The sequence below is a fragment of the Streptomyces sp. NPDC038213 genome (assembly GCF_055600495.1).
In genome coordinates this window covers 1-57,316 of record NZ_JBVJYM010000027.1, presented here as the reverse complement: position 1 = coordinate 57,316, position 57,316 = coordinate 1, and the positions used below count along the sequence as shown (strand labels likewise).

At 74.4% G+C, this 57,316-nt stretch carries 46 protein-coding genes (1 of these 46 cut by a window edge); 13 read left to right on the top strand and 33 right to left on the bottom strand.

Features of this window, described 5'->3' with window-relative positions:
* A protein-coding gene (gene acnA / locus ACZ7JZ_RS28195) for an aconitate hydratase AcnA (RefSeq protein ID WP_470943984.1) crosses the window boundary here: on the bottom strand, positions 1-1,516 show its 5' portion. The gene continues 1,199 nt to the left of window position 1, outside the view; 1,516 of the gene's 2,715 nt are visible here — the first part of the coding sequence; its start codon is at positions 1,514-1,516; its stop codon lies beyond the left edge, outside the window.
* A gap of 315 nt (positions 1,517-1,831) precedes the next feature.
* Here acnA and ACZ7JZ_RS28190 point away from each other — a divergent pair, with 315 nt between their 5' ends.
* The 3 genes from ACZ7JZ_RS28190 (at position 1,832) to ACZ7JZ_RS28180 (ending at position 5,530) form a co-directional block, all read left to right on the top strand.
* A complete protein-coding gene (locus ACZ7JZ_RS28190; protein ID WP_470943981.1) occupies positions 1,832-3,361 on the top strand; it encodes a helix-turn-helix domain-containing protein in 1,530 nt (509 codons plus the stop codon).
* A gap of 183 nt (positions 3,362-3,544) precedes the next feature.
* Positions 3,545-4,006: a lamin tail domain-containing protein gene (locus ACZ7JZ_RS28185; RefSeq protein WP_470943979.1), complete on the top strand. Its 462-nt coding sequence runs from the start codon at positions 3,545-3,547 to the stop codon at positions 4,004-4,006.
* A gap of 150 nt (positions 4,007-4,156) precedes the next feature.
* Entirely contained in the window at positions 4,157-5,530 is a 1,374-nt protein-coding gene (locus tag ACZ7JZ_RS28180) for a cytochrome P450 (protein ID WP_470943977.1), read from the top strand.
* Between the two features lie 86 nt (positions 5,531-5,616).
* Here the strand turns inward: ACZ7JZ_RS28180 and ACZ7JZ_RS28175 are convergent, their stop codons facing one another.
* Positions 5,617-7,164 (bottom strand): MFS transporter, encoded by a 1,548-nt coding sequence (locus ACZ7JZ_RS28175; protein WP_470943975.1) that lies wholly within the window; start codon positions 7,162-7,164, stop codon positions 5,617-5,619.
* Positions 7,165-7,275: 111 nt separating this feature from the next.
* On the opposite strand from ACZ7JZ_RS28175, the gene ACZ7JZ_RS28170 reads away from it, so the two are divergent.
* Positions 7,276-9,333: a S9 family peptidase gene (locus ACZ7JZ_RS28170; protein WP_470943972.1), complete on the top strand. Its 2,058-nt coding sequence runs from the start codon at positions 7,276-7,278 to the stop codon at positions 9,331-9,333.
* 115 nt (positions 9,334-9,448) lie between these two features.
* Here ACZ7JZ_RS28170 and ACZ7JZ_RS28165 read toward each other — a convergent pair whose 3' ends face one another.
* The 14 genes from ACZ7JZ_RS28165 to ACZ7JZ_RS28100 form a co-directional block, all read right to left on the bottom strand.
* The gene (locus tag ACZ7JZ_RS28165; protein ID WP_470943970.1) at positions 9,449-10,480 is read right to left on the bottom strand and encodes an ABC transporter ATP-binding protein; all 1,032 of its coding nucleotides are present in this window, start codon (positions 10,478-10,480) and stop codon (positions 9,449-9,451) included.
* Positions 10,477-11,529 carry an ABC transporter ATP-binding protein gene (locus tag ACZ7JZ_RS28160; protein WP_470943968.1) on the bottom strand — a complete coding sequence of 351 codons (1,053 nt, stop codon included), beginning with the start codon at positions 11,527-11,529 and terminating at the stop codon, positions 10,477-10,479. The genes ACZ7JZ_RS28165 and ACZ7JZ_RS28160 overlap by 4 nt, the downstream gene beginning before the upstream one ends.
* The gene (locus ACZ7JZ_RS28155; RefSeq protein WP_470943965.1) at positions 11,529-12,515 is read right to left on the bottom strand and encodes an ABC transporter permease; all 987 of its coding nucleotides are present in this window, start codon (positions 12,513-12,515) and stop codon (positions 11,529-11,531) included. The genes ACZ7JZ_RS28160 and ACZ7JZ_RS28155 overlap by 1 nt, the downstream gene beginning before the upstream one ends.
* Positions 12,512-13,456 carry an ABC transporter permease gene (locus ACZ7JZ_RS28150; RefSeq protein ID WP_470943962.1) on the bottom strand — a complete coding sequence of 315 codons (945 nt, stop codon included), beginning with the start codon at positions 13,454-13,456 and terminating at the stop codon, positions 12,512-12,514. The genes ACZ7JZ_RS28155 and ACZ7JZ_RS28150 overlap by 4 nt, the downstream gene beginning before the upstream one ends.
* Before the next feature lie 29 nt (positions 13,457-13,485).
* Entirely contained in the window at positions 13,486-15,234 is a 1,749-nt protein-coding gene (locus ACZ7JZ_RS28145; RefSeq protein ID WP_470943960.1) for an ABC transporter substrate-binding protein, read from the bottom strand.
* Positions 15,235-15,422: 188 nt separating this feature from the next.
* Entirely contained in the window at positions 15,423-16,145 is a 723-nt protein-coding gene (locus ACZ7JZ_RS28140; protein WP_470943958.1) for a GntR family transcriptional regulator, read from the bottom strand.
* A gap of 41 nt (positions 16,146-16,186) precedes the next feature.
* Positions 16,187-17,149, bottom strand: a complete 963-nt coding sequence (locus tag ACZ7JZ_RS28135) for an ornithine cyclodeaminase family protein (protein ID WP_470943955.1) — start codon at positions 17,147-17,149, stop codon at positions 16,187-16,189.
* Complete coding sequence (locus ACZ7JZ_RS28130) at positions 17,146-18,168, bottom strand: proline racemase family protein (RefSeq protein ID WP_470944065.1); 1,023 nt, start codon at positions 18,166-18,168, stop codon at positions 17,146-17,148. The genes ACZ7JZ_RS28135 and ACZ7JZ_RS28130 overlap by 4 nt, the downstream gene beginning before the upstream one ends.
* Before the next feature lie 2 nt (positions 18,169-18,170).
* Positions 18,171-19,175 (bottom strand): proline racemase family protein, encoded by a 1,005-nt coding sequence (locus tag ACZ7JZ_RS28125; RefSeq protein ID WP_470943953.1) that lies wholly within the window; start codon positions 19,173-19,175, stop codon positions 18,171-18,173.
* A 150-nt stretch (positions 19,176-19,325) separates the two neighbouring features.
* Positions 19,326-20,237 carry a dihydrodipicolinate synthase family protein gene (locus ACZ7JZ_RS28120; RefSeq protein ID WP_470943951.1) on the bottom strand — a complete coding sequence of 304 codons (912 nt, stop codon included), beginning with the start codon at positions 20,235-20,237 and terminating at the stop codon, positions 19,326-19,328.
* A 77-nt stretch (positions 20,238-20,314) separates the two neighbouring features.
* Complete coding sequence (locus tag ACZ7JZ_RS28115; RefSeq protein ID WP_470943948.1) at positions 20,315-21,832, bottom strand: FAD/NAD(P)-dependent oxidoreductase; 1,518 nt, start codon at positions 21,830-21,832, stop codon at positions 20,315-20,317.
* Positions 21,813-22,124, bottom strand: a complete 312-nt coding sequence (locus tag ACZ7JZ_RS28110) for a (2Fe-2S)-binding protein (RefSeq protein WP_470943946.1) — start codon at positions 22,122-22,124, stop codon at positions 21,813-21,815. The genes ACZ7JZ_RS28115 and ACZ7JZ_RS28110 overlap by 20 nt, the downstream gene beginning before the upstream one ends.
* Positions 22,121-23,329 (bottom strand): NAD(P)/FAD-dependent oxidoreductase, encoded by a 1,209-nt coding sequence (locus ACZ7JZ_RS28105; RefSeq protein WP_470943944.1) that lies wholly within the window; start codon positions 23,327-23,329, stop codon positions 22,121-22,123. Before ACZ7JZ_RS28105 ends, ACZ7JZ_RS28110 begins: the two co-directional genes overlap by 4 nt.
* A gap of 112 nt (positions 23,330-23,441) precedes the next feature.
* The gene (locus ACZ7JZ_RS28100; protein WP_470943941.1) at positions 23,442-25,826 is read right to left on the bottom strand and encodes a collagenase; all 2,385 of its coding nucleotides are present in this window, start codon (positions 25,824-25,826) and stop codon (positions 23,442-23,444) included.
* Between the two features lie 142 nt (positions 25,827-25,968).
* Here ACZ7JZ_RS28100 and ACZ7JZ_RS28095 point away from each other — a divergent pair, with 142 nt between their 5' ends.
* Positions 25,969-27,408 (top strand): aminopeptidase P family protein, encoded by a 1,440-nt coding sequence (locus tag ACZ7JZ_RS28095; protein ID WP_470943939.1) that lies wholly within the window; start codon positions 25,969-25,971, stop codon positions 27,406-27,408.
* A 69-nt stretch (positions 27,409-27,477) separates the two neighbouring features.
* Here ACZ7JZ_RS28095 and ACZ7JZ_RS28090 read toward each other — a convergent pair whose 3' ends face one another.
* Together ACZ7JZ_RS28090 and ACZ7JZ_RS28085 are read right to left on the bottom strand one after the other, a co-directional pair.
* Positions 27,478-27,876 (bottom strand): RidA family protein, encoded by a 399-nt coding sequence (locus tag ACZ7JZ_RS28090; protein ID WP_470943936.1) that lies wholly within the window; start codon positions 27,874-27,876, stop codon positions 27,478-27,480.
* Between the two features lie 74 nt (positions 27,877-27,950).
* A complete protein-coding gene (locus ACZ7JZ_RS28085) occupies positions 27,951-29,063 on the bottom strand; it encodes an acyl-CoA dehydrogenase family protein (protein WP_470943934.1) in 1,113 nt (370 codons plus the stop codon).
* Positions 29,064-29,233: 170 nt separating this feature from the next.
* Here ACZ7JZ_RS28085 and ACZ7JZ_RS28080 point away from each other — a divergent pair, with 170 nt between their 5' ends.
* Both ACZ7JZ_RS28080 and ACZ7JZ_RS28075 read left to right on the top strand, forming a co-directional pair.
* A complete protein-coding gene (locus ACZ7JZ_RS28080; protein ID WP_470943933.1) occupies positions 29,234-30,859 on the top strand; it encodes an AMP-binding protein in 1,626 nt (541 codons plus the stop codon).
* A 4-nt stretch (positions 30,860-30,863) separates the two neighbouring features.
* Positions 30,864-31,700, top strand: a complete 837-nt coding sequence (locus tag ACZ7JZ_RS28075) for a PaaX family transcriptional regulator (RefSeq protein WP_470943931.1) — start codon at positions 30,864-30,866, stop codon at positions 31,698-31,700.
* A 9-nt stretch (positions 31,701-31,709) separates the two neighbouring features.
* Here ACZ7JZ_RS28075 and ACZ7JZ_RS28070 read toward each other — a convergent pair whose 3' ends face one another.
* Complete coding sequence (locus ACZ7JZ_RS28070) at positions 31,710-34,016, bottom strand: bifunctional salicylyl-CoA 5-hydroxylase/oxidoreductase (protein ID WP_470944062.1); 2,307 nt, start codon at positions 34,014-34,016, stop codon at positions 31,710-31,712.
* Positions 34,001-34,828 carry an enoyl-CoA hydratase family protein gene (locus ACZ7JZ_RS28065; RefSeq protein ID WP_470943929.1) on the bottom strand — a complete coding sequence of 276 codons (828 nt, stop codon included), beginning with the start codon at positions 34,826-34,828 and terminating at the stop codon, positions 34,001-34,003. Before ACZ7JZ_RS28065 ends, ACZ7JZ_RS28070 begins: the two co-directional genes overlap by 16 nt.
* Positions 34,829-35,103: 275 nt before the next feature.
* Here ACZ7JZ_RS28065 and ACZ7JZ_RS28060 point away from each other — a divergent pair, with 275 nt between their 5' ends.
* A complete protein-coding gene (locus ACZ7JZ_RS28060; protein ID WP_470943927.1) occupies positions 35,104-35,541 on the top strand; it encodes an ATP-binding protein in 438 nt (145 codons plus the stop codon).
* A 28-nt stretch (positions 35,542-35,569) separates the two neighbouring features.
* On the opposite strand, the gene argF is transcribed toward ACZ7JZ_RS28060, so the two are convergent.
* From argF to ACZ7JZ_RS28025, 7 genes are all read right to left on the bottom strand, one after another.
* Entirely contained in the window at positions 35,570-36,595 is a 1,026-nt protein-coding gene (gene argF, locus ACZ7JZ_RS28055; protein WP_470943924.1) for an ornithine carbamoyltransferase, read from the bottom strand.
* 148 nt (positions 36,596-36,743) lie between these two features.
* A complete protein-coding gene (locus ACZ7JZ_RS28050; RefSeq protein ID WP_470943922.1) occupies positions 36,744-37,973 on the bottom strand; it encodes an arginine deiminase in 1,230 nt (409 codons plus the stop codon).
* A 104-nt stretch (positions 37,974-38,077) separates the two neighbouring features.
* Positions 38,078-38,581 (bottom strand): hypothetical protein, encoded by a 504-nt coding sequence (locus ACZ7JZ_RS28045; RefSeq protein WP_470943920.1) that lies wholly within the window; start codon positions 38,579-38,581, stop codon positions 38,078-38,080.
* Positions 38,582-38,721: 140 nt separating this feature from the next.
* A complete protein-coding gene (locus ACZ7JZ_RS28040; protein ID WP_470943918.1) occupies positions 38,722-41,310 on the bottom strand; it encodes a polynucleotide kinase-phosphatase in 2,589 nt (862 codons plus the stop codon).
* Positions 41,307-42,815, bottom strand: coding sequence for a 3' terminal RNA ribose 2'-O-methyltransferase Hen1 (locus tag ACZ7JZ_RS28035; protein ID WP_470943916.1), 1,509 nt, complete (start codon positions 42,813-42,815; stop codon positions 41,307-41,309). Before ACZ7JZ_RS28035 ends, ACZ7JZ_RS28040 begins: the two co-directional genes overlap by 4 nt.
* A gap of 114 nt (positions 42,816-42,929) precedes the next feature.
* Positions 42,930-43,796, bottom strand: coding sequence for a homocysteine S-methyltransferase (gene mmuM / locus ACZ7JZ_RS28030; RefSeq protein WP_470943913.1), 867 nt, complete (start codon positions 43,794-43,796; stop codon positions 42,930-42,932).
* A 7-nt stretch (positions 43,797-43,803) separates the two neighbouring features.
* A complete protein-coding gene (locus tag ACZ7JZ_RS28025; RefSeq protein WP_470943912.1) occupies positions 43,804-44,754 on the bottom strand; it encodes an LLM class F420-dependent oxidoreductase in 951 nt (316 codons plus the stop codon).
* Between the two features lie 203 nt (positions 44,755-44,957).
* Here ACZ7JZ_RS28025 and ACZ7JZ_RS28020 point away from each other — a divergent pair, with 203 nt between their 5' ends.
* Positions 44,958-45,239, top strand: a complete 282-nt coding sequence (locus ACZ7JZ_RS28020) for a hypothetical protein (protein WP_470943910.1) — start codon at positions 44,958-44,960, stop codon at positions 45,237-45,239.
* A gap of 31 nt (positions 45,240-45,270) precedes the next feature.
* On the opposite strand, the gene ACZ7JZ_RS28015 is transcribed toward ACZ7JZ_RS28020, so the two are convergent.
* The 4 genes from ACZ7JZ_RS28015 to ACZ7JZ_RS28000 all read right to left on the bottom strand — a co-directional run bounded on the left by ACZ7JZ_RS28015 (position 45,271) and on the right by ACZ7JZ_RS28000 (position 48,356).
* On the bottom strand, positions 45,271-45,780 hold the full coding sequence (locus ACZ7JZ_RS28015; protein WP_470943908.1) for a DUF6099 family protein: 510 nt from the start codon (positions 45,778-45,780) through the stop codon (positions 45,271-45,273).
* 206 nt (positions 45,781-45,986) lie between these two features.
* Complete coding sequence (locus tag ACZ7JZ_RS28010; RefSeq protein WP_470943907.1) at positions 45,987-46,388, bottom strand: nucleotide pyrophosphohydrolase; 402 nt, start codon at positions 46,386-46,388, stop codon at positions 45,987-45,989.
* Positions 46,385-47,905, bottom strand: coding sequence for an AAA family ATPase (locus ACZ7JZ_RS28005; protein WP_470943905.1), 1,521 nt, complete (start codon positions 47,903-47,905; stop codon positions 46,385-46,387). The genes ACZ7JZ_RS28010 and ACZ7JZ_RS28005 overlap by 4 nt, the downstream gene beginning before the upstream one ends.
* A 55-nt stretch (positions 47,906-47,960) precedes the next feature.
* Complete coding sequence (locus ACZ7JZ_RS28000) at positions 47,961-48,356, bottom strand: cell division protein SepF (RefSeq protein WP_470943902.1); 396 nt, start codon at positions 48,354-48,356, stop codon at positions 47,961-47,963.
* 139 nt (positions 48,357-48,495) lie between these two features.
* Here ACZ7JZ_RS28000 and ACZ7JZ_RS27995 point away from each other — a divergent pair, with 139 nt between their 5' ends.
* On the top strand, positions 48,496-49,125 hold the full coding sequence (locus tag ACZ7JZ_RS27995; RefSeq protein WP_470943901.1) for a TetR/AcrR family transcriptional regulator: 630 nt from the start codon (positions 48,496-48,498) through the stop codon (positions 49,123-49,125).
* Between the two features lie 60 nt (positions 49,126-49,185).
* Here the strand turns inward: ACZ7JZ_RS27995 and ACZ7JZ_RS27990 are convergent, their stop codons facing one another.
* A complete protein-coding gene (locus ACZ7JZ_RS27990; RefSeq protein WP_470943898.1) occupies positions 49,186-49,590 on the bottom strand; it encodes a nuclear transport factor 2 family protein in 405 nt (134 codons plus the stop codon).
* 204 nt (positions 49,591-49,794) lie between these two features.
* Here ACZ7JZ_RS27990 and ACZ7JZ_RS27985 point away from each other — a divergent pair, with 204 nt between their 5' ends.
* Positions 49,795-53,046: an AfsR/SARP family transcriptional regulator gene (locus ACZ7JZ_RS27985; RefSeq protein WP_470943896.1), complete on the top strand. Its 3,252-nt coding sequence runs from the start codon at positions 49,795-49,797 to the stop codon at positions 53,044-53,046.
* A 270-nt stretch (positions 53,047-53,316) separates the two neighbouring features.
* Here the strand turns inward: ACZ7JZ_RS27985 and ACZ7JZ_RS27980 are convergent, their stop codons facing one another.
* Positions 53,317-53,544 carry a hypothetical protein gene (locus ACZ7JZ_RS27980; RefSeq protein ID WP_470943894.1) on the bottom strand — a complete coding sequence of 76 codons (228 nt, stop codon included), beginning with the start codon at positions 53,542-53,544 and terminating at the stop codon, positions 53,317-53,319.
* Positions 53,545-53,990: 446 nt separating this feature from the next.
* Between ACZ7JZ_RS27980 and ACZ7JZ_RS27975 the strand changes: the two genes are divergently transcribed.
* Positions 53,991-55,373 (top strand): helix-turn-helix domain-containing protein, encoded by a 1,383-nt coding sequence (locus ACZ7JZ_RS27975; protein ID WP_470943893.1) that lies wholly within the window; start codon positions 53,991-53,993, stop codon positions 55,371-55,373.
* Positions 55,374-55,614: 241 nt separating this feature from the next.
* Positions 55,615-57,316: condensation domain-containing protein (locus ACZ7JZ_RS27970; protein WP_470943890.1), on the top strand; the 1,702-nt coding region annotated here is incomplete at its 3' end.

Genomic DNA, 57,316 nt, shown 5'->3' with positions numbered 1-57,316 from the left:
GGTTGAAGCCCATCTTGTCGAGGTACGGGGTCAGGCCGGCCTTGTCGAAGTAGTCGGTGACGACCTTCGAGCCCGGGGCCAGGGTGGTCTTGACCCACGGCTTGCGGGCCAGGCCCTTCTCGACCGCCTTCTTGGCCACGAGCGCCGCGGCGACCATGACGTAGGGGTTCGAGGTGTTGGTGCAGGAGGTGATCGCGGCGACGGTGACGGCGCCGTGGTCGATCTCGAAGGAGGTGCCGTCGGCCAGGGTGACCTGCGTCGGGCGGGTCGGGACCCCGTTGGTGGCGGCGGGGGCGTCGGAGGCCGGGAAGGACTCCTTGCCCGCCTCGTCCGCGTCGTCCACGTAGTTGCGGACGTCGAGGGCGAACTGCTCGGCGGCGTTCGCGAGGACGATGCGGTCCTGCGGGCGCTTCGGGCCGGCGATGGAGGGGACGACCGTGGAGAGGTCGAGCTCCAGCTTCTCGGAGAAGTCCGGCTCGGCGGCCGGGTCCAGCCACAGGCCCTGCTCCTTGGCGTACGCCTCGACGAGCGCGACCTGCTGCTCGGAGCGGCCGGTGAGCTTGAGGTACTTCAGGGTCTCGCCGTCGATCGGGAACATGGCGGCGGTCGAGCCGAACTCCGGCGACATGTTGCCGATGGTGGCGCGGTTCGCGAGGGAGGTGGCGGCCACGCCCTCGCCGTAGAACTCGACGAACTTGCCGACGACGCCGTGCTTGCGCAGCATCTCGGTGATGGTCAGCACCAGGTCGGTGGCGGTGGTGCCGGTGGGCAGCTCGCCGGTCAGCTTGAAGCCGACGACCCGCGGGATCAGCATGGAGACCGGCTGGCCCAGCATCGCGGCCTCGGCCTCGATGCCGCCGACGCCCCAGCCCAGCACGCCGAGGCCGTTGACCATGGTGGTGTGCGAGTCGGTGCCGACGAGGGTGTCGGGGTAGGCCTGGCCGTTCCGGACCATGACCGTGCGGGCCAGGTGCTCGATGTTGACCTGGTGGACGATGCCGGTGCCCGGGGGGACGACCTTGAAGTCGTCGAAGGCGGTCTGGCCCCAGCGCAGGAACTGGTAGCGCTCCTTGTTGCGGCCGTACTCCAGCTCGACGTTCTGCGCGAAGGCGTCCTTCGTGCCGAACTTGTCCGCGATGACGGAGTGGTCGATGACCATCTCGGCGGGCGAGAGCGGGTTGATCTTCGCCGGGTCGCCGCCGAGGGCCTTCACGGCCTCACGCATGGTGGCGAGGTCCACGACACAGGGGACGCCGGTGAAGTCCTGCATGATCACGCGGGCCGGCGTGAACTGGATCTCCTGGCTGGGCTGGGCCTGGGAGTCCCAGCTGCCCAGCGCACGGATGTGGTCGGCGGTGATGTTCGCGCCGTCCTCGGTGCGGAGCAGGTTCTCCAGCAGGACCTTCAGGCTGTAGGGCAGACGGGCCGAGCCCTCCACCTTGTCCAGCCGGAAGATCTCGTACGACTCGTCGCCCACCTGCAGCGTGCTGCGGGCGTCGAAGCTGTTCGCCGACACGACAGTCTCCTTCATGCATGAATTCGCGCGTTCTACCGCATCCTGCCGCCACGCTCCCCGGCCAATCCGTTAAGGTAAGGCTAAGTTAGGTAACCCTTACCTCGGGGGCGGCTGCGGTACGCCTCGGGCAGATATCTCGATGTCGAGATAACTCTAGTACATGACCGGCCGCACGACGATGCGCGCACGCGTGTGACCGCGCTCATCCCGCCGGAACGGCCCTGCCGCATCCCGCCCGGCGCCCCTGACGCCCCCTCATACCCGTTCGGACCACCCGGGTGCGGCCTCATCTCATATCTGAGATACGGTGCAGCCATGGCAGACGACTACCTCGTACGCATCGGCAAGCTCATCCGTGACGCCCGGCAGCACCGCGGCTGGACGCAGAGTCAGCTCGCCGACGCACTGGGCACCAGCCAGAGCGCCGTGAACCGCATCGAGCGCGGCAACCAGAACATCAGCCTTGAGATGATCGCCCGCATCGGTGAAGCACTCGACAGCGAGATCGTCTCCCTGGGCTACGCCGGACCCATGCACCTGCGCGTGGTCGGCGGCCGCCGCCTCTCCGGCTCCATCGACGTGAAGACCAGCAAGAACGCCTGCGTCGCGCTGCTGTGCGCCTCCCTGCTCAACAAGGGCCGCACGGTCCTGCGCCGGGTGGCCCGCATCGAGGAGGTCTACCGGCTCCTGGAGGTGCTCGGCTCCATCGGCGTGCGCACCCGTTGGATCAACGGCGGAGTCGACCTCGAACTCGTCCCGCCCGCGCAGCTGGACATGGACGCCATCGACGAGGAGGCGGCCCGCCGGACCCGGAGCATCATCATGTTCCTCGGCCCGCTGCTGCACCGGATGGACCGCTTCAAGCTGCCCTACGCCGGCGGCTGCGACCTCGGCACCCGCACCATCGAGCCGCACATGATCGCCCTGCGCCGGTTCGGCCTGGACATCACGGCCACCGAGGGGCTGTACCACGCGGAGGTCGAGGCCGGGGTCTCCCCCGGGCGCCCGATCGTGCTGACCGAGCGCGGGGACACCGTCACCGAGAACGCCCTGCTCGCCGCCGCCCGCCACGACGGCGTGAGCGTCATCCGCAACGCCTCCTCCAACTACATGGTCCAGGACCTCTGCTTCTTCCTGGAGGCCCTGGGCGTCCGGGTGGAGGGCATCGGCACCACCACCCTCACCGTGCACGGCGTGCCCCACATCGACGTGGACGTGGACTACTCCCCCTCCGAGGACCCGGTCGAGGCGATGAGCCTGCTGGCCGCCGCCGTGGTCACGGAGTCCGAGCTGACCATCCGCCGGGTGCCGATCGAGTTCATGGAGATCGAGCTCGCGGTCCTGGAGGAGATGGGCCTCGACCACGACCGCACCGCGGAGTACCCCGCCGACAACGGCCGCACCCGCCTCGTGGACCTCACGGTCCGGCCCTCCAAGCTGGAGGCGCCGATCGACAAGATCCACCCCATGCCCTTCCCGGGCCTGAACATCGACAACGTCCCCTTCTTCGCGGCCATCGCGGCGGCGGCCCAGGGCCAGACCCTGATCCACGACTGGGTCTACGACAACCGCGCCATCTACCTCACCGACCTCAACCGCCTCGGCGGCCGCCTCCAGCTCCTGGACCCCCACCGCGTCCTGGTCGAGGGCCCCACCCGCTGGCGCGCGGCCGAGATGATGTGCCCGCCGGCCCTGCGCCCGGCCGTGGTCGTCCTCCTCGCGATGATGGCCGCCGAGGGCACCTCGGTGCTGCGCAACGTCTACGTCATCAACCGCGGCTACGAGGAGCTCGCCGAGCGCCTCAACTCGGTCGGCGCCCAGATCGAGACCTTCCGGGACATCTAGGACACGACACGACCGCTGCACCGAAGCCCCGTACCGGATGTCCCGGTACGGGGCTTCTGCCGTACCCGGGCCGAGACGTGATCCGCGTATTCCGGATTTTGGGGCGTCCATCACATCAGCACCTTGTATATCTATAGCTCCGCCGCCTCCGCGGCGGAGTTCCAGGGAGGGGACCCCTTTCAGATGAAGAAGACCGCCACGTTCATCGCCGCTGCCGCACTGACCGCCGGAGCCGCGCTCGCGGCCCCGTCGGCGAGCGCGGCCGCGCACCAGGGCGGGCTGCACTTCGGTGCGCTGCAGTTCGACGGCCCGGGCGCCGACCTGCCGCGTACGAATGCCAAGCTCAACGCCGAGTACGTCGACCTGCACAACAACTCGCGCTCGGCGGTGAAGCTCACCAACTACACGGTGAAGACCGCGTCCGGGTACCTGTACAAGTTCGGCACCTTCACCCTCGGCGCCGGCAAGACGGTCCGGCTGCACAACGGGCAGGGCGGCAACACCGCCAAGCACGTGTACCGGAAGAAGGACAACTTCTGGTTCAACAACAACAAGGGCTCCGTGACCCTGATCGCCCCCAACGGGACGAAGAAGGACTCCTGTTCCTGGAAGGCCAACGGCCGCGGGTACACCACCTGCCACTGATCCCCTTCAGAAATCACCGCGTACGGGCGAATTCCGGTCGCAGAAGCGGCCGGGGGTCGCCCGTACGGCTGTCCGGGCCGCAGAATCAGGACAGCAGGCGGAAACCGAACGCGTCTGCGGGGCAACGGAGTTCGGTACTGAGGGGGCGGCATGGCAGGCGGCGTACAGGTTCCGGGTCCGGCGGGGGTGCCCCTGCTCGGCTCGCTGCTCGACCTCAAGAAGGACTCGCTGGGCACCTTCCTGCGGGCGCAGCGCGAACACGGCGACGTGGTAAGGATCTTCGCGGGCCCGCCCGGACTGCGGGCGGAGGTCTACGGCGTGTTCTCCGCGGAGGGCGTGCAGCAGATGCTCGCCGGGGAGTCCGCCAACTTCCGCAAGGACAGCGCCGTCTACCAGGAGATCCGCGAGTCCCTGGGCAACGGGCTGCTGACCTCGCAGGACGAGGAGTACCTGCGCCAGCGGCGGCTGGTGCAGCCGCTTTTCACCCGGCGCCGGGTGGACGGGTACGCGGCGGCGGTGGCCGCCGAGACCGAGGCCGTGGTCGCCGGCTGGAAGGACGCGCCCGGCGGGGTCCTGGACGTGTCCGAGGAGATGATGCACCTGGCGCTGCGCGCGGTCGGGCGGATCCTGTTCGGCACGGACGTGGAGGAGGCGGCCGGGGTCGTGGACCGCTGCCTGGCGGCGATCACCGACTACTCCGTGCAGCGCGGCTACTCCCCCCTCTCCTTCCCCCGGCAGTGGCCGACCCCCGCCAACCGGCGGGCGGCCTCCGCGATCTCCGAGCTGTACGGGCTCTGCGACCGGATCATCGCCCGGCGCCGGGGCGGGGCCGCGGAGCCGGAGCCGGGGCAGGCCCGGGACCTGCTGGGGCTGCTGGCCGAGGCGCGCAGTGCCGAGGACGGGGCCTTCGACGCGGACGAGCTGCGCGACCAGGTGCTGATCTTCCTGCTCGCCGGGCACGAGACCACCGCCACCTCGCTGGCCTTCGCGCTGCACCTGCTGGCGCTGAACCCCGAACAGCAGGCGCGGGCCCGCGCCGAGGTGGCCGGGGTGCTGGGCGACGGACGGGCCCCCGAGGCCGCGGACCTGGAGCGGCTGCCGTACCTGACCCGGGTGATCAAGGAGGCCATGCGCCTGTACCCCGCGGCTCCCGTGGTGGGCCGCCGGGCGGTGGCCGCCACCGAGATCGGCGGGCACGCCATCCCGGCCGGGGCGGACGTGCTGGTCGCCTCGTGGGTGACCCACCGCGACCCGCGCTACTGGCCGGACCCGGAGCGCTTCGACCCCGACCGGTTCACCCCGGAGGCGGAGGCGCAGCGGCCGCGGTACGCGTGGTTCCCCTTCGGCGGGGGGCCGCGGGCCTGCATCGGGCAGCACTTCTCGATGCTGGAGTCGGTGCTGGCGCTGGCGCTGATGCTGCGGGCGTACGAGTTCGAGGCCGTGACGCGGACGGTCCCGGTGACCGCGGGGATCACCCTGCGGGCGACCGTGCCCGTCAACTGCCGGATCCGCCCGGCCGGCTGACCCGCCGGACCGGGGGCCGGGCGGCGGCCCGGCCCCCGGCGGCCCTGCGGCCCTTCCCTCCCTGCGGCCCTGCCGCCGGGGAGGGCTCAGACGGCCGTCGGGGTGTGGTTGCCCTGGAGCCGCTCCCGGTCCGCCGGGCGGACCTGGATGGCGAACAGGGCGATGACCGCCGCGACCAGGGCGAACACCGCGGCCGCGATGAAGGCCGCGGTGACGCCCGAGGTGAGGACCTGGTCGCCCCAGGGGTCCGGGAGCTGCCCGGTGCGCTCGAACACGGCGCGCTGGGCGGGCCGCGCCTCGGCGAGGAAGGCCGGGACCTGGCTGTCGGCCTCGTTGCGGCTGGCGGTGCCGAAGACCGTGACCAGGATGGACAGGCCCAGGGAGCCGCCGACCTGCTGGGTGGCGTTGAGCAGTCCGCTGGCGGCGCCGGACTCCCGGTCGGTGACCCCGGACAGGGCCATCAGCGTCAGCGAGACGAAGATCATTCCCATGCCGAGGCTGAAGACGAGCATGGGGCCGAGGATGCTGCCCAGGTACGTGGAGTGGATATCGGTCAGGGTCAGCCAGCCCAGGCCGGCCGCGGCCAGGACCGCGCCGATGACCATGAAGGGTTTGGGCCCGTACTTCGGCAGCAGCTGGGAGGTCAGTCCGGCGCCCACCGCGATGACCGCGCTGACGGGCAGGAAGGCCAGGCCCGCTTCGAGCGGGCTGAAGTCGAGCACGTTCTGCACGAAGAGGGTCAGGAAGAAGAACATGCCGAACATGGCCGCGGCGAGGGCCAGCATGATCCCGTAGGTGCCCGCCCGGTTGCGGTCGGCGAACATGTGCAGCGGGGTGATGGGCTGTTTCGAGCGGCGCTCGATCAGGATGAAGGCCGCGAGGAGCACCACCGCCGCCACGAAGGAGGCGATGGTCAGGCCGTCCCGCCAGCCGTCCTGTGCGGCGCGGATGAACCCGTACACGAGGGCGACCATGCCCAGGGTCGAGGTCAGGGCGCCGGCGAGGTCGAAGTGCCCGGGGTGGCGCTCGGACTCGCGGATGACGCGGGTGGCCGCCGCCGCGATCAGCAGGGCGATGGGGACGTTGACGAAGAACACCCAGCGCCAGTCCAGCCATTCGACGAGGACGCCGCCGGCGAGGAGGCCGATGGCGCCGCCGCCGGCCGAGACCCCGGCGAACACGCCGAACGCCCGGTTGCGGGCGGGTCCTTCGGTGAAGGTGGTGGTGATGAGGGCGAGGGAGGTCGGGGAGGCGATGGCGCCGCCGACCCCCTGCAGGGCACGGGCCGCGAGCAGTTGTCCGGAGTTCTGGGCCAACCCGCCGAGCAGGGAGGCCAGTCCGAAGAGCAGGACGCCGAAGATGAAGACCTTGCGCCGGCCGAGGATGTCGCCGACGCGGCCGCCGAGGAGCAGCAGGCCGCCGAAGGTCAGGGTGTAGGCGTTGACCACCCACGACAGGGTCGTCGTCGAGAAGTCGAGTGACTGCTGGATGTGCGGCAGTGCGATGTTCACGATCGTGATGTCGAGGACGATCATGAGTTGGCAGGAGGCGATGACGAACAGCGCGAGGCCGTTCCGGCTCCCTTGGACCGTGCCGTCGGTCCCGGTGGTGGTCGGCAGATCGTTCCGGTCCACCCTTCCGACGCTAGGCCCGTCGACCGGGGCCCACCACTCGAACGGTCCAGTGCGGGCCGACGGCCCTCCCCGGGACTGGGCCGGTGTTATTTCACATGTCACACTTCTGCCATGGACTCCTTCCTCCAGCTCTCCGCCCGGACCGGGCGCTTCACCTACGGCGCGCCCCGCGCCGCCGCCTTCGGAGCCGACGGACGGCTCCTGTACTTCCTGCGCTCCTCCGGCCCGGCCGACCCGGTGGACTCCCTCTGGGTCCTCGACACCGCGGACGGCACGGAGCGGCTCCTCGCCGACCCCGCCGTGCTCGCCCCCCGGGGCGGGGAGCTGCCCGCGGCCGAGCGCCGGCTGCGCGAGCGGATCCGCCTGTGGGCCCCCGGGATCGGCTCCTTCGCCCTGGCCGGGGACGGCCGCAGCGCCGTGTTCGCCCTGTACGGCAGGCTGCTGCGGGTCCGCGCCGACGCGGGCGCGGCCCCCGAGGAGCTGCCGGCCGCCGGGCCCGTCTTCGACCCGCGGCCCAACGCCGACGGCTCCCGGATCGCGTACGTCACGGGCGACGCCCTGCACACCGCCCCCGACGGCCGCCGGGTCAGCCCGCAGGACGGGGCCCGCTGGGGGGTGGCGGAGTTCGCCGCCGCGGAGGAGCTCGGCCGCTCCCGCGGCCACTGGTGGTCCCCGGACGGGGTGACCCTGCTGGCCGCCCGGGTGGCCGAGGGCGCCCTGCCGCGCCGCCACTTCGCCGATCCGGCGCACCCGGAGCGGGAGCCGGAGGAGTTCGCGTACCCGCAGGCGGGCGGCCCCAACGCCGACGTGCAGCTGTGGGTGCTGGGCCCCGACGGCGGCCGGGTGCGCCTGGAGTGGGACGCGCAGGCCTTCCCGTACGTGTCGGACGCCTCCTGGGAGTCCTCCGACGAGATCCTGCTGACGGTGCAGGACCGGCTCCAGCAGAACGTGCTGCTGCTCACCGCCGATCCGGCCACCGGCCGCACCCGCGAGCTCTCCCGCACCGTGCACCCGCACTGGGTGGACGCGCTCCCCGGCACCCCCGCCCGGCTGCCCGACGGCCGGATGCTGACCTCGGCGGACACCCCCGGCGGCGCGGCCCGCGCGCTGGCCGTGGACGGGAAGACGATCACCGGGGACGGGGTGCAGGTCCGGCGCGTGGTCGGGGTGCACGAGGGTGCGCTGCTGGTCGAGGCCGGCCTGCGGGACCCCTCGGAGCAGCAGCTGGTGCTGGTGGATCCGGGGACCGGCGCGGTCCGCCCGGTGGCCGACGGCCCGGGGGTGCACGCGGGCGCGGCCGGCGCGGGAGCCCTGCTGACCACCTCCAGCGGCCCCGACGGGATCCGGCGCACGGTCCGGACCGCGGACGGGCGCGAGCTGGAGCTGCGCGACCTGTCCGAACCGCTGCCGTACCGGGTGGCGCCCCGGCTGGAGCGGGTCACCGAGCACGGCCTGCCCACCGCCCTGGTGCTGCCCCGCCACCACGTGCCCGGCAGGCGCCTGCCCGTGCTCCTCGACGTGTACGGCGGCCCCGGCTACCAGGCGGTCGCGGCCGAGCCCCGGCGCTGGCAGCACCGGCAGTGGTGGGCCGACCAGGGCTTCGCGGTGGTCACCACCGACAACCGCGGCACCCCGTACGTCTCCCCCGCCTTCACCAGCGCCATGTACCGCGGGTTCTCCGCGGTGACCCTGGAGGACCAGATCGCGGCCCTCCGGGCGCTCGGCGACCGCCATCCGGACCTGGACCTGGGCCGGGTGGGCGTGCGCGGCTGGTCGTACGGGGGCTACCTGGCCGCGATGGGGGTGCTGCGCCGGCCCGACGTCTTCCACGCGGCCGTCGCGGGCGCCGCGCCCACCGACTTCCGGCTGTACGACACGGCCTACACCGAGCGCTACCTCGGCCTGCCGCAGGAGCACCCGGAGGTCTACGAGCAGGACTGCCTGATCGGTGACGCCCCGGCGCTGGAGCGGCCGCTGCTGCTGGTCCACGGGCTCGCGGACGACAACGTCCACCCGTCCCACACCCTGCGGCTCTCGCAGGCGCTGACGGACGCCGGGCGCCCGCACCAGCTGCTGGCCCTGCCCGGGGTGACCCATATGACCCCCGACGGCACGAACGAGAAGCTGGCGGCGCTCGAACGGGACTTCCTGCGCAGCGCACTGGCCTGATGCCCGCCGCCCGCCCGCCGGACCGCACCCGGCGCGGCGGGCCGCGGGCACGGGAAGGGGCCCCGGAGACGTCGCCGTCTCCGGGGCCCCTCTTTCTCTCCCCCTGGTTACCCCGTCAGTCCCCGGGGAAGTGGCAGGCCACCTCGCGGTTCTCTCCGGGCGAGGCGATCCGCAGCAGCGGCCGTTCGGTGCGGCAGACCTCCTGGGCCTTGGCGCAGCGCGGGTGGAAGGAGCAGCCCGGCGGCGGGGCGGCCGGGCTCGGCGGGTCCCCGAGCAGGGTGATCCGTTCGCGGCGGCGCTCGGCCGCCGGGTCGGGCAGCGGTACGGCGGACAGCAGCGCCCGGGTGTAGGGGTGCTGCGGGTCCCCGTACAGGGAGTGCTTGTCGCCGATCTCGACGATCCGGCCGAGGTACATCACGGCGACCCGGTCGCTGACCCGCTTGACCACGGACAGGTCGTGCGCGATGAAGACGTACGAGAGCCCGAGCTCGTCGCGCAGCCGTTCCATCAGGTTGACGATCTGGGCCTGGACGGAGACGTCGAGCGCGGAGACCGGCTCGTCGGCGACGATCAGGCGGGGGCTGGTGGCCAGGGAGCGGGCGATGCCGATCCGCTGGGCCTGGCCGCCGGAGAACTCGTGCGGGTAGCGGTCGATGTGCTCGGGGATCAGGCCGGTGAGCTCCATCAGCTCGGCGGCCCGCGTGCGGGCGTCCGCCGCGCTCCAGCCCTGGACCAGCAGCGGGTCGGAGATGATCCGGGCCACGGTCTGGCGGGGGTTGAGGGAGGAGTGCGGGTCCTGGAAGACCATCTGGAGGTGCCGGCGGTGGGGGCGCATGGCCCCCTGGGAGAGCCGGCTGATCTCCCGGCCGTCGAAGCGGATGCTCCCGGAGGTGGGCTCCAGCAGCCGGACGAGCATCCGGCCGGTGGTGGACTTGCCGCAGCCGGACTCGCCGACCAGGCCGAGGGTCTCGCCCGCCCGGAGGGTGAAGGAGACCCCGTCGACCGCCCGGACCGGGGCGCCGCGGCGGCCGGTGGCGGAGCGCCGGCCGGGGAAGGCCATGGTCAGGTCGGTGACCTCGAGCAGCGGGGGCGTTCCCGGCTCCTCCCCCTTCCGGGAGGCGGGGAGCTCGGCGGGTGCCGTGGTCATCGGGCTGCCTCCTGGACGGCGCCGGCGAAGTGGCAGGCCGTCATGCGTGCGGTGGCACCGTGCGGTGCGAACGGGGGCCGCTCGGTGCGGCAGCGGTCGCGCTCCTCCTCCGTACCGGCCGCCGCCCGGGCGCAGCGCGGGGCGAAGGCGCAGCCGGGGGCGGGGGCCAGCAGGGAGGGCGGGGAGCCGGGGATGGCCCGCAGCGGTGCGTCGTCGCTGTCGTCGAGCCGGGGCAGCGAGTCGAGCAGGCCGCGGGTGTAGGGGTGGGCGGGGGCGGTGAACAGCTCGTCGACCCCGGCCTGTTCGGCGGCCCGGCCGCCGTACATGACGAGGACCTCGTGGGCGACGCGGGCGACCACCCCGAGGTCGTGGGTGATCATGATGACGCCGAGTCCGCGGTCCTGCTGGATGCGGGCGATCAGTTCGAGGATCTGCGCCTGGACGGTGACGTCGAGGGCGGTGGTGGGCTCGTCGGCGATCAGCAGGTCGGGTTCGCAGGCCAGGGCCATGGCGATCATGGCCCGCTGGCGCATGCCGCCGGAGAACTGGTGCGGGTACTCCCCCGCCCGCCGGGCGGGTTCGGGGATGCCGACCTCGCCGAGCATGTCCACGGCGTGCTTGCGGGCGGCGGCCCGGCCGGCCCGGAAGTGGACGCGGTAGTGCTCGGAGATCTGCTCGCCGACCGTGTAGTAGGGGTGCAGGCTGGACAGCGGGTCCTGGAAGATCATCGCCATCCGGCGGCCCCGGAGCCGGGAGAGCTCCTTCTCGGGGGTCCCGAGGATCTCGCGCCCCTCCAGGGCGATGGATCCGGTGACCTCGGCGCCGCGGTGCAGGCCCATCACGGCGAGGGAGGTGACGGACTTGCCCGAGCCGGACTCCCCGACGATGCCGAGGGTGCGGCCGGACTCGACGGTGAAGCCGAGGGAGTCCACGGCGCGGACGGTGCCGCGCGGGGTGGTGAAGGCGACCCTGAGGTCGCGGACGGCGAGCAGGGGCGGTGCGGCCCCGGCGGACGCCGGACTGCCGGTCTGCGGTGCGGCGGTGGCCATCAGTACCTCACCCTCGGGTCGACGACGGCGTAGAGGAGGTCCACGACCAGGTTGGCGACGACGATGAAGAAGGCCGCGAGCAGGGTCACGCCGAGGACCACGGGCTGGTCGGAGTTGACGAGGGCCCCGTAGAAGAGCCTTCCGATGCCGGGGAGTCCGAAGATGGACTCGGTGATGACGGCGCCGGCGAGCAGTCCGCCGAGGTCCATGCCGAAGATGGTGAGGATAGGGGTCATCCCGGAGCGCAGCCCGTGCTTGACGACCACGGTCCGCTCGGGCATGCCCTTGGCGCGGGCGGTGCGGATGTACGGCTCGGCCATCGCCTCGATCATCGAACCGCGGCTCTGGCGGGCGTACATGGCCGCGTAGAGCAGGGCCAGGGCGGTCCAGGGCAGCAGCAGGTTGGAGGCCCAGCCGAGGGGGTTGTCCAGGAAGGGCTGGTAGCTGGGGTACGGCAGCAGGCCGGCGATCCGGATGACCCCGTAGATGAGCATCACGGAGGTGAAGTAGACGGGCAGGGAGGCCGCGGCGACCGCGCCGACCATCAGGGCCTTGTCGGTGGCGGTGTCCTTGCGCAGGGCCGCGGTGACGCCCGCGCCGAGGCCGAGCAGCAGCCACAGGGCGGCGGCGCCGACGGCGAGGGAGGCGGAGACCGGGAGCCGGTCCATGAGCAGGTCCCAGACGGGCAGGGAGTTCTCGTACGAGTAGCCCAGGCAGGGGAAGTCGCAGGCGACGGCGTACTGCCCGGTGCCGAGGGTGCGGCCGGTGAAGATGCCGGTGAGGAAGGTGCCGAACTGCTCCCACATCGACTTGTCGAGGCCGAGGTACTCGCGGACCACGGCGAGCCGCTCGGGGCTGCAGGTCTTCCCGCAGGCGTCGGCGGCGGGGTCGGAGGGCAGGACGTAGAAGATCAGGAAGGTGACGGCGGCGATGGCGAGCAGGACCCCGGTGAGGGCGAGCAGCCGGCGCGCGAGGTAGAGGATCACGTGCGGCCGCCCCTCGGGTCGAGGATGTCGCGCAGGGCGTCACCGAGCAGGGTGAAGGCGAGCACCGACAGGAAGAGGAAGGTGCTCGGGATGACGAAGTACATGGGGTCGGTCTCGTAGAAGGCGACGCTCTCGGCGATCATCTGCCCCCAGGAGGGGGTGGGCGGGCGGACGCCGACGCCGAGGTAGCTGAGGGCGGCCTCGGTGCTGATCATGCCGGGGATGAGCAGGGTGGTGTACGCGATGACGGGGCCGGAGACCCCGGGCAGGATGTCGCGGGTGAGGATCCGCCAGGGGCCGGAGCCGCCCACCCTCGCCGCGTCCACGTACTCGCGGTGCTTGAGGGAGAGGGTCTGGCCGCGGACCACGCGGGCGACCCCGGGCCAGCCGAAGACCCCGATGACGGCGGTCATCAGCACGATGCGGTTGACGTCCTTCGCCACCGACAGCATCGCGATCATGAAGATCAGCGAGGGGAAGGACATGGTGAGGTCCATGAGGCGGGAGAGCACGGCGTCCGTGCGCCCGCCGAAGTAGCCGGCGGCGATGCCGGCCGCGGTGCCCGCCAGCACCACGATCGCGGTGGCGGCGAAGGCGATGAGCAGGGAGACCTGGGCCCCGTGGACGACGCGGGCGAACAGGTCGCGTCCGGTGACGGGTTCGACGCCGAGCCAGTGCTCGGAGCTGATCCCGCCGAAGGAGCCCAGCGGGAGGCCGCCGAGGTAGGGGTCGACGGCGGTCTTGTCGAACTCCTCGGGGGACCAGCCGCCCAGGGCGCCCAGCCAGGGGGCGGTGAGGGCCATGAGGACGAAGAGGACGACGACGGAGAGGCTGATGCGGACGGCGGGGCGGCGGCGGAGTTCCCTCCGGGCGAGCTGCCAGGGGCTGCTGCCCGGAGGGACCGCCGCGGCCGGCGCGGTACCGGCTGCGGTGGTGGTCACGGCGACGGGTGGCTCGTGGGTCCGGGTGCTCAGCCCTGGCCCTTCGCGGGGTCCTTGAGGCCGATGGTGGCGTAGTCGATGGCGCCGCTCCACACCGGGTGGCCGAAGGCGCCGGCGATGTTGGTGCCGATCAGCAGGGGCTTGCGCTCCAGGACGACGGGGACGGCCGGGGCCTTCTGCATGATCTCGGCGTCGAGGTCGATCCAGCCCTGGCGGGCGAGCTGCGCGTCGTCGTAGGCGCTGATCTCGTCGATGCGCTTGATGGTCGCGTCGTCCTTGAACTGCGAGTAGTTGCCGCTGTTGCCCTTGACCTTGACGGTGCGGCCGTCGAAGACGAAGGGCAGGAAGGTGGAGCCGGACGGGTAGTCGGGGCACCAGCCGGCGAGGGTCATGTCGGGGGCGGTGGTGGTGTCGCCGATGACGTCGTAGAAGGCGCCCGGGTCGACGGTGTCGATGACGACCTCGATGCCGGCGCGGGACAGGCCCTGCTGGAGGGCCTCGGCGCGGGTCTTGTCGCCGGTGGAGACGGCCAGGGAGACCTTCAGCTTCTCCTTGCCCGCGGCCTTCAGGAGCTCCTTGGCCTTGGCCGGGTCACCCGCGGGGGCGATCTTGAGGGTGTCGGCCTGGACCCCGCCGGTGAGGGAGGAGGGCAGGTAGGCGGTGGCGATCTCGTTGAAGGCGGGGCCGCCGCCCGCGGTGACCATGGACTCCTTGTCCACGGCGTACTGGAAGGCCTGGCGGACCTGGGCGTTGTCGAAGGGCGCGCGCGAGGTGTTGAGCTGGAGCATGGTCGTACAGCCCTGGGACTCGGCCAGCAGGCGGGACTTGACCTCGGGCTTCGGGAGCACCTTGGGGGCGCTCTCGGGGCGCATGTTGGAGTAGGCGACGGCGGAGGCGTCCGGACCGGCGGAGGCGATGAGCCGGTCGTCGATCTGCCCGCCCTTGAGGCCCATCACGACCACGAACTTGTCCGGGTAGGCCTTGCGGACGGTGTCGGTGGCGGCGTCCCAGTGCTCGTTGCGGACCAGGACGAGCTTCTTGTCCCGGTCGTAGCTCTCGATCTTGTACGGGCCGGAGGAGAAGGGGCGGGAGTCGTACCCGGCGCCCTTCTCCTGGGCCTGCGGGACCGGGGAGAAGGTCGGCAGGGTGGCGGTGGCGGAGAACTCGGCGACCGGGCGGTTCAGTTCGAAGACGATGGTCTTGTCGTCGGGGGTCTTGACGGAGTCGAGGTGCTTGCCCTTCAGGGGGCCGGTGTAGCCCTTCGTGCCGGCGAGGTAGCGGGCCGCGTAGTCGGGGCCGCCGGTGAGGTCCGGGGAGAAGGACCGCTCGACGTTGTACTTGATGTCCTGGGCCTTGATCGGGGTGCCGTCCTCGTACTTGAGGCCGTCCTTGAGCGTGAAGGTCCAGGTGCGGCCGCCGTTGGAGGGCTTGCCGAGGTCGGTGGCGAGGTCGGGGACCAGTTCGCTGCCGGCCTTGCCGGGCTCGGCCTTGAAGGTGACCAGGGTGCGGTAGAGCAGGCGGGTACCGAAGTCCATCGCGGGCATCACCCAGTTGCGGGCCGGGTCCAGGTGGGAGAAGTCCTGGTTGGACAGGACCGTCAGGGTCCCGCCCTTGACCGGGGTGCCGCCGAGCACCTTGCCGTCGTTCGCCGCCGCCGGGTTCGCGGCGCCCTTGCCCGAGGGGGCCTTCGCCTTGGTGGGTTCGGAGCAACCCGAGACGCCGAGGGCCAGTGCGGCCACCAGCGAGGTGGCGAGGGCGAGTTGGGTGCGCTTGTTCATGGTCACTCCGGTCATTCCAGGGAAGGGCTGATCTGCGATGTGACCGGTAACATAGTAATGTGAAATTGTACTGACAAGACCCCTGCGGCCTCGTTATCCAGCCGTGTCCCAATGCGGACGACCGCAACGCACTTGGGGCCCGGACCGTTACGGTCCGGGCCCTGCGCGTGCGCGGGTACGGGGTGCCGCTACGCCGAGCGGCTGCTGCCGCCCAGGGGCCGCGCGGCCCCCTTGCCGACCGGCTCGTCGCGCCCCTCGGCCCACAGGGACCGCACGTGCCCCAGGTGCCTGCGCATACAGGCCTCCGCGCCCTCGGCGTCGCCGGCGAGCATGAGGTCCAGCAGTTCCAGGTGCTCCTCGGCCGAGGCCACCAGCAGACCGGCCTCGTCGAGGCCCGTCAGCCCGTACAGGCGGGAGCGCTTGCGCAGGTCGCCGACCGTCTCCACCAGCCGCTCGTTGCCGCACAGGCCCAGCAGGGTGAGGTGGAAGCGGCGGTCCGCCTCCAGGTAGCCGATGAGGTCGTGCGCACGCGCGTTGCTCACGATCTCCTCGGCGATCGGCCGCAGCGCCTCCAGCTGCTCGGGCGCCGCGATCCGGGTCACCACCCCGATGGTCGGCACCTCGATGAGGGTGCGCAGTTCGGTGTACTGGTCGAGGTCGCGCTCGCTGACCTCCGTGATCCGGAAGCCCTTGTTGCGGACCGGCTCGACCAGTCCCTCGCGGGCCAGGTCGAGCATCGCCTCGCGCACCGGGGTGGCCGAGACCCCGAGCTCCGCGGCCAGGCCGGGAGCGGAGTACACGCTGCCCGGGCGCAGCTCACCCGCTATCAGGGCCGCGCGGAGGGCGTGACCGACCTGGTCGCGCAGCCGCTCCTGGGCCTTGATGAGACTGTGCTGCTTCAGGTCACCCATCGCATTTCCTCCGAGAATTCGCAGAGGAACAGCGTACAATGTCACGTTTCGCTGTCCGCCCCGGCGGCGAGGTACACCGCCACCGCCACGGCCAGATCCTCCCAGGCCATCCCCACGCTCTTGAAGAGCCGCGGGGCGCCCGTTGATCCGGACGGTCCCCTTCCGGCGACCAGGTCGGCGAGGGTTCCGGCCACGTGCCCCGGGCCGATGGCCCCCTCCGCCTCGGGGATCAGGAGGTCCCCGGCCTCGCGCAGGGCGGCGGCCCGGGACTCCACGTACACCGCGGCGCGCCGGACCAGGGCCGTGTCCGTCTCCCGGGCGTCCGGCTCGTGGGAGCCCACGGCGACCACCGCGGCCCCGTCGGCCACGAGCCGCCCGTCGAAGAGGGGTTCGCGGGCGGTCGTGCAGCAGAGCACGAGGGCGGCGCCGGCCACGTCGGCGGGGGTGCCGGTGCGGGCGTCCACGCCCAGGCCCCGGGCGTGGGCGGCGAGCGCCTCGCCCGCGGCCCGGTTGCGGGCCACCACCACGAGCTCGGAGACCTCCCGCACCGTGCGGACGGCCTCCAGGTGCCCGTACGCCTGCGGGCCGGATCCGAAGAGGACGGTGCGCAGCGGGCCGGGGGCCGCGAGGTGCCGGACGGCGAGGGCGGAGACCGCCGGGGTGCGCAGGGCCGTGAGGGCGGCCCCGTCGAGCAGCGCGAGGGGCTGGAGGGTGGCCCCGTCCAGCAGCAGGTAGCTGCCGGTGATCCGGGGCAGCCCCAGGGCCGCGTTGCCCGGCGCCACCCCGGCGGTCTTCACCCCGGCGTACCCGCCCGCGGCGGCGGGCATGAGCAGCAGCTCGCCGGCGGGTACGGGCAGGGCGGTCCGGTGCGGGCAGGTCTCGGGGTCGAGCCCGCCGCGCAGCATGCCGGCCAGGGCCTCGACCGCGGCGGCGGGCCCGACGAGCGATGCGATCTCGGCGGCGCCGAACAGCGCCAGGTCCTTCACCGCGCCGGGGCCGGTCACAGCAGGAACCCGGTGCCGAGGCTGTCGTGCGGGTCGAGTACGAAGGCGTGCTCGCCCGTCCGGTACGCGGTGCCGGTGACCTCGGTGACCCCGCCGCCCAGGATCCGGCCGGTGAAGACCGTGCCCGCGACGGACTCGTGCAGGAGGTCCTCGCCGGGGCCCATGATCCCGTCCTCAGCCAGCAGGGCGAGCCGGGCGGAGGTGCCGGACCCGCAGGGGGACCGGTCGATCTGGCCGTCGGCGAAGACGGTCACGTTGCGCTGGTGCGGGCCGAAGGGGGTCGCGGGCAGGTCCTCGTACAGGACCACTCCGTAGACCCCCGACAGGAGCGGGCTCTCCGGGTGCCAGGTCCCGGGGTGGGTGGCGAGGGCCGCGCGGATCTCCTGGCCGGCGCGGACCAGCTGGGGCAGGGCCTCCTTGGTCACCGCCAGCCCGAGGGCGCGGGCGGGGACGGAGGCGTAGCAGGCGCCGGCGTGCGAGATGTCCACTTCGGCGATGCCGAGCGAGGTGGCGACGGGCACCTTGCGGGCGGTGACGCGGGCGGGGACGTTGCGGAAGGTCACCCCGGTGGTGCGGCCCTCCGTACGGTGCACGGTGGCGGTGACCCGCCCGGAGGGCACGTCGATGCGGACCTGGGCGCTGCCCTCGTCGGGGGCGGCGACGAGCCCGCTGTCCACGGCCCAGGCGCCGAGCGCCATGGTGCCGTGCCCGCAGGCGGTGGAGAACCCGTCCTTGTGCCAGAACAGCACGCCGAGGTGGGCCCCGTCGTCGTCCGGGGGCACGAGGAAGCCGCCGTACATGCCGGCGTGTCCGCGCGGTTCGCGCACGAGCAGGCGGCGTACGTCGTCCAGCGGGCCGCGCCGGGGGGCGGTCCCGGACCCGCCGGGCCCGATGGCGGTGGCGCAGCGCTCGGCGACGGTGTCCCCGGGGACGGGGGGCAGCCCCTCGGTGACGATCCGGAAGGGCTCGCCCGCCGTGTGGTAGTCGGTGGTGCGCACCACGGCGGGTGCGGGGGGCAGGCTCACAGGAGGAAGCCTCCGGGGAAGGGGTCCGTGGGGTCGAGGAAGTACTGGGCGGTGCCGGTGATCCAGGCCCGGCCGGTGACGGTCGGGACCACGGCGGGGAGGCCGCCGACGGTGGTCTCGCCGACCAGGCGGCCGGTGAACTCGGTGCCGATGAAGGACTCGTTGACGAAGTCCTGTCCGAGGGCGAGCTCGCCGCGGGCGTGCAGCTGGGCCATCCGGGCGGAGGTGCCGGTGCCGCACGGGGAGCGGTCGAACCAGCCGGGGTGGATGGCCATCGCGTGCCGGGAGCGCGCGGCGTCGGAGCCGGGGGCCGCGAGGTAGACGTGCTTGACCCCGGCGATGCGGGGGTCCTCGGGGTGCACCGGGCGGTGCGCGGAGGAGTTGATCGCGTCCATCACCGCGAGCCCGGCCTTGACCAGCTCCTCCTTGCGGGCCCGGTCGAAGGGCAGCCCGAGGTCGTCGAGTTCGACGAAGGCGTAGAAGTTGCCGCCGTACGCGAGGTCGTAGGCGATCTCGCCGAAGCCGGGCAGCTCGGTCTTCAGGCCGAGGCCCACGCAGAAGGCGGGGACGTTGGTGAGGGTGACGGAGGTGGCCGCCCCGTCCTCGACCTGCACGTCCACGCTGACGAGTCCGGCGGGGGTGTCCAGGCGGACGGTGGTGACCGGTTCGGTCACCGGCACCATGCCCGTCTCGACGAGGACGGTGGCGACCCCGATGGTCCCGTGCCCGCACATCGGCAGCAGCCCGGAGACCTCGATGTAGAGCACCCCGCAGTCGGCGTCGGGGCGGGTGGGCGGCTGCAGGATGGCCCCGCTCATCGCCGCGTGCCCGCGGGGCTCGTACATGAGCAGGGTCCGCAGCCGGTCCATGTGCTCCATGAAGTGGAGCCGCCGCTCGGCCATGGTGGCGCCGGGGATGACCCCCACGCCGCCGGTGATGACGCGGGTGGGCATGCCCTCGGTGTGCGAGTCCACCGCGTGGTAGACGTTGCGGGTGCGCACGGGGGTCGCCTCCTCTCCTCGACGGCCCGCGGGTCCGTCCGCGGGGCCTTGCCTGGTTCTTCCGCTGGGTGCTGCTGGGTACTGCCGGGTGATGGTGCTGCTGCGGGATCCTCCCCTGCGCGGACCGGCGGCCCGGCGCCGGGGCCCGGCTCAGTTGTGGCCGTCCGCCAGGGCCTTCTCGGTGGCGGCGCGGACCGAGGCCTCGACCTCGCCGGTGAGCGGGAAGCGCGGCGGGCGGGTGGCGCCCCCGGGGCGGCCCGCGAGGTCCATCGAGAGCTTGATGGCCTGGACGAACTCGGTCTTGGAGTCCCAGCGCAGCAGGGAGTGCAGGGACTTGTAGAGCGGCAGCGCGGTCTCCAGGTCCCCGGCGACGGCGGCGCGGTAGAGGGTGGCGCAGGACTGCGGGAGGGCGTTGGGGTAGCCGGCGATCCAGCCGACGGCCCCGGCGAGGGCGAGCTCCAGCAGGACGTCGTCGGCGCCGATGAGCAGGTCGAGGCCCGGGGCCAGCTCGCCGATCTCGTAGGCGCGCCGGACGTCGCCGCTGAACTCCTTGACGGCGACGATGCTGCCGTCGGTGTACAGGCGGGCGAGCAGGCCGGGGGTGAGGTCGACCTTGGTGTCGATCGGGTTGTTGTACGCGACGACGGGGACGCCGGCGGCGGCCACGTCGGCGTAGTGGGCGCGGACGGTCGGCTCGTCGGCGCGGAAGGCGTTCGGCGGCAGCAGAAGGACGGAGCCGCAGCCCGCCTCGGCGGCCTGCTCGGCCCAGCGGCGGGACTCGGCGCTGCCGTAGGCGGCGACGCCGGGCATGACGCGGTCGCCGTGGCCGGCGGCCTCGACGGCGGTGGTGACGACGCGGGCGCGCTCCTCGTCGGTGAGGGTCTGGTACTCGCCGAGCGAGCCGTTGGGTACGACTCCGTCGCAGCCGTTGGCGATCAGCCAGGCGACGTGCTCGGCGTAGGCGTCGTAGTCGACGGAGAGGTCTTCCCGCAGCGGTAGCGCGGTGGCGACCATGATGCCGTGCCAGGGGCGGATGCGCTCGGGGGTGGACGCGAGGGTCATGGCAGGTGTCTCCCTAGTGTGGTGTGTGACATTTTACTGGTGCCTGTACGTCGGCCACAAGGGCCCGACGCCCCTGATCAGCAGTCGGCAGGGGGAGCGGGGGAAGGTTCCGGGGGGCCCGCGGGGCCGGAGGGGGCGCAGGCGGGGGCTTCGGCCGGCAGGGAGGCCAGGTGGGCGAGCGGCACCGGGCAGGACAGCGGGCGGCGGTCGGCGGCCGGCTCGCAGCCCGCCAGGGCGGCGACGGCCTGTCCGCACATGCGGCCCTGGCACCAGCCCATCCCGGCGCGGGTCAGCAGTTTGACGGTGCGCTCGTCGCCGGCCCCGAGCTCCTCGACGGCCTCGCGGATGCGCCCGGCGGGCACCTCCTCGCAGCGGCACACGTCCGTGTCCTCGCGCAGCCAGCCGGTCCAGCCGGGGCCGGGCCGGTGGGCTACGCCCATGGCCGCGGCGAAGGCCCGCAGCCGGGCCCGGCTGCGCAGCAGCGCGGCGGGGACCGCGCGGCCGGCCACGGAGCGGGCGGCGATCTCCCCCTCCACCAGGGCCAGCTGGGCGCCTCCGATGCCGCCGGTCTCGCCCGCGGACCAGATCCCGGGCACCGAGGTGCGCTGGGCCCCGTCGAGGACCAGGGCGGCGGTGCCGTCGGGGGCGGCGGCGGTGGCGCAGCCGAGTCCGGTGGCCAGTTCGAGCTGCGGGACGAGCCCGTGGCCGACGGCCAGGGCGTCGCAGGGGATGCGCCGGCCGGTGCCGGGCACCGGGCGCCAGTCCCGGCCGAGCCGGGCGACGGTGACGGCCTCGACGCGGTCGGTGCCGTGGGCCTCGGTGACGGCGTGCCGGGTCAGGAGCCGGACGCCGTGGCGCAGCAGGGCGCTGCCGTACACGGCGCCTTCGGCGAGTTTGGCGGGGTTGCGCAGCAGGGCCGGGATCCGGCCGGCGTACCCGGTGTACGAGCCGGCCTCGGCGACGGCGGGCACCCTGGCCCCGGCGGCGGCGAGGGAGCCGGCCACGGCGAGCAGCAGCGGGCCGCTGCCGGCCACGACCACCCGGCGGCCGGGCAGCACGAGGCCGGACTTGAGCATGGCCTGGGCGCCCCCGGCCCCGACCACCCCGGGCAGGGTCCAGCCGGGGAAGGGCAGCTGGCGCTCGTACGCGCCGGTGGCGAGGAGGACGGCGCGGGCGCGGACGGTCGCGGGGCGCTCCTCGGGGCCCGCGACGGCGTGCAGCACCCAGCCCGTCCCCGACGGCCCCGCCGGGCCGCCGGGGCGGGCCGCCTCGGGGAGAACGGTCCAGACGTGGTGGGAGGGCAGGTAGGAGATGCGGCCGGCGGACTCGTGGGCGCGCAGCTGCCGTTCGCGGGTGGCGAAGGCCTCCCAGCCGTGGTGCAGGGCCTCGGGGCGGGCGGCGCCGAGGGCGGGGTCGGGGTGGCGGTAGAACTGGCCTCCGGGGCGCTCCCCCGCGTCCAGGACGGTGACGCGCAGACCCAGGTCCGCGGCGGTGACGGCGGCGGCGAGCCCGGCGGGTCCGGCGCCCACGACGGCGAGGTCGGCGGCGGCGGGGCCGGCGGCGGCGCGGCCGGGCTCAGACGGCGAGTTCGCCATGGCCGGTCCCTTCCTGGGTGGTGACGGTGTCCCCGGGGCGGGCGGGGACGAGGCAGGCGCGCTGGTTGGGCTGCCCGTTGACGGTGACGAGGCAGTCGTAGCAGCTGCCGATCCCGCAGAAGGCGCCGCGCGGGGCGCCGCCCTGGCGGGTGGTGCGCCAGGCGAGGATGCCGGCGCCCCACAGGACGGCGGCGACGGTCTGGCCCGACTGGGCGGGCAGCGGCCGGCCGTCGAAGTCGAGGGTGAACTCCGTCTGGGCGGCGCCCCCGACGAGGTCGCGCGGGTGGCTCATCGGGCAGCTCCGTCAGCTCGGTGGGAGGGCTCCGCGGCGGGGGCTGCGGCGGCCCCGTCGCCGAAGCGCTCGGGGCGGAACGGGCGGGCGTCCAGGTCCCGTTCGGCTCCGGTGAGGAACTGGGCGAGGAGGAGGCCGGTGCCCGGGGCCAGGCCGATGCCCGCGCCCTCGTGCCCGCAGGCGTGGTAGAGGCCCGGGACCCGCGGGTCGGGCCCGATGGCGGGGAGGTGGTCGGGCAGGTAGGGGCGGAAGCCGTGGTAGGTGCGCATCGCGCGGACCCGGGCGAGCACCGGGAACAGCGCGGCCGCCTGGCCGGCCAGCCGGCGCAGGGCCTCGGTGGACAGTCCGCGCTCGAAGCCGACCCGCTCGCGGGTGGCCCCGATCAGGACCGGCCCGGCGGGGGTGCCCTCGACCACGGCCGAGGACTGGAGGGCGGCGGAGTCGCTGGCCACGTCCGCGATGTAGTCGGCGGCGTAGACCTTGTGGCGCACGACCTGCGGCAGCGGTTCGGTGACCAGGACGAAGCCCCGGCGGGGCAGTACGGGCAGGCTGGTGCCGGCGAGTGCGGCGATCCGGCCGCCCCAGGTGCCGGCGGCGTTCACCACGGCGGGGGCGAGCAGTTCGCCGCGGGTGGTGCGGACCCCGCGGAGCTGCCCGCCGGGTCCGGTCAGGAATCCGGTGACCTCCTCACCGAGGTGGCGGGCGGCTCCGGAGGCGTGCAGGAGCCGGGCCGCCGCCTGGGCGGGCTGGACCTGGGCGTCCTGGGGGTAGTGGAAGCCGCCGGCGAGGCCGGGGGCCAGGTGCGGCTCCAGTGCGTGCAGGGCGTCGGCGGCGATCTCCCGGGCGTCGACGCCCGCGGCGCGCTGGCCGTCCGCGAAGGCCCGCAGGGCCTTCAGGGTGGCCTCGTCGGGCGCCACGACGAGGCCGCCCTTCGGCTCGTACTCGGTCTCCGGTGGGAGGACCCCTGGTTCCGCGGCCAGCTCGTGCCACAGTCGGGTGGACAGCAGCGCGAGGTCGAGCTCGGGGCCCGCCTCCTTGTCGGAGACGAGCAGATTTCCTTCCCCGGCACCGGTCGTGCCGCCCGCGACGGGGCCGCGGTCGACTACGGCTACGGAGAGTCCGGAGCGGCCCGCGAAGTACGCGCAGGCGGCTCCGACGACGCCGGCGCCGATGATGACGGCGTCCAGGGAGTGTCTGTTGGGCACGACAGTAATATGTCACATTCTTCTGGGGGATCCAAGGGCGCACCGGGAGGGTGCGGCGGTACGGTGCGGCCGGCCCCGCCCCCGTGGCGCCGGGGCCGGCCGCACCCCTGCATCAGCCGCGCAGCGGGCCGTCACAGGAGTAGGAGGACGTGCCCGCCTTGTTGGTGCTCCAGATCTCGACCGGCCCGAAGGAGCAGTTCATGTCGGCCAGGTTGTTGGACACCGCGCCCGCCCGGTCGAGGATGAAGTAGTCCACGGTCTCGGACATGTCCTTGAAGACCTGGTCGGGGTTGCGGAAGTTCGACAGGTTCGCCGTGATCCGGCCCGTGCAGACGAAGCGGCGCTTGCCGGGCTCGCCGTTCTCGACGCAGTCGGGGTTGTTGTACGTCGCCTGGTGGAAGCTCGTCTTGACCGCGGCCAGGGAGGAGTCCCGCAGCTGGTCGACCGGGGTGAAGGTGGTGTTCGGGACGTACAGGTCCTCCACCTTGGCGATCTGGGCGTCCAGGAAGCGGTCGTAGTCCCGCTGGAGGTAGGAGTCCCCGCCCAGCCGGCCCCGCCATGCGTCGAAGGCCGCCGGGTCGTCGGCCCGCAGGTGGCGGTACATCTCCTGGAGCAGCGAGGGCCGCTGGGCCCACAGGAACTCGAAGAAGGTGCCGGCGTAGCTGTAGAAGCGGAAGCCGTCGCCGTCGTAGGTGGCGTTGAGCAGCTGCTCCACCGTCATCCGGGGGCCGCCGCCCGCGGTGTCGTTGATGATGCTCTTGACCAGCGACTTGCGCACGGCGATGCCGTTGTCGCGGGTGGCGCCGTCGAAGAACTCCGCGGTGCCCTCGTCCATCGCCGTGGTGCGGTCGCCCTGGTACCACTCGCCCTGGCCGAAGAAGCCGGGGACGGCGAAGCGGCCGTTGAGGTAGTGCACGTACTCGTGGCGGAAGAGCTCCTCCAGCGTGAGCGAGGAGTCCTGCGGCACCCGGCGCTGGTAGGTGTAGAAGGTCGCGCCGCGCTCGATGTAGACGCCGCCGTTGTTGGTGCCCATGCCCGTGAGCACCGGGTGGTAGTTGACGTAGTCGGCGCGCGAGCCGTACAGCACGATGTTCAGCGTGGAGTTGGGGTCCCCGGCCAGCGGCTGGTCGGTGCCGATCACGCGGTGGAACTGCGCCTTGACCCGCTTGCTCGCGTAGTACAGCTGGTCGACGGTGGCCTTGTCGAGGCCGGTGCGGACCTTGATGGCCCCGCTGTCGTACGTGTACGTGTACGGGAAGAGCTGCGCCTCGATGTCCGCCTTGCACACGCCGTACGGCTTGCAGGCGTCGAACCAGTTGAGCCACGAGACCACCTTGGCCCAGGGCTCGCTGCCCGCGCCGAAGGTGTTCTTCGTCGTGGCGAGCAGCGGGCCGAGGTCGGCCACGACCGCGTCGCGCAGCGCGGGGATCTCGCCGAGGCGGCCGAACTCCAGGATGGCGTCGCGGGCCACCCACTCGTTGGCGGTGCCCTTGAGGTGGGTGTAGCCGCCGAAGGCCTTCAGGGTGGCGCGGAAGGACGGGTCCGCGGTGACCGCGGCGTGGAAGGCGGCGTCCTGGTTGCCCGAGTAGGTGCCCAGGTAGCTCACGGAGAGTCCGGCGAGCGCGGCGCCGGCCCAGGCGGCGTCGTGGTGGGTGGCCGGGTGGTTCGGGTCCATGGTGGCCATGACCCGCTTGATGAGGTCGAGCTGGTGGTGGCGCAGGCCCTTGGAGCTGGCGGCGTAGAGGGCCTCGCGCAGGGTGTTGGCGTTGGTGCGGGTGACGTCGAAGGTGCGGGCGGCGCTGCCGAAGTCGGCCACCGCGCGGCGGATGGTCTCGACGGTCGGGGCGTCGCTCACGTCGATCTCGCCGCGCGAGAAGTCGTGGTAGGCGACGGCGTGGAGGTAGGTGAACATCTCCTCCAGGTTGCTGCCGTTCCTGCCGTCGTGGTTCGCGGAGAGGCTGGATATGCGGCGGGCGACGGCCTGGACGTGTGCGTCGGACATGACGGGCGCCAGGCGCGCGTCCCAGGTCCAGATGATGTCGCGCAGACAGCCGTCGGCCTTGACGGCCGGGTCGGCGAGGAAGTCCGCGAAGCGCTCGGGCGACAGGCCCGTGACCCCGTCGAGGGTGCAGGCGACCCCGGCGGCGGTCTGGCCGGCGGCCGCCGCGAGGCCCGCCTTGAGCTGGGCCTTCGGCTTGGCCTTGGCCTTCGTCTGCGGGCCGGCCACGCGGCCGGCGGTCAGGTCGCCGGGGGTCTGGGCCGGGGCGGCCTTGACCTTGGGGGCATTGGCGAAACGTTCCACCTCGTCGAACGGGTTGGCGTGCGTCTCGGCGGCGGGGGCCTGGCGGCCGGCGAAGGTGGCGGGGGCCTTCGCGGCGGGGGCCTTGGCGGCCTGCGAGGAGTCGGCGGCCTGGACGGCCTGGCCGGCGGAGGCGACGAGGGTGGCCGCGATGGCGGCGGCGAGGAACGACGTGCGCACGGCACTGTGCTTGGACACCAATAACTCCTGGTGGGAGGGGGAGGTGGGGGAGGTGCTACTGCTCGAACATCCCTGCATCACCGGGCACTTGACGGGGATGAGTGCGCCGCGATGTGAGCTGTAACATAGTAATGTGAAATTGCACTGACAAGCCCTGTGCATGCCCCGTTTTCCGGAGCTTCACATTCCGCCACCTGGCGCCGTCACTGAGAGGGTCCTCGTGACCGACCATCCGTCCCGGCTCACCATAGGCAGTCACGATCTGCCCGTATCACCCGAGTTGTCGGCGTTCATGGCCACCGGCTGGGCCGCCTCCCCGCTGCCCGGCGACGCCCGCACCGCCGCACGCGGTGTCACCCCCGCCCGCCGCACCCGGCTCTCCCGGCGCTTCCCCGGGGAGCGGCTGATCGTCCCGGCCGGGGAGTTGAAGGTCCGCTCGAACGACTGCGACCACCGCTTCCGCCCGCACAGCGCGTACGCCTGGCTCACCGGGCTGACCGGCGAGGACCAGGTCGGGCACGTGCTCGTCCTGGAGCCCGCCGGGCCGCACGGGCACGAGGCCGTCCTCTACCTGCGCCCCCGCTCCCCGCGCACGGGCGGGAACGAGGAGTTCTACCGCGACCGCCGCTACGGCGAGTTCTGGGTGGGCCGCCGCCCCGACCTCGCCGAGGCCGAGCGGCTGACCGGCATCCGCTGCGAGCACCTCGACCGGCTCGGCGACCCCGGTGCCCAGCCCGGCCGCACCGCCGGCACCGACCCCGGGCTGGACGCCGCCCTCTCCGAACTGCGCCTGGTCAAGGACGCCTGGGAGGTCGGCCAGCTGCAACTGGCCGTGGACCACACCGCCGCGGGCTTCGAGGACGTCGTACGCGCCCTGCCCGCGGCCCTCGCGCACGGGCGCGGGGAGCGCTGGATCGAGGGGGTCTTCGGACTGCGCGCCCGCGCGGAGGGCAACGGCACCGGGTACGACACCATCGCCGCCTCCGGCGCCCACGCCTGCGTCCTGCACTGGATCCGCAACGACGGCCCGCTGGACCGCGGCGAACTGCTGCTGCTCGACGCGGGCGTGGAGACCGACACCCTCTACACCGCCGACATCACCCGCACCCTGCCCCTGTCGGGCCGCTTCTCCCCCGTCCAGCGGCAGGTGTACGAACTGGTCCTGGCCGCGCAGGAGGCCGGCATCGCGGCCCTGCGCCCCGGCGCGAGCTTCCGCGACTTCCACCGGGCGGGCATGCGCGTGATCGCCGACGGGCTGGCCGAGTGGGGCGTGCTGAAGGACGCCGGGGGCGACCTGTACCGCCGCTACACCCTGTGCAGCAGCGGCCACATGCTCGGACTCGACGTCCACGACTGCGCGAAGGCGCGCGCCGAGACGTACCTGGACGGGGTGCTGGAGGAGGGCCAGGTCCTCACGGTCGAACCGGGCCTGTACCTCCAGCCCGACGACGAGACCCTCCCCGCCGCCCTGCGCGGCATCGGCGTCCGCATCGAGGACGACCTCGTGATCACCGCGGACGGGGCGCGCCTGATGTCCGGCGCGCTGCCGCGCACGGTGGCGGGCATCGAGGAGTGGATGGGGACCCTGCTGGAGGGCTGAGCCGGGCGGGGAGCGACGGCCGGGGGGCCGCCGCTCCCCGCCCCGCCCCCTGCCCTCCCCTGCCCGCCGTCAGTCCAGTACGGCGATCCCGTCCAGCTCCACCACCGCCTGCTCGTCCCACAGCCGGGTGGCGCCGATCACGGCCATCGCCGGGTAGTCCCGGCCCGCCAGCCGCCGCCAGATCCGGCCCAGTTCGGGCGCATGGGCGCGGTACGCGGCCACGTCGGTGGCGTACACGGTGACCCGGGCCAGGGCGGCCGGGGTGCCGCCCGCCGCCGCCAGGGCGGCCAGGAGGTTGCCGAGCGCGGTCTCGAACTGCTCGGGGAGGGTCTCCCCCACCAGCTTGCCGGCGGGGTCCAGCGCGGTCTGCCCGGCCAGCAGCACCAGGCGGCTGCCGGTGGCGCAGACGGCGTGCGAGAAGCCGGTGGGCGGGGAGAGTTCGGGCGGGTTGATCCGTTCCAGGCTCATCGGTACGGCTCCTTGCGGGTCGGTCGGGGCGTCGTACGGGCGCGGGCGGGGCACCCGGGTGCGGGCGCGTCCGGTCAGCGGTACAGCTCGCGCGCGATGATCGTCCGCTGCACCTCGCTGGCCCCCTCGTAGATCCGCGGGGCCCGCACCTCGCGGTAGAGGTGTTCGAGCAGGTGGCCGCGCTGGAGGGCCCGGGCGCCGTGCAGCTGTACGGCGTGGTCGACCACGTACTGCGCGGTCTCCGTGGCCAGCAGCTTCGCCATCGCCACCCGCCGCGGGACGTCCGCCGCCCCGCCGTCGTACGCCCCCGCCGCCGCGTACACGAGCAGCCGGGCGGCCTCGGTGCGGGTGGCCATCTCCGCCACCCGGTGGGCCACCGCCTGGAGGTCGCCGAGCACCCCGCCGAAGGCGGTCCGGTCCGCCGTGTGCCGGACGGTGGCGTCGAGGGCCGCCTGCGCCATGCCCACGGCGAAGGCCCCGACGCTGGGGCGGAAGAGGTTGAGGGTGTCCATGGCCACGCGGAAGCCCCGGCCCGGTTCCCCCAGCAGGTCCTGCGGACCCACCGGCACCCCGTCGAAGGACAGGGCGCCGATGGGGTGCGGGGAGAGCATCTCCAGGGGCTCCCCGGCCAGCCCGGGGCGGTCCGCCGGAACCAGGAAGGCGGTGACCCCGCGGGCCCCGGCGGCCTCGTCCGTGCGGGCGAAGACGGTGTAGAAGTCGGCCTCGGGGGCGTTGGAGATCCAGCGCTTCTCCCCCGTCAGCCGCCAGCCGGCGCCGTCCCGTGCGGCCCGCAGGGCCAGCGCGGCGGCGTCCGATCCGGCCCCGGGCTCGCTGAGCGCGAAGGCGGCCACCGCCCGCCCGGCCCGCACCTGCGGAAGCCAGCGCTCCCGCTGGGCGTCCGTACCGGCGCTGAGGACGGGGCGGGCGCCCAGGCCCTGGAGGGCGAGGGCGGTCTCGGCCTCCGTACAGGCGTAGGCGAGGGATTCGCGCAGCAGGCACAGGTCCAGGGCGCCGGAGGTGAACAGCCGGTCCAGCAGGCCGGTTTCGCCGAGGGCCGCGAGCAGGGGGCGGTTGACGCGGCCGGGTTCGCCCTTGTCGGCGAGCGGGCGCAGGCGTTCGGCGGCGAGGGTGCGCAGCTGCGCGCACCACTGTTCCTGTGCGGGCTCCAGGGCGAAGGCGAACGGCATCGCGGCCTCTTCCACTCGGGTGAGTTCTATCGCGTCCTGTTGACTGTCGTCACTGCCACGATACGCTCCTTGTGCGACCGCACGGCCGGCCCCACCCCGCTTTTCCGGAGATTCCCGGCGTTCCCCGGAGCTTCCCGGATCCCGGACCGTCGCAAGGGGGCGTACCCGCCTTGGAGCTCAAGCCTTCCGCACACGCCGACACCTTCGCCCGCGACCACCTGCCGCCGGCCGAGGAGTGGCCCGAGCTGATCTTCCCGCTGCCCGAACTGTCCTATCCGGACCGGCTGAACTGCGGGGCGGAGCTGCTGGACGCCACCGTCGCCCGGTTCGGCGCGCACCGCCCGGCCTTCCGCACCGCCGACGGCGGGGTGTGGACGTACGGGCAGCTGCAGGCCCGCGTGGACCGCATCGCGCACGTGCTCACCGCGGACCTGGGCGTGGCCCCCGGCAACCGGGTGCTGCTGCGCGGGCCGACCGGGCCCTGGCTGGCCGCCTGCTGGCTGGCGGTGATGAAGGCGGGGGCCGTCGCGGTGACCGTACTGGCCCAGCAGCGGGCGCAGGAGCTGGCGACGGTGTGCGGGATCGCGCGGGTCACGCACGCACTGTGCCACGTCTCCGCGCTGGACGACCTGACCCGGGCGGGCGTGCCGGGGCTGCGCGTGACCCCGTACGGCGGGGACTCGCCGGGGGACCTGCTGGTGCGGTCGGCCGGGAAGAGCGGCCGCTATCCCGCGGTGGCGACCTCCGCCGACGACGTGGCGCTGATCGCCTTCACCTCCGGGACCACCGGGCGGCCCAAGGGGTGCATGCACTTCCACCGGGACGTGCTGGCCGTGGCGGACACCTTCTCCTCGCGGGTGCTGCGGCCCCGGCCCGACGACGTGTTCGCGGGCAGCCCCCCGCTCGGGTTCACCTTCGGGCTCGGCGGGCTGGTGGTCTTCCCGCTGCGGGCGGGGGCCTCGGCGCTGCTGCTGGAGCAGGCCGGCCCGCGGCAGCTGCTGCCCGCGCTGGCCGAGCACCGGGTGTCGGTGCTGTTCACGGCCCCGACGGCGTACCGGGCGATGCTCGACGAGCTCGACCGCACCGCCGGCTCCGGCCCGCCCCCCGACCTGAGCGGGCTGCGCCGCTGCGTGTCGGCGGGCGAGAACCTGCCCGCGGCCACCTGGGAGGCCTGGCGGGCCCGCACCGGCCTGCGGATCATCAACGGCATCGGCGCCACCGAGCTGCTGCACATCTTCATCTCGGCCGCCGACGAGGAGATCCGCCCGGGCACCACGGGCCGCCCGGTCCCCGGCTGGCAGGCCCGGGTCGTGGACGCCGCGGGCGAGCCGGTCCCGGACGGCGAGCCCGGCCTCCTGGCGGTGCGCGGCCCGGTGGGCTGCCGCTACCTGGGCGACCCCCGGCAGCGGGAGTACGTCCGGCACGGCTGGAACGTCACCGGCGACACGTACGTCCGCGAGCCGGACGGGTACTTCCGCTACGTCGCCCGGGCCGACGACATGATCATCTCCTCCGGCTACAACATCGCGGGCCCCGAGGTGGAGGACGCCCTCCTGCGCCACCCCGGGGTGGCGGAGGCGGCGGTGGTGGGCCGCCCGGACGAGCACCGCGGGCAGATCGTGGTGGCGTACACCGTCCTGCGCGAGGGGGCACGGGCCACGGAGGAGGACCTCCGCCTCTTCATGAAGGCGGAACTGGCCCCCCACAAGTGCCCCCGCACCTTCGTCTTCCTCCCGGCCCTCCCCCGCACGGCCACCGGCAAACTCCAGCGATACCGCCTGCGCGATCTAGAGTGACCCCGTGGCCGAGCAGCACACCCCGCGATCCCTGATCGTCACGTTCTACGGCGCCTACGGGCGGCCGGAGCAGGGCCCCGTACCGGTGGCCGCCCTGATCCGGCTGCTCGGGGCGGCCGGCGTCGACGCGCCCTCCGTACGGTCCTCCGTGTCGCGGCTCAAGCGGCGCGGGTTCCTGGTGCCGGCGCGGGCCGCGGGCGGCGCCGCCGCGTACGCCCTGTCGGACGAGGCCCGCGAGCTGCTGGCCGACGGGGACCGGCGGATCTACCGGGCGCCGGGGGCGGCCGGAGCGGACGGGGAGTGGCTGCTGGCGGTGTTCTCCGTACCCGAGCAGGAGCGGAACAAGCGGCACCTGCTGCGCTCGCGGCTGGCCCGGCTGGGCTTCGGCTCGGCGGCGCCCGGGGTGTGGATCGCCCCGGCGGCGCTGTACGAGGAGACCCGGCACACGCTGGAGCGGCTCCAGCTGGGCGGGTACGTGGACCTGTTCCGCGGGGCGCACCTCGGGTTCACCCCGACGGCGGAGGCGGTGTCCCGGTGGTGGGACCTCGCGGCGATCGCCAAGCAGCACGAGGAGTTCCTGGACCTGCACGAGCCGGTGCTGCGCGGCTGGCAGGCGGGCCGGCCGGCCGCCGTCCCCGGGGAGGCGCCGGAGCAGGCGTACCGGGACTACCTGCTGGCCCTGGACTCCTGGCGGCGGCTGCCGTACGCCGATCCCGGCCTGCCCCCGGCGCTGCTGCCCGCGGACTGGCCGGGCGAGCGCTCGGCGGCGGTCTTCGCCGGACTGCACGCGCGGCTGCGGGAGGCGGGGGCGGCCTTCGCGGCGGCGGCTCCACCGGACTGACCCCGCCCCTCAGAGGGCGAGCCGGGGCTTCGGGGCGTCCGTGCGGCCGGTCGGGGGGCGGCGGGAGCCGGCGCGGTAGGGCGGGGGCCAGGGGGCGGCCAGGCCCTTGTAGTCCTGCTCCGCCGCGGCGTGCAGGGTCCAGTGGGGGTCGTACAGGTGCGGGCGGCCCAGGGCGCACAGGTCGGCGCGGCCCGCCAGCAGCAGGGAGTTGACGTCGTCCCAGGAGGAGATGGCCCCGACGGCGATGACGGGCACGCCGACGGCGTTGCGGATCCGGTCGGCGTACGGGGTCTGGTACGAGCGCCCGTACTCGGGGCGCTCCTCGGCGACGACCTGGCCGGTGGAGACGTCGACGGCGTCGGCGCCGTGGGCGGCGAAGGCCCGTGCGAGGGCGACGGAGTCCTCGGCGCCGGTGCCGCCCTCGGCCCAGTCGGTGGCGGAGATGCGCACCGTCATCGGACGGTCCTGCGGCCACACCTCCCGTACGGCGTCGAAGACTTCGAGGGGGAAGCGCAGCCGGTTCTCCAGGCTGCCGCCGTACGCGTCGGTGCGCCGGTTGGTCAGCGGGGAGAGGAAGCCGGAGAGCAGGTAGCCGTGGGCGCAGTGGAGTTCGAGGAGGTCGAACCCGCAGTCGGCGGCCCGCCGGGCGGACTGGACGAACTGCGCGCGCAGCGGCCCCAGTTCGGCGGCGGTGAGCTCCTTCGGGACCTGGTTGACCCCGTGCCGGTAGGGCAGGGCGGAGGCGGCGGACAGGGGCCAGTTCCCGGCGGGGAGGGGCTCGTCCATGCCCTCCCACATGCGGCGGGTGGACCCCTTGCGGCCGGAGTGGCCCAACTGGACGCCGATGGCGGTGCCTTCGGCGGAGCCGTGGACGAAGTCCACGATCCGGGTCCAGGCCGCGGCCTGCTCCCCGGTGTAGAGCCCGGAGCAGCCGGGGGTGATGCGCCCCTCGGGGCTGACGCAGACCATCTCGGTCATGACCAGCCCGGCCCCTCCGAGGGCGCGGGCGCCGAGGTGGACGAGGTGGAAGTCGCCGGGGACCCCGTCGACGGCCTGGTAGGTGTCCATCGGCGAGACGACCACGCGGTTGCGCAGGGTCAGTCCGCGCAGCCGGAAGGGGGTGAACATGGGCGGGGTGCCCTCGGGGCAGCCGAAGTCCCGTTCGACCAGGCCGGTGAAGCGGGGGTCGCGCAGCCGCAGGTTGCCGTGGGTGACGCGGCGGCTGCGGGTGAGGAGGTTGAAGGCGAACTGCCGGGGGGGCTGGTCGGCGTACCCGGCGAGCTCCTCGAACCAGCGCAGGCTGGCGGCGGCGGCCCGCTGGGTGGACTCCACGACGGGCTTGCGCTCGGCCTCGTAGGCGGCGAGGGCGGCGGGCAGGTCGGGCTGCTCCCCGATGCAGGCGGCGAGGGCGAGGGCGTCCTCGACGGCGAGCTTGGTGCCGGATCCGATGGAGAAGTGCGCGGTGTGCGCGGCGTCGCCGAGGAGCACGGTGTTGCCGTGGGACCAGCGGGAGTTGACGACCGTGCGGAAGGCCGTCCAGGCGGAGTTGTTGCCGCGCAGCGGGCGGCCGCGCAGGGCCTCGCTGAAGATCTTGGCGCAGCGCTGGGCGGACTCCTGCTCTTCGCACAGGTCGAGTCCGGCGGCCCGCCAGACCTCCTCGCGCATCTCGACGATGACGGTGGAGGAGCCGGAGGGATCCCCCTCGCCGCCGGGGCGGGCGTACGGGTAGCCGTGCAGCTGCATGATCCCGTACGCGGTCTCGGCGGTCTCGAAGCGGAATGCGTCGAAGGCGAAGTCGGCGGCGAGCCAGATGTAGCGGCAGCGGTGGGTGGTGACCTCGGGGCGGAAGGTGCGGGCGAAGGCGGCGCGGGTGCGGCTGTGCACCCCGTCGGCGGCGATCACCAGGTCGTGCGCGGCGGCGAGGGCGGTAGGTTCGGGGGCTTCGGTGCGGGTGCGGATGCGGACGCCGAGGGCGGTGCAGCGCTCGTGCAGGACCTCCAGGAGCCGGCGGCGGCCGACGGCGGCGAAGCCGTGGCCCCCGGAGGTGAGCACGCGGCCGCGGTGGACCACGTCGATATCGTCCCAGCGGACGAACTCGCGGCTCAGGGCGGCGTACACCTCGGGGTCGGCGGCTTCGATGCCTCCGAGGGTCTCGTCGGAGAGGACCACGCCGAAGCCGAAGGTGTCCTCGGGGGCGCCCCGCTCCCAGACGGTGACCTCCCGGTCGGGGCCGAGCCGTTTGAGGAGGGCCGCCGCGTACAGCCCGCCGGGTCCGCCGCCCACGACGGCGATGCGCACGGCTACCGCCCCCGCCAGTCGGGCGGGCGCTTCTGCGTGAAGGCCGCGTGGAACTCGGCGTAGTCCTCGCCGTTCATGAGCAGCGCCTGCGTGGCCGCGTCGAGTTCGACGGCCGCGGCGAGCGGCATGTCGAGTTCGGCGGTGAGCAGGGCCTTGGTCTGCGCGTAGGCGAGGGCGGGGCCGGCGGCGAGCCGCGCGGCGAGTTCGGCGGCCCGGACGTGGGCCTTGCCCTCGTCGGTGAGCTCGCTGAGCAGGCCGATCCGCTCGGCTTCGGCGGCGCGTACGGGCTCTCCGAGCATCAGCAGCCGGGTGGCGTGCCCGAGCCCGACCACGCGGGGCAGCAGGTACGCGGCGCCCATGTCCCCGCCGGAGAGGCCGACGCGGGTGAAGAGGAAGGCGAAGCGGGCGGAGGGGTCGGCGATGCGGAAGTCGGCGGCGAGGGCGAGGACGGCCCCGGCGCCGGCGGCGACCCCGTGGACGGCGGCGATCACGGGGAAGGGGCATTCGCGGACGGCCCGGACCACCTGGCCGGTCATCCGGTTGAAGTCGAGGAGTTGGGCGGTGTCCATGGCGAGGGTGGCGCCGATGATCTCGTCCACGTCCCCGCCGGAGCAGAACCCGCGGCCCTCGCCGCCGAGGACGAGGGCGCGCACGGAGCGCTCGCGGGACAGTTCGGCGAGGAGGTCCCGGAGGTCGGCGTAGGCGCCGAAGGTGAGGGCGTTGAGCTTCTCGGGGCGGTCGAGGGTGACCGTGGCGACGCCGTCCTGCGTGGTCAGCCGCAGGTGTCGCCAGCGCTGGGTGCGGTCCGCGGAACCGGTGAAGGGGCTCACCCCCCGAAGGTATCACCGACTCGTGACCGTCGTCATCATTACGCGATAGGCCTGTCGGAACGGGCACCGGCCTCCGGTGTTCCCGTCTCCGACCGGGAGGTGGCGGAAGTCCCGCCCCGGGGCGGCGGAGGTCCCCTGCCCGGGCGCCGGGGGACCCTACAGGGCGTGATTTCGACTTCGTATGGTTGAAAGCAGGAGTTCCCCTTCCGGGTCGCAGCCCGGCAGGGCCCGGCTCCCGGCCCCCGGGCCGCCCCGAGCGCGGAAGGAGTCCTGCTGTGCCCGATCCCGCCACCGTCACCTCCTGGCGGATCACCCTGCCCCGCACCACCGCCGCCGTACCCGTCGCCCGCGCGCTGGTGCGCACCGCCCTCGCCGACCTGGACGCCCCGGCCGACGGGGACACGGCGGAGCTGCTGACCGCCGAGCTGGTCGCGAACGCCGTCCAGCACGCCTCCGGCGACGCCCCCGTCGAGCTGGTCGTCGAGCTGCTGCCCGGCGACGGCTGCCAGGTCGAGGTGCACGACGGGGACCCGCGCCCGCCGGGCGACCTCGCGTCCGGCAGCGGCACCCGGCCCGACCCCTGGCAGGAGCACGGCCGCGGGCTGCTGCTCATCCGCACCCTCAGCTCCGCCTGCGGCCACCGCCGCACCGCCCACGGCAAGGCCGTGTGGTTCACCCTGCACGGCGGCGGACGGCCCGCACAGGTCCGCTGAACGGGCCGCCGGACGGCCCGGTGAATGACTATGCGCCGTCGCGCGCGAGGGTGGCGACGAGTACGGCCTTGATCGTGTGCAGCCGGTTCTCGGCCTCGTCGAAGACGACCGAGTGCACGGACTCGAACACCTCGTCCGTGACCTCCAGCGAGTCCAGCCCGTGCCGCTCGTGGATCTCGCGGCCCAGCCCGGTGCCCAGGTCGTGGAAGGCGGGCAGGCAGTGCAGGAACTTGACGTCCGGGTTCCCCGTGGCCCGCAGCACGTCCATGGTGACGGCGTACGGGGCCATGACCGCGATCCGCTCGTCCCAGACCTCCTTGGGCTCGCCCATCGAGACCCAGACGTCGGTGGCGACGAAGTCGGCGCCGCCGACGGCCTCCTCGACGCTCTCCGTGAGCGTGATCCGGGCCCCGCTGCGCTGCGCGGCCTCCCGGGCCAGGGCCTGGACGGAGGCGGCGGGCCAGTAGGCGCGCGGCGCCGCGATCCGCACGTCCATGCCGAGCAGGGCGCCGGTGACCAGGTAGGAGTTGCCCATGTTGAAGCGCGCGTCGCCGAGGTAGGCGAAGGACGTGCGCTCCAGCGGCTTGGCGCAGTGCTCGGTCATGGTGAGCACGTCGGCGAGCATCTGGGTGGGGTGCCAGTCGTCGGTGAGCCCGTTGTACACCGGCACGCCGGCGTACGCGGCGAGCTCCTCGACGGCGTCCTGGCTGTCCCCGCGGTACTGGATCGCGTCGAACATCCGGCCCAGGACCCGGGCCGTGTCCTTCACGGACTCCTTGTGCCCGATCTGGGAGCCGGAGGGGTCCAGAACGGTGGTCGAGGCACCCTGGTCGGCGGCGGCCACCTCGAAGGCGCAGCGGGTGCGCGTGGAGGTCTTCTCGAAGACCAGGGCGATGTTGCGCCCGCGCAGCCGCTGCACCTCGGTGCCCGCGCGCTTGGCCGCCTTGAGCTCGGCGGCCAGCCCGACCAGGCCGCGGAACTCGGCCGCGGTGAAGTCGAGCTCCTTCAGAAAGCTGCGGCCGGCAAGGCTGCGGCCGGCAAGGGCGGTCGCCATCGGGGCGCTCCTAGGTCACGGATACGGGAAGACCTTGGAAGTCTATACGAGTGAATGCATCTCTATACAGTGGTGCGCATCACTACGCGGTCCAGCGCTCCCCGCCCCGGCCGCGGCCCGCCTCCCGGCCCCGCCGGCCGCCCCGCCCTCACGGTACGGCGTCCCGCTCCACCGGGCAGCTCATGCACCGCGGACCGCCCCGGCCCCGGCCGAGCTCGCTGCCCGGGATCTCGATCACCTCGATGCCCTGTTTGCGCAGGTGCGTGTTGGTGGTGACGTTGCGCTCGTAGGCCACCACCACCCCCGGCTCCACGGCGAGCACGTTGCAGCCGTCGTCCCACTGCTCGCGCTCGGCGGAGTGCACGTCCTGGGTGGCCGTCAGCACCCTCACCGCGTCCAGCCCGAGGGCCGCGGCGATGGCCCGGTGCATGTGCTCCGGGGGGTGGTCGGTGACCTTCAGGTCGCTCTCGCCCGCCCCCGGCTCGATGGTGTACGAGCGCAGCATCCCCAGTCCCGCGTACTGCGTGAACGTATCTCCGTCGACCATCGTCATCACGGTGTCGAGGTGCATGAAGGCCCGCCGCTTGGGCATGTCCAGCGCCACGATGGTGCGGGCCGAGCCGGCCGCGAACAGGCCCCGGGCGAGCATCTCGACGGCCTGGGGGGTGGTCCGCTCGCTCATGCCGATCAGGACGGCCCCGTTGCCGATGACGAGCACGTCGCCGCCCTCGATGGTCGAGGGGTAGTCGGACTGGCCCTGGGACCAGAAGTGGAAGGCGCCGGAGGCCGTGAACAGCGGGTGGTGGCGGTAGATGGCCTCGAAGTGGACGGTCTCGCGCTGCCGGGCCGGCCAGCGCATCGCGTTGATGGACACCCCGTCGTAGATCCAGGCGGAGGTGTCGCGGGTGAACAGGTGGTTGGGCAGCGGGCCCAGCAGGAAGCCGTCCAGCTCCAGCGCGTGGAAGCGGACGGAGACCGGCTCGGCGAACCGCTCCAGGTACTCGCGCTTGGTCATGCCCCCGACGAGGGCCTCGACCAGATCGGCCGCGGGCAGCTCCTCGAAGGCCGCGCGCAGGTGGTCCGTGGCCAGCGGACCGTACTCCTTCTCGTCGAAGACCCGGTCCAGCACGAGGCGCCTGGCCTCCGGGATCGACAGGGCCTCGCCCAGCAGGTCGCCGAAGAGGTGCACCTCCACCCCGCGGTCGCGCAGGACGTCCGCGAAGCCGTCGTGCTCCTGGCGGGCCCTGCGCACCCAGAGCACGTCGTCGAAGAGGAGGGCGTCCTTATTGCTCGGGGTGAGCCGCTTCAGCTCCAGGTCGGGCCGGTGGAGGATGACGCGGCGCAGCCGCCCGGTCTCGGAATCGACATGGAATCCCATGCGTACACGGTCGCAGACCGGGCGGCCCGGGGACGGGCTTTTGGCAGCGGGCCGCGCCCCGGCACCCGGTGCGCGGCCCGCCCGCCGGGTGCGGGCGGCCGGCCTCAGCGCAGGCCCGCGTCGCCCGCCAGGTCGGCCAGCAGGGCGGGGGCGACCAGGCCGAGGCGCGGCGCGGCCAGCTCCGGCAGGCCCCAGTGCTCGGCCCGCGGCATGGTCAGGGGGGCGCCGACCACGGCACCCGGACCCTGCGCCACGACCTCGGAGGCGGGCGAGGTGAGGGCGGCCTCGTCGGGGCCGCCCGTGCTTTCCAGCTCGGGCAGCGGGGCCTTGAGCAGGCTGGGGGCCAGCTCCCCGTGCAGCGGGACCGCCGGCAGCAGCGGGTTCGGGAGCAGCTGCCCCGGGTGGTAGGTGGGGGCCTCGATCGCACCCGGCACCGGCAGGGGCAGGCCCGTGGTGAGCTTGGGGGCCGCCAGGCCGAGCGTCGGCTCCACCGCGTCCAGGGGTACGTCCACCGGCACGTGCCCGCCGGCGGCGGCCGGGGAGGCCGCCACCGCCGTGGCCATGCACGTCATGAGCGCCGCAATGCTCCCGCGTGCGGTCATCTTCATTCTGCGTTCCGTTCTTCAGGGGATCGCGGACACTCCGCTGCCCTGCAAGAACGAGCCCGCCCGCCGATTCCCCGAAAAATTCACCCATGTGACCTAACGCGTCGGGCGCGGCCGGGGGCGCGGACGGGCCCGGCGGCGGCTCAGAGCCGCGGGTCCACGGGCTCCGACTCCAGGGCGAGGACCGCGAACACGGGCTCGTGGACCCGCCACAGGGGCTCGCCCGCGGCCAGCCGCTCCAGGGCCTCCAGCCCCAGCGCGTACTCCCGCAGGGCCAGCGAGCGCTTGTGGCCCAGCGAACGGGCCCGCAGCCGCTGGAGGTTCTCCGGGCGCGTGTACTCGGGACCGTAGATGATCCGCAGGTACTCGCGCCCGCGGACCTTCACCCCCGGCTGCACCGGGCGGCCGTCCCGGCCCGCCGCGAAGGCGGCCAGCGGTTTGACGACCATGCCCTCGCCGCCGGACTCCGTCAGCCGCAGCCACCAGTCCGTGCCCGCCCGCACCGAGTCCGCGTCCCCGGTGTCCACGAGGATCCGCCCGGTGGTGCGCAGCAGCCCGGTGCCCGCCCGCGCGTCGGCGGCCACCAGCCGGTCCAGCCAGGCCAGCTGCTCGTCGTGCGGTACGGCGGCCAGGCTGCGGCCCTCGGCGGCCAGCAGCTGGAAGGGGGCGAAGCGGACCCCGTCCAGGCCCTGCACGGGCCAGCAGTAGCGCCGGTACGCCTCGGTGAAGGCGGCCGCGTCCGCGGCGCGCTCCCGCTGGCGCTCCAGCAGGCCGCCGGTGTCGACCCCGCGGGCGGCGGCGCCCTCCAGGGCCGCCAGGACCCCGGGGAGCACCGCGCCGGCGGCTGCGCCCACGGCGGCGTACTGGGTGCGCAGCAGTCCGGTGGCCTTGAGGGACCACGGCAGCAGCTCGCCGTCGAACAGCAGCCAGTCCGTGCCCAGCTCCTCCCAGAGCCCGGCCGCGCTGACGGAGGTCCGCAGCCGCTCCAGGACCTCCTCGGTGACGGCCGGGTCGTCGAAGAACGGGCGGCCGGTACGGGTGTACAGCGAGCCGGTCGCCCCGGCGGCGCCGAACCGCGTGCGGGCGGCGGCCCCGTCGCGGCAGAGCAGCACCACGGCGCGGGAGCCCATGTGCTTCTCCTCGCACACGACCTCCGCCACGCCGTCGTCCCGGTACTGGGCGAAGGCCTCGGCCGGGTGCTCCAGGAAGGCGTCCTCCTTCGAGGTGGGGGTCGGCGCCATGGTCGGCGGCAGGTACGGCACCAGGCGGGGGTCCACGGCGAACCGGCTCATGACCTCCAGGGCCGCGGCCGCGTTCTCCTCCCGCACGGCGACCCGTCCCAGGTGCCGGGTCTCGACGGCCCGCCGGCCGTGCACGTCCGCGAGGTCGAGGGGGCGCCCCTCGTGCCCGCCGGGGGCCTCCGGGGCGAGCGGGCGCACCGGCTCGTACCAGACCTTCTCGGCCGGTACGTCGACCAGTTCGCGCTCGGGCCAGCGCAGGGCGGTGATCTTCCCGCCGAAGACGACTCCGGTGTCCAGGCAGATGGTGTTGTTGAGCCAGCCCGCCGCCGGGACCGGCGTGTGGCCGTACACGACGGCCGCCTTGCCGCGGTAGTCCTCGGCCCACGGGTAGCGCACGGGCAGGCCGAACTCGTCGGTCTCGCCGGTGGTGTCCCCGTACAGGGCGTGCGAGCGGACCCGGCCGGAGGTGCGGCCGTGGTACTTCTCGGGCAGCCCGGCGTGGCAGACGACCAGCCGGCCGCCGTCGAGCACGTAGTGGCTGACCAGCCCTTCGATGAACTCCCGCACCTCGGCGACGAACTCCTCGCTCTGCCCGGCGAGCTGGTCGACGGTCTCGGCGAGCCCGTGGGTCCGCTGGACCCTGCGGCCGGCGAGGTGGCGGCCGAGCTTGTTCTCGTGGTTTCCGGGCACGCACAGGGCGCTGCCGGAGCGGACCATGCCCATGACCCGGCGCAGGACGCCCGGGCTGTCGGGGCCGCGGTCCACGAGGTCGCCGACGAACACGGCGGTGCGGCCGTCGGGGTGGACCCCGTCGCGGTACCCGAGCCGCTCCAGCAGGGTCTCCAGCTCGGCGGAGCAGCCGTGCACGTCGCCGACGATGTCGAAGGGGCCGGTGAGGTGGCGCAGGTCGTTGAACCGGCGCTCGCGCACCACTTCGGCGGTGTCGGCCTCCTCGGGGGTGCGCAGGACGTGCACCTTGCGGAAGCCCTCGCGCTCCAGTCCGCGCAGGGAGCGGCGCAGTTCGCGGCGGTGGCGCTGGATGACCTGGCGGGGCAGGCCGGCCCGGTCGGGGCGGTCGGCGTTGCGGGCCGCGCAGACCTCCTCGGGCATGTCGAGGACCACGGCGACGGGCAGGACGTCGTACTCGCGGGCCAGGCGGACCAGGGAGCGGCGGGCCTCGGGCTGGACGCTGGTCGCGTCGACCACGGTCAGGCGTCCGGCGGCCAGCCGCTTGCCCGCGATGTAGTGCAGGACGTCGAAGGCGTCGCGGCTGGCGCCCTGGTCGTTCTCGTCGTCGGCGACCAGGCCCCGGCAGTAGTCCGAGGAGATGACCTCGGTGGGCTTGAAGTGCCGGCGGGCGAAGGTGGACTTGCCCGATCCGGTGGCGCCGACCAGGACCACGAGGGAGAGGTCGGGAACGGCGAGGGTGCGGCCGGGGCGCGGGGCGCCCGCGGCGCGGTCCTGCCGGCGCGGTGCGTGCTGCTCGGTCATGCCTCCTCCTCCTTCTTCGGGGTGGCGGACGTGGTGGGTGCGGGGGGTGCAGTCGGTGCGGCGAGGGTGAACACGGCCATCTGGGTGGGCGGTCCGACCTCGGGGTCGTCGGGGCCGACCGGCAGGAACTCCGCGGTGTAGCCGTGCCGGGCGGCGGTCTGCGCGGCCCAGGTGCGGAACTCCCCGCGGGTCCACTCGAAGCGGTGGTCGGAGTGCCGCAGGTGCCCGGCGGGCAGCGACTCCCAGCGCACGTTGTACTCGGAGTTGGGGGTGGTCACGATCACCGTGCGGGGGCGCGCGGACCCGAACACGGCGTACTCCAGGGCCGGCAGCCGCGGCAGGTCCACGTGCTCGACGACCTCGCTGAGCACGGCCGCGTCGTACCCGGCCAGCCGCTTGTCGGTGTACGCCAGGGAGCCCTGGACGAGGGTCACCCGGGAGCGCACGCGCTCGCCCATGCGGTCCAGGCGGAGCCTGCGGGCGGCCACGGTGAGGGCGCGCACGGACACGTCCACGCCCACGACCTCCGTGAACGACGGGTCCTTGAGCAGCTCCTGCACCAGCTGGCCCTGGCCGCAGCCGAGGTCCAGGACGCGCTGGGCGCCGGCGGCGCGCAGGGCGCCGAGGACCGCCTCGCGGCGCCGGGCCGCGAGGGGTACGGGCCGCTCCTCGCCGGGCGGCAGGTCCTCGACGGCGTTGTCGAGGTCCTCGGCCCGGCTGTCGTCCGCGTCGGCGAGGCGGGCCAGCTCCAGGCGCTCCATGGCGGCCCGGGTGAGCCCCCAGCGCCGGGACAGGTAGCGGCTGGTGATCAGGGCGTGCTCGGGGTGCGCGGGCAGCCAGCCCTCTCCGGCCCGCAGCAGCTTGTCGACCTCGTCGGGGGTGACCCAGTAGTGCTTGGCGTCGTCGAGGACGGGCAGCAGGACGTACAGCTGGCGCAGGGCGTCGGCGAGGACCAGCTCGCCCTCGAGGACCAGCTGCACGTACCGCGAGTCGCCCCATGCGGGGAACTGCCCGTCCAGGGGGACCGGGACGGCTTCGACCGTGGTCCAGCCCAGCGGGGCGAACAGCCTGCGGACCAGGTCCGCGCCGCCGCCGCGGGCGGGCAGGGCGGGCACCTCGACGCGCAGCGGCAGGGTGCGCCCGACCAGCTCGGGGCGGTTGCGGCACTCGCCGGACAGGGCGGTGCGGAAGACCTGGGCGAGGGCGACGGCCAGCAGCGAGGAGGCCGCGTACGGCCGGTCGTTCACGTACTGGGCCAGCGTGGCGTCGGGGGCGGAGCCGCGGCCGCGGCCGCTCTCGCGGCCCTTGCGGACGAGGGCGACGGGGTCGATCTCCAGCAGCAGGGCCGCCGTGCACCGCGCCTCGGAGGCCTCGGGGTACAGCACGTGGGCCGTACCGTGCGAGGTGCTGAACGACTGCGCCCTGCCGGGATGCTTGTGCAGCAGGAAGCCGAGATCGGTCGCGGGGCGGTCAGGGGTACCGGTGGTGGAGATCGTCAGGAACACCCGTCCGAGTATTCTCCGCCGCTCCGGCCACCACCAGGCATTTTCCCGGCCCCCGGACGGGGCCCGCGCGGGCCCGCACGGGCTGGTGCGGGCCGCCTGTCCGGGCGGGCCGGTTCAGCCGGGGCGGGCGAGCCGGCGCGCCAGGTCCGCGATCGCGCGCGGGGGCACCCGGCAGCAGCCTCCGACCAGCCGGGCGCCGGCCGCCTGCCAGCGCTCCGGCTCCCAGCCCTCCGCAGGATCCGCCGGGGGCCGCCACAGGCCCCGGTCCGCCTCCCACGCCGAGCCGTCGTTCGGATAGGCCACCACCGGCCCGCCCGTGGCCGCGGCGGCGGCCTCGACGGCGGGGCCGACCTCGCGCGGGTGGCAGCAGTTCACCCCCACGGCGATGACACCCGGCACCCCGGCGGCCAGCCCGAAGGCCTCGTCGAGGGGCTGCCCGGCCCGGGTCCGGCCGCCCTCCACGGTGTACGAGAGCCAGGCCGGCACCGGGCAGTCGGCCAGCACCCGCAGCACCGCCTCGGCCTCGGCCGTGTCGGGTACCGTCTCCACCGCGATGAGGTCCGCCCCGGCCGCGGCCAGCGCCTCGATCCGCGGCCGGTGGAACCGCTCCAGCTCCGCGCGGCCCAGCCCGTACCGCCCCCGGTACTCGGAGCCGTCGGCGAGGACCGCCCCGTACGGGCCCGCCGAGCCGGCCACCCACACGGCGCGCCCGGTCCCGCCCGCCGCGGCGGCCGCCAGCTCCACGCTGCGGCGGACCAGCGCCGGTTCGGTGACCTGGTAGCTCGCCGTGGTCAGCACCTCGGCCCCGGCCCGCAGGTACGCCGCGTGGGCGGCCCGGACCTGCCCGGGGGCCCCGGCCAGCACCCGCCCCGTCCACAGCGGCCCCGACAGGTCGCAGCCCTGGTCGAGCAGCTGGTTGCTCAGCCCGCCGTCCAGGAGCACGGTCCGCTGCTCCAGCGGCAGGGGTCCGCCCGCGCGCACCGCGGCCTCAGCCGAGCCGGCTCATGACCTGGGCGGAGATCAGCTCCAGGTGGTCGAGGTCGTGCAGGTCCAGCACCTGGAGGTAGATCCGGGAGGATCCCGCCTCCCGGTACGCCGCGATCTTCTCGACCACCTCCCCGGGGCTGCCCGCGAGCCCGTTCGCCTTGAGTTCGTCCACCTCCCGCCCGATGGCCGCCGCCCGCCGGGCGACCTCCGCGTCGTCCTTGCCCACGCACACCACCAGGGCGTTGGAGTACACCAGCTCCCCGGGGTCCCGCCCGGCCTCCCGGGCGGCCTCCCGCACCCGTCCGAACTGCCGCCGGGTGTCGGCAACCGAGGCGAACGGGATGTTGAACTCGTCCGCGTACCGGGCCGCCAGCCGCGGGGTGCGCCGCGCCCCGTGCCCGCCGATCAGCACCGGCACCCGGGCCTGCGCCGGCTTGGGCAGGGCCGGGGAGGCGTCCAGCCGGTAGTACGCGCCCTCGAAGCTGAAGGTCTCCCCGACGGGGGTGGCCCACAGCCCGGTGACGATGGCCAGCTGCTCCTCCAGGCGCGCGAACCGCTCGGCCGGGAAGGGGATCCCGTACGCCTCGTGCTCGCGCCCGAACCAGCCTGCTCCCAGGCCCAGTTCGATCCGGCCGCCCGACATGGCGTCGACCTGTGCGGCCTGGATGGCGAGCACGCCCGGCAGCCGGAAGGTGCCCGCGGTCATCAGGGTGCCGAGGCGGATCCGGCGGGTCTCCCGGGCCAGCCCGGCCAGGGTGATCCAGGCGTCCGTGGGCCCCGGCATCCCCGGCGGGTCCTCCCCCGGGGCCGGCCGCACCTCCGGCCCCATCCGCAGGTAGTGGTCGGAGCGGAAGAAGGCGTCGAAGCCGAGGTCCTCGGTGGCCCTGGCCACCCTGAGCAGCGTGTCGTAGGAGGCGCCCTGCTGGGGCTCGGTGAAGATGCGAAGATCCATTCCTCCATCCTGCCGGTTCGGCACCCCGGCAGGGTGAATCTCCGTCAACCCGGGCCGCCGCGCCCGTCCCCGCCAGTGACCGGCGCCGACGGAGATCGTTGGCTCGGACGGAGCCGGACCGCCCGGCCCGCGCGCCGGCGGCCCTCGCCGGTGCGTCCACCGCACCCTTCCCCCGCGGAAGGGCCCGGGCCGAGGAGGCCGCCATGTCCCAGGAATCCGTGCCCGAGCACCCCGGACAGGCAGCACACGACCACGCACGGCTGGAGCAGCCCGCGCCCACGCAGGGCGGACAGCCCAAGGGCCTGCTGCAGCAGATGGAGGAGCTGATGGCCGCGCTCAACGCCGACCTGTCCCAGCTCGACGCCGACCTCCAGTCCTCCGGGGAGCGCACCGCGGCGCCGTCGCTCCCGCCGACCCGCCCCGCCGAGCCCGCCGCGGAGATCCGCCCGGAGAGCTCCCCGTACGGTTCCTACCGCGGCCACTGAGGCGCCGGCCGGGCCACGGACCCCGGCCCGGTCAGGTCGCCCCGGCCGTCGAGTCGCGGGCAGCGCCCGAGGTGCTGCCCCGCTCCCGGTCGGCGAGCCTGCGCAGGATCGCCCGCACCCGGTCGCTCGACTCGTCGGCGGCGTCGATCGCCTCGATGCACTGCCAGTACAGGCCCTCCTCGTCCGTCGCGCACGCCACCCCGACGAGGGCTATGCCCACCTCTCCGAACAGCGCCCCCAGCCCCAGCAGGGCCTGCCGGGGGTCGGAGATCCCGGTCATCTGCGAAGCCCTCGGCAGGACGTCCGCGCTCCTGCCCTCCAGGGCGAGCGCGGGGCGGTCCAGCACCCCGCAGCCGCGGCCCCCCGCCTCCCCCAACCCCCTTGACTCCGATCTGAGTTCAGGCGGTCCGGTGACCGCCAGCCAGCTTCCTACCGCCTGGGCGAGCGCCTGGGCCTGCCAGGCCTCCACCACGATGTCCAGTGCCGCCCGGCTCTGTGCCAGAGCATGGCGGCCGGCCGCGATGAGCCGCACCGCATCCATGAGCCGTCCCCCGTCCCGTACCCCTCAACACCCGTTGGGGCCCGCGGCGGCCCGCCGGACCCCACACGGTCCGCCGCGACCCCTCCGCGCCCCTCTCGACGACGTGACGCCGTCCCTCACTCACTACCCAGCGTGAGGGCAACGGGACCGTAAAGCCAGGGGTATTCGGAAATCTGTGGACACTCTCACGGTTGTGGACAAGTCCATCACTCCGAAGAGTGACGATCGGCCCGATTTGGGCTCCCGCCGTCCCGTCCCGGCGCCGGGAACCGGCTCTCGTTCCGCTCGATCTTGGCGGCCAGCGCACCCAGCGCATCCACCCCCAGCACCTCGCAGAACTGCAGCAGGTACGCCAGCACGTCCGCCACCTCGTCGGCCACGCGGTGCGCGGAGTCCGCGTCCTCCATGATGCGCGCGGACTGCTCGGGCGTCAGCCACTGGAAGATCTCGACCAGTTCGGACGCCTCCACGCTCAGCGCGACGGCCAGGTTCTTGGGGGTGTGGTACTGCTCCCAGTCGCGGGCCGCCGCGAAGGCGGCCAGCCGGCGCTGCAGGGCCTCGACGGACGGCGCCGGGGCCCCGCCGGCCGTGTTCTCGGATTCGCTCACCCCTCCAGGTCTACCACCGACAGCCCGCCGCCCCCCTCGCCGGTCCCCGCCGCCTCCCCCTCCCGCACCGCGGCGGCCCGCGCCGCCTCCCCCGCGGCGGCCCCCACCGCCCCGACCGCCCCCACCAGCCGGATGTGCCCGCGCACGCCGCAGGCCGCGGCCAGCCCGAGCAGCGCCGCGGCCTGGCGGGGGTCGAGACAGCGGTCGAGGCCGTCGGCGAGGACGGTCAGGGCCTGCCGCGCGGGCAGCAGCTCGGCGGCCGTGTCGACCGCCAGTACGCCGGGGCCGGTCAGCAGCACCAGCGCGAGGGCCAGGTAGCGCAGTTCGCCCGCGGCGAGCCGGTCCAGCGGGGTGTCCGGCAGGCCGCTGCCGCGGCTGAGGACGGCACGGATCCGGCCGTCGGGCAGTTCGCGGGCCGCGATGTCCGCGACCGGCCCGGCGCAGCCGGTGCCGGCCGCGCCGACCAGGGCCGCGTGCCGGGTGACGCACTCGTCCCGGGTGCGCAGGAGCACTTCGGCGAGGTTCCCGCAGCCGGAGCTCAGCAGTCCGGCGCCGCGCGCGGCGGGCTCCCGCATGAGGTGCGGTTCCGGATCGCAGGCGAACACGGCGCGCAGGGCGACGACCAGCTGCTCGGCGGCGGCCAGCACCCGGCGCTGGCCCGCGGTGCTGCCCGCCACGCGCAGCGGCAGCAGGGCGGTGCCGAGGCGGTCGTCGGGCAGCGGGGCGCGGGTGACGCCGACCGTGCCGCCGGTGAACCAGGCCCCCTGGACCGAGCGCCGGCCGGGGTCGCGCAGCGCCGTGGTGAAGAGGGTCTGGCCGCCCGCGCTCAACCTCTCGCCGACCACGCGCAGTTCGGGTTCGGCCTGGACGGCGAGGTCGAGGGCGACGGGGCCCTCTGGCCCGTCGACCGTGCAGCCGATCCGGAAGCCGCGCCGGCCCTGGGTGTCGGCTGCGGCCCGCTCGGGCACGCAGGCCGCGGGTTCGGGGAACACCTCGGCGAGCGGGTCCCCGCAGGCGAGGGCGGCCAGGGCGGCGTACGCCTCCAGGGCCTGGGACTTGCCGCTGCCGCTGGGGCCGGCGAAGAGGGTGACCGCGGTCAGCGGGAAGACCGCGCCGCGGTGGGCCTTGTAAGCGGACAGGCGCAGTTCGGTGACGGCGGGGCGGGCCGGGCGCAGGGGGCGGGCGGCCCGGGGGCGGGCGGCCGGTCCAGCGGTACGGGAGGCCGCACCGGAGCCGGTACCGGGGCCCGTACGGGAGCCGGTACGGGCCGTGGGGACCCGTACGGAGACGTCGCCGGCCGGGTCCCCGCCGGGGGCCGGCGCGCCGGGTGCGGGGGCGGGGGCCGGGGCCGGGCGCGCGGGCAGCCGTACGGCAGTGCCCGGCGGGCCGGACGCGCCGGGGGCGACGGGTGCGGGCGCGGGGGCCGGGTGCAGGGGGTCGCGTACGGGGGCGGGGGGTGCGGCGGCCCGTACGGAGGGGCCGTACGGGGGCGGGGCTGCGGGGCGGGGGGCGTCCATGGCGGGACGCTAGCCACCCCCGGCCCCGGCGAACCGTTCCGCCCCCGGCGCCTTCCTACGATTGGGGGACGGCCGCCGCGGCGATCCCCTCGACCTCGGTGCCGACGGGCGCCAGCAGGAAGACGTTGCGGTCCACCCGGTGCATCCCGCTGCCGAGTCCGAAGACCACGCCGCTGCTGAAGTCCAGGATCCGCTTGGCCACCTCGGTGTCGGCGGCGGTGAGGTCGAGCAGTACCGGGATCTGGGCGATCAGGTACTCCGCCACCTCGCGCGCGTCCGCGAAGACCTGCACGCGCAGGACGACGAACCGCCGGGTCGCCGCCGCGGGGTCCTGTCCGGGCCCGGGAATGGTGCGGTGGTCGACCCGCGAAGGCCATTCGTTGCGGCTGCGCAGGGGCACCACCTGGGCAAGCCCCTCCCACTGTTCGTCGGTGACGTCGTACCTGCTCACCGGCCCACCTCGGCCCCACGCTTCTTGTGCATCCGCCCATCCTCTCGCGTTTCACCCGTTCAGCCCAACACCGACACGGCGCGGCGCGCGGCGCGCTCCGGGAGACCCCCCTCCACTTGCCGCGAGTAAGGTCGTGGCCATGACTGACGGCGACGGGGCGGGCCCGCGCGGCGGCCCTCCCGGGGCCGGCCGGAGGCTTCCGCGGCAGCACACGCGCCCGCGCGCCGACGCCCTGCGCAACCGCGCGCAGATACTCGGCGCCGCCGAGCAGCTCTTCGCCGAGCAGGATCCGCACACCGTCACGATGGGGCAGATAGCGAAGGCGGCCGGGGTCGGCCGGGCCACCCTCTACCGCCGCTTCCCCGATCCGTCCTCGATCGCCGTGGCCCTGCTGGAGGAGCACGAGCGGCAGCTGCGGCAGCAGCTGGTCTACGGGCCGCCGCCGCTGGGACCGGGGGCGCCGCCCGCGGAACGGCTGGCCGCGTTCTACGCCGCCTCGGTGGAGCTGCTGGACCGCCACCTGCCGCTGGTGCTGGGTGCGGAGGCGGGCGCCGCGCGGTTCCGCAGCGGGGCGTACCGGTCCTGGCGCACGCACGTGCGCTCGCTGCTGCTGGACGCGGGCGTGGACGATCCCGACAGCTGGGTGGACGTCCTGCTCAGCCCGCTGGCCCCGGAGGTCTTCCGGCACCAGCGCCGCACGCTGGGCTTCGAGCCCCAGCGGATCGTGCGCATCCTCTCGGTCCTGGCCGCACGGGTGCTCGGCCAGTAGGCCGCCGACGGCACGTCGCCGCCGGCGGACCTACGCGGGGGCCGCCCTCCTGAACCGCCCTCAGGGGGTGGCGTGGTAGTAGCGGCGACAGCCGCGCAGCATCCCCTCGTCGGACAGGGTGAACACGTCCACGAACTCCACCCCGCCGACCCGGCCCACGGCCACCACGCTGTCGCCGTCGGCGACGATGCGGTCGATGGCGTGCCGGGCCGGCGGGACCCGGTCCCCGCGGTCCCCCCGGCCCTCCCGGTGCATCCGGAGCACCTCGGCGCGCCCCCGGCCGGGCGGCGCGTCGGGGTGGCGGACCTCCACGTCCTCGTCCAGCAGCGAGCCGTACCCGTCCACGTCCCCGCAGTCCAGGTAGTGGTAGGCGAGCCGTACGTGGTCCACCCCGGCCGCCGTCGCCATGCGGCTGGGCCGCCGCGCGCGTACCGGCTGACCGTGCTCGTTGCGCTGAATGTTCACGGGGATCCGTCCTTTCTCCGACCCCCGCCACTGTGCTCGGTGCGCGCAACCCCGAACTATCGCAGGGCTATCACGGAGCGGGACCACCACGGAAACTGCACACCATGGACAAGAACGTGCCTGTTCCGTAAGACTGGCACGGCTCCAACGTGGATCTTCAACTCCCCTGACTCTCCAAGTGCCTTGCCCCGAGCTGGGAGACGCATGCCCGATTCCATCGGCGGGGTACGCCCTGCCCCCGACCGACCCGTTTTCCGGATCCTCGGGCCGTTACAGGTCTCGGGCCCCGCCGGTCCCGTGCGGGTGCCTCCCGGCCGGCAGGAAGTGATCCTGGCCGCCCTGCTGCTGGAAGCCAACCGGGTGGTCAGCACCGACTACCTCGTCGACCTGATCTGGGACGACGAGCCTCCCGACACCGCCCGCACGCAGGTGCAGATCTGCGTGTCCCGGCTGCGCAAGCTCTTCACGGGGGCGGGCATCGACGCGGCCATCACCACCCGGCCGCCCGGGTACGTGCTCATGACGGACGACGGCGGCGTGGACGCGGTGCTCTTCGGGCGGCAGGTGGCCGAGGCGCGGGCGCTCGCCAGGTCCGGGGAGGCGGCCGAGGCGGCCGAGCGGCTGCGCCGGGCCGAGGGGCTGTGGCTCGGGGACTGCCTGGGCGGGGTGTCCGCGGAGACCCTGCGCAGCAAGGCGCGGCAGCTGGACGAGGAGCGGCTGACGGCCGTCGAGACCCGGCTCCAGCTGGAGCTGGACCTCGCCCGCCACCACCAGCTGGTCGGGGAGATCCAGCTGCTGGTGCACGAGCACCCGCTGCGCGAGCGGCTGCGCGGCCAGCTCATGCTGGCCCTGTACCGCTCCGGGCGGCAGGCCGAGGCCCTGGAGGCCTACCGGGTGGGCCGGGAGCTGCTGGTCGAGGAGCTCGGGCTGGAACCGGGCGAGGAGCTGCGGCAGCTGGAGTCGGCGATCCTGTCGGGCGAGGCGGTGCTGCACCCGCCCGCCGCGGGTGCGCCGGCCGCTCCGGCGCGCCCCGGGGCGGGCGGCGCCGCCGGCGGGTTCTCCGCACCGCTGGATCGCGCTGCCCACGGCGGGGCCGGGGCGGGTACGGGCCCGGAGGCGGGTCGCGGATCCGGGGCGGGCGGGTCTGCGGGTGCGGGTCCGGCGGGCGCGACCGGGCTGACGGGTGCGGCGGGTACGGCGGGCGCAGCCGGTGCAGGAACGGTTGTGCTCGCGGGTCCCGCGGGCGGGACGGGGTCCCCCGAGGCGGCGGCCGCCGAGGCCGTGGCCGTACCCGCCCCGGCGGAGCCCGGCCTCGGCTACCGGGAGGAGATCCCCCGCCAGCTCCCCGCCGACACCGCGGACTTCGTGGGCGACGCGGAGCAGATCGCGGTGATCGAGCGGGCCCTGATCGGGGACGGGACGCGGCGCGCCGTCGGCGTGGCCGTGATCGTCGGCAAACCCGGCACCGGCAAGTCCACCCTGGCCACGTACACGGCCCACCTGCTGAGCGAGAACGGCTTCCCGGACGGGCAGCTGTACTGCGACCTGCGCGGTACGACGGGCACGCCGGCCACCGCCACCGAGGTGCTCGGCCGCTTCCTGCGGGCCCTCGGCATCCCGGGCCCGGTGATCCCCGAGTCCCTCGACGAGCGGGCCGAGATGTACCGGACCCTGCTCGCGGGCCGCCGGGTGCTGGTCGTGCTCGACGACGCGGCCTCCGAGAGCCAGGTCCGGCCGCTGCTGCCGGGCAGCCGCAACTGCGCCGTGCTCGTGACCAGCCGGGTCCGGATGACGGGGCTGCCCGGGGCGCACCGGATCGAGCTGGACGTACTGGACACCGAACGGGCCCTGGAGCTGCTCGTCCGGGTGATCGGCGAGGACCGGGTGGCACGGGAGTCGGTGGCCGCCGAGGCGCTGATCCGCACGGTGGGCGGGCTGCCGCTGGCGCTGCGGATCGTCGCGGCGCGGCTGGCCGCCCGGCCGCACTGGTCGCTGGCCTCGATGGTGCACCGGCTGGCGAACGAGCGGCACCGCCTGGACGAGCTCGCGCACGGCGAGATGACCATGCGGGCCAGCCTGTCGCTGACGCACGACGGGCTGGGCGCCCCGGACCGCAGGCTGCTGCGGCTCCTGAGCCTGGCGCAGGGGCCCACCCTGCCGGGCTGGCTCGCGGGCGCGCTGCTCGACGACGACCGGCCCTTCCCCTCGGACCTGCTCGAACCGCTCGTCGACGTGCAGATGCTGGACGTGGTCGGCGTCGAGTCCACGGGCGGGTTCCGCTACCGCTTCCACGAGATCATCCGGGTCTTCGCCCGCGAGCAGCTCGCCGCGCACGACGAGCCCGCCACCCAGCTCGGGGCGCTGGAGCGGATGATGGGCGGCTGGATGGCCCTCGCGGAGCAGGCGCACCGGCGGATCTACGGGGGCGACTTCACGGTGCTGCACGGCAGCGCGCCGCGCTGGCGGCCGCCGCAGATGGTCGTGGACGAGCTGCTGATCGACCCGCTGGAGTGGCTGGACAGCGAGCAGGCCAACCTGTGCCAGGCGGTGGAGCACGCGGCGCGCGAGCAGCTGCACGAGGTGTGCTGGGACCTGGCGACGACCCTGGTCACGCTGTTCGAGGTGCGCGGGTACCACGACCACTGGGAGCGGACCCACCGGCAGGCCCTGGAGGCCGTGCGGCTGGCCGGCAACACCCGCGGCACGGCGGCGCTGCTGGGCTCGATGGGCTCGCTGCACCTGAGCCGCAGCCAGCACGACGAGGCCCGGGGCTCGCTGGGTTCGGCGCTCGAACTGTTCCTGGAGCTCGGGGACCCGCACGGGCGGGCGCTGTGCCGGCGGGACCTGGCGCTGCTGGAGCGGCTGCGCGGCGAGGACGACCGGGCGCTGGACCTGTACGGCCTGGCCCTCGCGGACTTCGACCTGGCCGGCGACGTGGTGGGCCGGGCCAACGTGCTCACGCACAGCGCGCACATCTGGATGCGGCGGGGCCGGGGGGACACGGCGAAGGGCCAGCTGGACGAGGCGCTGGGCATCTACCGCACGGTGGGCTACACCGGCGGCCAGGCGCGGACCCTGCGCCGGGTCGGCCAGCTGCTGCGCCAGCAGGGGGAGCACGAGCGGGCCGTGGTCACCTTCACCGAGGTGCTGGAGCTGTGCCGCAGCCGCGGTGACGTGATCGGCGAGGGGCACCTGCTGCGGGACCTGGGCCAGGCGCTCGCGGCGATGGGCCGCGACGAGCAGGCGCGGGGCTTCTACGACCGGTCGCTGTCCGTGCGCGAGCAGATCATGGACCAGGGCGGGGCGGCGCTGGTGCGGCTCGACCTGGCGCGGCTGCTGGCGCGCTCGGGCGAGGCGGTGCGCTCGCGGGACCTGCTGGAGTGCGCGGCGCAGGCGTTCCGGGACCGGAACATGGTGCCGGAGCTGCGCGAGGCGGAGCTGATGCTGGGCGGCTAGGGCCGTCGGCGGGGTGGTGCCGTCGGCGGGGGTGCGGATCTGCGGGCCGGTGCCGTACGGCTTCCGGCTTCCGGCTGTTCCGTCGCTGCCGCTGCGGGCCGGCGGATCGTTCGCTGTGGCGTGCCGGGCCGGCTCCTGCTGCCGGTCCCGGGCGATCCGGGCGCTGCGGTGCGGTGCGGTGTCGCTCGGGTCGTGCGGGTCGTGCCTTCGTGCGGTGGTGCCTTCGTGCGGGTCGTGCGGTCGCGCTTCGTGCGGGTCGTGCCGGGTCGATTAGTCCCAGGGGTCGTTGCCGTGGTTGGTGGCGGTGGGGCTGGGCGTGGGGGCGGCGTTCTGCTGCTGGACCCCGCCGTCCTCCGGGGTGGTGACCTGGACGATGCCGGAGGGGGGAACCGGGGTGCCGGTGGCCTCGTCCGCCTGGGCGGCCTGGGTGCCGAGTACCGCGGCACCGGCGACAACAGCGGTCAGGAGGGCGGTGCGGAAGGCCTTGGCGAGGTTCATCGGGGTGGTCCCTTCTGGTGGTTTTCCCTGCTCCGAGCTGCGGTTCTGCGTGTTTCCCGCTGCTCTTCGCTCTCTGTGGGCACCACGTTAGGAAGGGCTGGAATCCCGGCACCGTCTCCGCCCCTATCGCGGCGCTATCACGGCTCCACCACCGCTCCACCCGAACTCCGGCGGCGTGTGCCCCGTGATAGCGCGGGGCGGCCCGGAACAGTTCCCCGCTATCCCGGACGGCACTCCCGCCCCTCCCGGGCATTGGCCTGATAACGCCGCCGGGCCCGCGCCGCCCGGGGCCCCGCACCGCTAACCCCTGGCCATTGGTCGGGTGATGCCCTGCCGATAGCGAAGTTCGCACGATGGAAGAAGGAACCGGGCACCGGCCGTCCCACGAGGAGGCGCAGGGCCTGCATCTGCCTCCGGGTTCCCCACCACGACTCGCGGGAGCGCATATGAGCACCATCAGCCCGGCCGCAGCCCCCCACCCGGAGCCCGACTCCGCGGCCGAGACCACCCGGGTCGGCGCGCTCATACGGGGGCACCGCCTGCGCATCGGCCTGACCCAGCGCGAATTGGCCGACCTGTCGACGATCAGCGTCCGGGCCATCCGCGACCTGGAGCAGGGCAAGGCCCGCCGGCCGCGCACCGACACCGTGCGGCTGATGGCCGACGCCCTGCGGCTGGGCCCGCGGGCGAGGGCCGCGCTGGAGGCGGCGGCCCAGCAGGGCCGCTTCACCGGGCCGGCCGGGGCGGGGCTGGACTGCGAGCCGCCCGCGCCGCCGACCGCGCTGCACGGGCTCACGGGCCGGGAGGCCGAGGCCGGGGTGATGGCGCGGGAGCTGTCCTCGGGTGCGGAGCGGCTCGTCCACGTGGTCGGGCTGAGCGGCGTGGGCAAGACCCGGCTGGCCCTGGAGGCGGCGGACCGGCTGCACGCCGACGGGATGCCGGTGCTCTGGTACGCCTTCCCGGGGGCGGCGATGGACTACCTGGCCCCGGCGGACGCCGGGGCCGCCGAGCCGGTCAGGGCGGGGGTCGCGTACCTCTTCGGGCACGAGGGCGCCGCCGACTGCGGCGGGCTCTCCGAACTCCTCGGGGACCGGCCCGTGCTGCTCGTCCTCGACGGGGCCCCGGGCGGCTGCCCGCGGCCCGAGCGGCTGACCCGGCTGCTGCGCGACTGCCCGGGGCTGCGGCTGCTCGTCACCTCGGAGCGGCCCTGGGACGTGCCGGGCGAACGCCCCTTCCTGCTGGGCCCGTTGGAGGTACCGGAGCCGGGCGCCCCGGAGTCCGCGACGGCGGCGGACACGGCCGCACTGCCCTCCGTACGGCTCTTCCTCGACCATGTGCGGCGCGTGCGGCCCGAGTTCACCCCGGCGGCCGGGGACCTGGCCGAGGTGGCGCGGATCTGCCGGCGGCTCGACGGGCTGCCGATGGCCCTGGGGGCCGCGGCCTCCTGGCTCGCCGTCTGCGATCTGCGCACCCTCGGCACCACCCTCGACGGGGACCCGGCCCCGCTCCTCGACCACCTGGCCGGGGGCGACGGCGGCCGCCGCTTCCAGGAGGGGCTGCGCCGCGGGCTGCTGCGGCTGCCGGCCGGGCACCGGGAGCTGCTGCACGCCCTGTGCGACGGCCCGGAGAGCGGGTTCGGCCTGGACGAGGTCGTCGCGCTGACCGGGCGCGGGCTGCCCGAGAGCGGGCGGATGGTGCGGGACCTGCTGATCGCCGGGCTGATCCGGCCGGGCCACGAGGCCGGCCGCAGCCGCTTCCGGGTGCTGCGGCTCGTACGGGACGGCCTGCTGCGCGAGGCCGCGGACGCCCAGGCCGCCGCCGCCCGCTGACCCCGCCGCTCCCCCGGCGGCCCGCGGCCGGATCGGCTGACGGTCGGCTGCCGCGTCGGCGGAGCCGGTCGGCTGAGGGATCAACTGCCGCCTGCGCTGCCGCCGTTCTGCTGCCGGAGTGCCGGAACAACTGCCGCCCGCGGCCACCCGCCGGGGTTTGGATGACATCGGCCGGTTGGTGCGCGGATCGCCCCGGAGACGGCCCGACCACCCGCACACCGCGAACCCAAGGAGCTCCCGCATGGCCCTCATGGCGTCCGAACCGAGCACCGCGCCCGGTGCGGGCCGCACGTCCCCCGGACCGGCGGCCCGCGGCGAGGCGACCCCCGCCGCGCCGGCCCCCGTGCGGCTGCCGCTGTCGGCGGCCCAGCGCGATATCTGGATGGCCCACGACCTGGACCCGACGGGCTGCCGCTACAGCATCGGCGAGTACCACGACATCCGCGGGCCGGTGGACCCGGAGCTGCTGGCGGCGGCCTGGTACCGGCTGGCCTGCGAGGCGGACGTGCTGCGCATCGCGGGCACCGGGTGCGACGAGGACGGGGTATGGCAGCTCCTGGACGCCGAACCGGGAGCGCGGCACCTGGAGTTCGTGGACCTGAGCGCCGAGGCGGACCCGCTGGGGCGGGCCCGGGAGTGGGTGGCCGCGACGATCGCACTGCCCTTCGACCCGGCGGGCGGGGAGCTGAGCCGGCACGCGCTGCTCAAGCTCGGCGCGGAGCGGTTCTTCTACTTCAAGAGCTACCACCACCTGGTCATCGACGGGATGGGCGCGGCCCTGCTGGACGCCCGGCTCGTGGAGCTGTACGAGCGGGCACTGGCGGGCCGGCCCTGGGGCGACAGCCCCTTCGGCACCCTGCCGGAACTGCTCGCGGAGGACGCGGCCTTCCGGTCCTCGCCCGGGGCCCCGGCCGAGCGGGCGCACTGGGCGGAGCACCTGGCGGGCGCGCCCGGACCGGCCCGGATCGGGGAGGGCCGGACGGCGTCCGGGGCGGCCGCCGGGTCCGGAGGGGAGCGCGGCGGGCTGCCGTTCGTACGCCGCACCGTGGTCCTGCCGCCGGAGCGGGCGGAGCGGCTGCGGTCCGCGGCCCGGGCCTACCGGACCCGGTGGACGATGCTGATGGTGGCCCTGACGGCCGCGTACACGCACCGGGTCAGCGGGCGGCGGGAGCTCGTGCTCGGGCTGCCCGTGACCGGGCGGACCACCGAACTGGCCCGCCGCACCCCGGGCATGTGCTCGAACGTGGTGCCGCTGCGGATCCCCGTGGACCCCGGGGCTCCGCTGTCCGAGCTGGTCAAGACGGTGGTGACGGAGACCCGGCACGGGCTGCGGCACCAGATGACGCGCTACGAGGACGTCTGCCGGGACCTGGATCCGGCGGACGGGGAGCGGCGGATCAGCTCCCCGCTGGTCAACATCATGGCGTTCGCACCGGACTTCACCTTCGGCGGGCAGCCGGCGACGGCCCACAACCTGACCAACGGGCCGGTGGAGGACCTGGCGATCGGGATCTACGACCTGGGGCCCGAGACCGGGCTGCGGATCGACTTCGACGCCTCGCCGGAGGTGTGCGACACGGCGGCGGTGGCGGACCACCAGGAACGCTTCCTGCGGTTCGTGGACGCGGCCCTCGACGGCGAGCCGGGCGACCCCGAAATCCCCCTGCACAAGATGCAGTTGCTGGACGAGGTGGAGCGGCGGCTGGTGCTGGAGGAGTGGAACGACACCGCGGTCCCGATCCCGGACGCCTCACTGGGCGGTCTCTTCGAGGAGCAGGCGCGCATCCGCCCCGACCACCCCGCCGTCGTCTTCGAGGACACCACCCTCACCTACGGCGAACTCAACGCACGCGCCAACCGCCTCGCCCACCACCTCACCGACCGCGGACTACGCCGCGGACACCTCGCCGGCATCCTCCTCGAACGCGGCACCGACTTCGCCG

Excerpts from the sequence above, each read along its gene's own strand:
- ACZ7JZ_RS28015 (WP_470943908.1), bottom strand. The coding sequence starts at position 45,780 with ATGGATGCGGTGCGGCTCATCGCGGCCGGCCGCCATGCTCTGGCACAG.
- ACZ7JZ_RS28090 (WP_470943936.1), bottom strand. The coding sequence starts at position 27,876 with ATGAGCCTGGAACGGATCAACCCGCCCGAACTCTCCCCGCCCACCGGC.
- ACZ7JZ_RS28140 (WP_470943958.1), bottom strand. The coding sequence starts at position 16,145 with ATGGGTGACCTGAAGCAGCACAGTCTCATCAAGGCCCAGGAGCGGCTG.
- ACZ7JZ_RS28045 (WP_470943920.1), bottom strand. The coding sequence starts at position 38,581 with ATGAAGATGACCGCACGCGGGAGCATTGCGGCGCTCATGACGTGCATG.
- ACZ7JZ_RS28085 (WP_470943934.1), bottom strand. The coding sequence starts at position 29,063 with ATGCCGTTCGCCTTCGCCCTGGAGCCCGCACAGGAACAGTGGTGCGCG.
- ACZ7JZ_RS28170 (WP_470943972.1), top strand. The coding sequence starts at position 7,276 with ATGGACTCCTTCCTCCAGCTCTCCGCCCGGACCGGGCGCTTCACCTAC.
- ACZ7JZ_RS28160 (WP_470943968.1), bottom strand. The coding sequence starts at position 11,529 with ATGGCCACCGCCGCACCGCAGACCGGCAGTCCGGCGTCCGCCGGGGCC.
- ACZ7JZ_RS28145 (WP_470943960.1), bottom strand. The coding sequence starts at position 15,234 with ATGAACAAGCGCACCCAACTCGCCCTCGCCACCTCGCTGGTGGCCGCA.
- argF (WP_470943924.1), bottom strand. The coding sequence starts at position 36,595 with ATGGCGACCGCCCTTGCCGGCCGCAGCCTTGCCGGCCGCAGCTTTCTG.
- ACZ7JZ_RS28095 (WP_470943939.1), top strand. The coding sequence starts at position 25,969 with ATGCCCCGTTTTCCGGAGCTTCACATTCCGCCACCTGGCGCCGTCACT.
- ACZ7JZ_RS27985 (WP_470943896.1), top strand. The coding sequence starts at position 49,795 with ATGCCCGATTCCATCGGCGGGGTACGCCCTGCCCCCGACCGACCCGTT.
- ACZ7JZ_RS28050 (WP_470943922.1), bottom strand. The coding sequence starts at position 37,973 with ATGGGATTCCATGTCGATTCCGAGACCGGGCGGCTGCGCCGCGTCATC.
- ACZ7JZ_RS28020 (WP_470943910.1), top strand. The coding sequence starts at position 44,958 with ATGTCCCAGGAATCCGTGCCCGAGCACCCCGGACAGGCAGCACACGAC.
- ACZ7JZ_RS27980 (WP_470943894.1), bottom strand. The coding sequence starts at position 53,544 with ATGAACCTCGCCAAGGCCTTCCGCACCGCCCTCCTGACCGCTGTTGTC.
- ACZ7JZ_RS28110 (WP_470943946.1), bottom strand. The coding sequence starts at position 22,124 with ATGAGCCACCCGCGCGACCTCGTCGGGGGCGCCGCCCAGACGGAGTTC.
- ACZ7JZ_RS28180 (WP_470943977.1), top strand. The coding sequence starts at position 4,157 with ATGGCAGGCGGCGTACAGGTTCCGGGTCCGGCGGGGGTGCCCCTGCTC.
- ACZ7JZ_RS28005 (WP_470943905.1), bottom strand. The coding sequence starts at position 47,905 with ATGGACGCCCCCCGCCCCGCAGCCCCGCCCCCGTACGGCCCCTCCGTA.
- ACZ7JZ_RS28185 (WP_470943979.1), top strand. The coding sequence starts at position 3,545 with ATGAAGAAGACCGCCACGTTCATCGCCGCTGCCGCACTGACCGCCGGA.
- ACZ7JZ_RS28115 (WP_470943948.1), bottom strand. The coding sequence starts at position 21,832 with ATGGCGAACTCGCCGTCTGAGCCCGGCCGCGCCGCCGCCGGCCCCGCC.
- ACZ7JZ_RS28190 (WP_470943981.1), top strand. The coding sequence starts at position 1,832 with ATGGCAGACGACTACCTCGTACGCATCGGCAAGCTCATCCGTGACGCC.
- ACZ7JZ_RS27975 (WP_470943893.1), top strand. The coding sequence starts at position 53,991 with ATGAGCACCATCAGCCCGGCCGCAGCCCCCCACCCGGAGCCCGACTCC.
- ACZ7JZ_RS28025 (WP_470943912.1), bottom strand. The coding sequence starts at position 44,754 with ATGGATCTTCGCATCTTCACCGAGCCCCAGCAGGGCGCCTCCTACGAC.
- ACZ7JZ_RS27995 (WP_470943901.1), top strand. The coding sequence starts at position 48,496 with ATGACTGACGGCGACGGGGCGGGCCCGCGCGGCGGCCCTCCCGGGGCC.
- ACZ7JZ_RS28165 (WP_470943970.1), bottom strand. The coding sequence starts at position 10,480 with ATGACCACGGCACCCGCCGAGCTCCCCGCCTCCCGGAAGGGGGAGGAG.
- ACZ7JZ_RS28040 (WP_470943918.1), bottom strand. The coding sequence starts at position 41,310 with ATGACCGAGCAGCACGCACCGCGCCGGCAGGACCGCGCCGCGGGCGCC.
- ACZ7JZ_RS28120 (WP_470943951.1), bottom strand. The coding sequence starts at position 20,237 with ATGACCCTCGCGTCCACCCCCGAGCGCATCCGCCCCTGGCACGGCATC.